48 protein-coding genes, 1 tRNA gene and 5 pseudogenes (1 of these 54 running past the window's edge) are annotated in these 57,671 nt (G+C 40.4%); 30 read left to right on the top strand and 24 right to left on the bottom strand.

Annotated elements, in window-relative coordinates; genetic code table 11:
* Positions 1-1,441, top strand: partial view of a S8 family serine peptidase gene (locus I8748_RS00950; RefSeq protein ID WP_318781174.1) — the 3' portion only. The gene continues 467 nt to the left of window position 1, outside the view; the window shows 1,441 of its 1,908 coding nt (coding positions 468-1,908); its start codon lies off the left edge, out of view; the stop codon is at positions 1,439-1,441.
* Positions 1,442-1,609: 168 nt separating this feature from the next.
* Here I8748_RS00950 and I8748_RS00945 read toward each other — a convergent pair whose 3' ends face one another.
* The 4 genes from I8748_RS00945 to I8748_RS00930 all read right to left on the bottom strand — a co-directional run bounded on the left by I8748_RS00945 (position 1,610) and on the right by I8748_RS00930 (position 5,082).
* Positions 1,610-2,329 carry a DUF642 domain-containing protein gene (locus I8748_RS00945; protein WP_198122924.1) on the bottom strand — a complete coding sequence of 240 codons (720 nt, stop codon included), beginning with the start codon at positions 2,327-2,329 and terminating at the stop codon, positions 1,610-1,612.
* A gap of 136 nt (positions 2,330-2,465) precedes the next feature.
* A complete protein-coding gene (modA, locus tag I8748_RS00940; RefSeq protein ID WP_198122823.1) occupies positions 2,466-3,386 on the bottom strand; it encodes a molybdate ABC transporter substrate-binding protein in 921 nt (306 codons plus the stop codon).
* 295 nt (positions 3,387-3,681) lie between these two features.
* Positions 3,682-4,728, bottom strand: coding sequence for a glycerate kinase (locus I8748_RS00935; RefSeq protein ID WP_198122822.1), 1,047 nt, complete (start codon positions 4,726-4,728; stop codon positions 3,682-3,684).
* Between the two features lie 21 nt (positions 4,729-4,749).
* Positions 4,750-5,082, bottom strand: a complete 333-nt coding sequence (locus I8748_RS00930) for a DUF565 domain-containing protein (protein ID WP_198122821.1) — start codon at positions 5,080-5,082, stop codon at positions 4,750-4,752.
* A 700-nt stretch (positions 5,083-5,782) separates the two neighbouring features.
* Between I8748_RS00930 and I8748_RS00925 the strand changes: the two genes are divergently transcribed.
* Positions 5,783-6,415 carry a hypothetical protein gene (locus I8748_RS00925; protein ID WP_198122820.1) on the top strand — a complete coding sequence of 211 codons (633 nt, stop codon included), beginning with the start codon at positions 5,783-5,785 and terminating at the stop codon, positions 6,413-6,415.
* 180 nt (positions 6,416-6,595) lie between these two features.
* Positions 6,596-8,518 (top strand): ArnT family glycosyltransferase, encoded by a 1,923-nt coding sequence (locus I8748_RS00920; protein ID WP_198122819.1) that lies wholly within the window; start codon positions 6,596-6,598, stop codon positions 8,516-8,518.
* Between the two features lie 140 nt (positions 8,519-8,658).
* On the opposite strand, the gene I8748_RS00915 is transcribed toward I8748_RS00920, so the two are convergent.
* On the bottom strand, positions 8,659-12,057 hold the full coding sequence (locus I8748_RS00915; RefSeq protein ID WP_198122818.1) for an ATP-binding protein: 3,399 nt from the start codon (positions 12,055-12,057) through the stop codon (positions 8,659-8,661).
* Between the two features lie 117 nt (positions 12,058-12,174).
* Positions 12,175-12,339 (bottom strand): hypothetical protein, encoded by a 165-nt coding sequence (locus tag I8748_RS34445; RefSeq protein ID WP_214662361.1) that lies wholly within the window; start codon positions 12,337-12,339, stop codon positions 12,175-12,177.
* Between the two features lie 378 nt (positions 12,340-12,717).
* Here I8748_RS34445 and I8748_RS00910 point away from each other — a divergent pair, with 378 nt between their 5' ends.
* The 7 genes from I8748_RS00910 to I8748_RS00880 all read left to right on the top strand — a co-directional run bounded on the left by I8748_RS00910 (position 12,718) and on the right by I8748_RS00880 (position 20,549).
* Positions 12,718-13,299, top strand: coding sequence for a KaiA family protein (locus I8748_RS00910; protein ID WP_198122817.1), 582 nt, complete (start codon positions 12,718-12,720; stop codon positions 13,297-13,299).
* A 106-nt stretch (positions 13,300-13,405) separates the two neighbouring features.
* Positions 13,406-13,720 carry a circadian clock protein KaiB gene (kaiB, locus tag I8748_RS00905; RefSeq protein WP_096558641.1) on the top strand — a complete coding sequence of 105 codons (315 nt, stop codon included), beginning with the start codon at positions 13,406-13,408 and terminating at the stop codon, positions 13,718-13,720.
* Positions 13,721-13,968: 248 nt separating this feature from the next.
* Positions 13,969-15,528, top strand: a complete 1,560-nt coding sequence (kaiC, locus tag I8748_RS00900) for a circadian clock protein KaiC (protein WP_198122816.1) — start codon at positions 13,969-13,971, stop codon at positions 15,526-15,528.
* Positions 15,529-15,634: 106 nt separating this feature from the next.
* Positions 15,635-18,061 carry a TolC family protein gene (locus tag I8748_RS00895; RefSeq protein WP_318781173.1) on the top strand — a complete coding sequence of 809 codons (2,427 nt, stop codon included), beginning with the start codon at positions 15,635-15,637 and terminating at the stop codon, positions 18,059-18,061.
* Between the two features lie 540 nt (positions 18,062-18,601).
* The gene (locus I8748_RS00890) at positions 18,602-18,979 is read left to right on the top strand and encodes a hypothetical protein (protein WP_096558638.1); all 378 of its coding nucleotides are present in this window, start codon (positions 18,602-18,604) and stop codon (positions 18,977-18,979) included.
* Between the two features lie 164 nt (positions 18,980-19,143).
* Positions 19,144-19,641: a hypothetical protein gene (locus I8748_RS00885; protein WP_198122815.1), complete on the top strand. Its 498-nt coding sequence runs from the start codon at positions 19,144-19,146 to the stop codon at positions 19,639-19,641.
* Between the two features lie 128 nt (positions 19,642-19,769).
* A complete protein-coding gene (locus tag I8748_RS00880; RefSeq protein ID WP_198122814.1) occupies positions 19,770-20,549 on the top strand; it encodes a photosystem II S4 domain protein in 780 nt (259 codons plus the stop codon).
* Positions 20,550-20,688: 139 nt separating this feature from the next.
* On the opposite strand, the gene I8748_RS00875 is transcribed toward I8748_RS00880, so the two are convergent.
* Positions 20,689-21,465, bottom strand: a complete 777-nt coding sequence (locus tag I8748_RS00875; protein ID WP_198122813.1) for an SDR family NAD(P)-dependent oxidoreductase — start codon at positions 21,463-21,465, stop codon at positions 20,689-20,691.
* Between the two features lie 165 nt (positions 21,466-21,630).
* Between I8748_RS00875 and I8748_RS00870 the strand changes: the two genes are divergently transcribed.
* A complete protein-coding gene (locus I8748_RS00870) occupies positions 21,631-21,852 on the top strand; it encodes a hypothetical protein (protein ID WP_225896271.1) in 222 nt (73 codons plus the stop codon).
* 197 nt (positions 21,853-22,049) lie between these two features.
* A tRNA-Val gene (locus tag I8748_RS00865) sits at positions 22,050-22,123 on the top strand.
* A 763-nt stretch (positions 22,124-22,886) separates the two neighbouring features.
* On the opposite strand, the gene cas12k is transcribed toward I8748_RS00865, so the two are convergent.
* On the bottom strand, positions 22,887-24,800 hold the full coding sequence (cas12k, locus tag I8748_RS00860) for a type V CRISPR-associated protein Cas12k (protein WP_198122812.1): 1,914 nt from the start codon (positions 24,798-24,800) through the stop codon (positions 22,887-22,889).
* Positions 24,801-24,881: 81 nt separating this feature from the next.
* On the opposite strand from cas12k, the gene I8748_RS00855 reads away from it, so the two are divergent.
* Entirely contained in the window at positions 24,882-25,334 is a 453-nt protein-coding gene (locus I8748_RS00855; protein WP_198122811.1) for a MerR family transcriptional regulator, read from the top strand.
* A 120-nt stretch (positions 25,335-25,454) separates the two neighbouring features.
* On the opposite strand, the gene I8748_RS00850 is transcribed toward I8748_RS00855, so the two are convergent.
* A complete protein-coding gene (locus I8748_RS00850) occupies positions 25,455-25,850 on the bottom strand; it encodes a hypothetical protein (RefSeq protein WP_198122810.1) in 396 nt (131 codons plus the stop codon).
* A 114-nt stretch (positions 25,851-25,964) separates the two neighbouring features.
* Between I8748_RS00850 and I8748_RS00845 the strand changes: the two genes are divergently transcribed.
* Positions 25,965-26,333 (top strand): hypothetical protein, encoded by a 369-nt coding sequence (locus I8748_RS00845; RefSeq protein WP_198122809.1) that lies wholly within the window; start codon positions 25,965-25,967, stop codon positions 26,331-26,333.
* A gap of 44 nt (positions 26,334-26,377) precedes the next feature.
* Entirely contained in the window at positions 26,378-30,100 is a 3,723-nt protein-coding gene (locus I8748_RS00840; RefSeq protein WP_225896270.1) for a CHAT domain-containing protein, read from the top strand.
* On the opposite strand, the gene I8748_RS00835 is transcribed toward I8748_RS00840, so the two are convergent.
* The 5 genes and pseudogenes from I8748_RS00835 to I8748_RS00820 form a co-directional block, all read right to left on the bottom strand.
* Positions 30,097-30,471 (bottom strand): hypothetical protein, encoded by a 375-nt coding sequence (locus tag I8748_RS00835; protein ID WP_198122808.1) that lies wholly within the window; start codon positions 30,469-30,471, stop codon positions 30,097-30,099. The two genes, I8748_RS00840 and I8748_RS00835, sit on opposite strands and share 4 nt — an antisense overlap.
* Positions 30,472-30,663: 192 nt before the next feature.
* Positions 30,664-31,164 (bottom strand): annotated as a pseudogene (locus I8748_RS36190) (TniQ family protein).
* Positions 31,164-31,565: a TniB family NTP-binding protein gene (locus tag I8748_RS35575; RefSeq protein ID WP_263975710.1), complete on the bottom strand. Its 402-nt coding sequence runs from the start codon at positions 31,563-31,565 to the stop codon at positions 31,164-31,166. The pseudogene I8748_RS36190 and the gene I8748_RS35575 overlap by 1 nt, the downstream one beginning before the upstream one ends.
* Positions 31,510-32,016, bottom strand: coding sequence for a TniB family NTP-binding protein (locus I8748_RS35570; RefSeq protein WP_263975709.1), 507 nt, complete (start codon positions 32,014-32,016; stop codon positions 31,510-31,512). The genes I8748_RS35575 and I8748_RS35570 overlap by 56 nt, the downstream gene beginning before the upstream one ends.
* Positions 32,017-32,019: 3 nt before the next feature.
* Entirely contained in the window at positions 32,020-33,774 is a 1,755-nt protein-coding gene (locus tag I8748_RS00820) for a Mu transposase C-terminal domain-containing protein (protein WP_198122807.1), read from the bottom strand.
* Positions 33,775-34,552: 778 nt separating this feature from the next.
* Here I8748_RS00820 and I8748_RS00815 point away from each other — a divergent pair.
* From I8748_RS00815 to I8748_RS34860, 4 genes are all read left to right on the top strand, one after another.
* Positions 34,553-35,449 (top strand): DUF4007 family protein, encoded by an 897-nt coding sequence (locus tag I8748_RS00815; protein ID WP_318781171.1) that lies wholly within the window; start codon positions 34,553-34,555, stop codon positions 35,447-35,449.
* A 17-nt stretch (positions 35,450-35,466) separates the two neighbouring features.
* On the top strand, positions 35,467-36,108 hold the full coding sequence (locus I8748_RS34870) for a hypothetical protein (protein ID WP_225896269.1): 642 nt from the start codon (positions 35,467-35,469) through the stop codon (positions 36,106-36,108).
* A 363-nt stretch (positions 36,109-36,471) separates the two neighbouring features.
* Positions 36,472-38,325: a hypothetical protein gene (locus tag I8748_RS34865; protein ID WP_225896268.1), complete on the top strand. Its 1,854-nt coding sequence runs from the start codon at positions 36,472-36,474 to the stop codon at positions 38,323-38,325.
* Positions 38,322-38,981: a hypothetical protein gene (locus I8748_RS34860; protein WP_225896267.1), complete on the top strand. Its 660-nt coding sequence runs from the start codon at positions 38,322-38,324 to the stop codon at positions 38,979-38,981. Before I8748_RS34865 ends, I8748_RS34860 begins: the two co-directional genes overlap by 4 nt.
* Before the next feature lie 93 nt (positions 38,982-39,074).
* On the opposite strand, the pseudogene I8748_RS00805 reads toward I8748_RS34860, so the two are convergent.
* The 4 genes and pseudogenes from I8748_RS00805 to I8748_RS00790 all read right to left on the bottom strand — a co-directional run.
* A pseudogene (locus tag I8748_RS00805) lies at positions 39,075-39,590 on the bottom strand (DUF4351 domain-containing protein); the annotation flags it as partial.
* Positions 39,591-39,639: 49 nt separating this feature from the next.
* Positions 39,640-40,969: pseudogene (locus tag I8748_RS00800) on the bottom strand (IS701 family transposase).
* Between the two features lie 72 nt (positions 40,970-41,041).
* Positions 41,042-41,431, bottom strand: a pseudogene (locus I8748_RS00795) (DUF4351 domain-containing protein); the annotation flags it as partial.
* A gap of 111 nt (positions 41,432-41,542) precedes the next feature.
* Positions 41,543-41,764, bottom strand: coding sequence for a hypothetical protein (locus tag I8748_RS00790; protein ID WP_198122806.1), 222 nt, complete (start codon positions 41,762-41,764; stop codon positions 41,543-41,545).
* Positions 41,765-41,881: 117 nt separating this feature from the next.
* Between I8748_RS00790 and I8748_RS00785 the strand changes: the two genes are divergently transcribed.
* The 6 genes from I8748_RS00785 to I8748_RS34845 all read left to right on the top strand — a co-directional run bounded on the left by I8748_RS00785 (position 41,882) and on the right by I8748_RS34845 (position 47,002).
* Positions 41,882-43,255, top strand: coding sequence for an HNH endonuclease domain-containing protein (locus I8748_RS00785; protein ID WP_198122805.1), 1,374 nt, complete (start codon positions 41,882-41,884; stop codon positions 43,253-43,255).
* The gene (locus I8748_RS34855) at positions 43,240-43,656 is read left to right on the top strand and encodes a DEAD/DEAH box helicase family protein (RefSeq protein WP_225896266.1); all 417 of its coding nucleotides are present in this window, start codon (positions 43,240-43,242) and stop codon (positions 43,654-43,656) included. Before I8748_RS00785 ends, I8748_RS34855 begins: the two co-directional genes overlap by 16 nt.
* A gap of 124 nt (positions 43,657-43,780) precedes the next feature.
* Entirely contained in the window at positions 43,781-43,927 is a 147-nt protein-coding gene (locus tag I8748_RS34850; RefSeq protein WP_225896265.1) for a hypothetical protein, read from the top strand.
* Complete coding sequence (locus tag I8748_RS00775; RefSeq protein WP_198122804.1) at positions 43,924-45,750, top strand: ATP-binding protein; 1,827 nt, start codon at positions 43,924-43,926, stop codon at positions 45,748-45,750. The genes I8748_RS34850 and I8748_RS00775 overlap by 4 nt, the downstream gene beginning before the upstream one ends.
* A 95-nt stretch (positions 45,751-45,845) precedes the next feature.
* Positions 45,846-46,616 carry a cysteine desulfurase family protein gene (locus tag I8748_RS00770; protein ID WP_225896264.1) on the top strand — a complete coding sequence of 257 codons (771 nt, stop codon included), beginning with the start codon at positions 45,846-45,848 and terminating at the stop codon, positions 46,614-46,616.
* Between the two features lie 11 nt (positions 46,617-46,627).
* The gene (locus I8748_RS34845) at positions 46,628-47,002 is read left to right on the top strand and encodes a hypothetical protein (protein ID WP_225896263.1); all 375 of its coding nucleotides are present in this window, start codon (positions 46,628-46,630) and stop codon (positions 47,000-47,002) included.
* A 220-nt stretch (positions 47,003-47,222) separates the two neighbouring features.
* Here I8748_RS34845 and I8748_RS00765 read toward each other — a convergent pair whose 3' ends face one another.
* The gene (locus I8748_RS00765; RefSeq protein ID WP_198122803.1) at positions 47,223-47,909 is read right to left on the bottom strand and encodes a PHP domain-containing protein; all 687 of its coding nucleotides are present in this window, start codon (positions 47,907-47,909) and stop codon (positions 47,223-47,225) included.
* A gap of 916 nt (positions 47,910-48,825) precedes the next feature.
* Between I8748_RS00765 and lepB the strand changes: the two genes are divergently transcribed.
* Positions 48,826-49,398: a signal peptidase I gene (lepB, locus tag I8748_RS00760; protein ID WP_198122802.1), complete on the top strand. Its 573-nt coding sequence runs from the start codon at positions 48,826-48,828 to the stop codon at positions 49,396-49,398.
* Between the two features lie 89 nt (positions 49,399-49,487).
* Here the strand turns inward: lepB and I8748_RS00755 are convergent, their stop codons facing one another.
* Complete coding sequence (locus tag I8748_RS00755; protein ID WP_198122920.1) at positions 49,488-50,021, bottom strand: helix-hairpin-helix domain-containing protein; 534 nt, start codon at positions 50,019-50,021, stop codon at positions 49,488-49,490.
* A 14-nt stretch (positions 50,022-50,035) separates the two neighbouring features.
* On the bottom strand, positions 50,036-50,410 hold the full coding sequence (locus I8748_RS00750) for an NINE protein (RefSeq protein WP_198122801.1): 375 nt from the start codon (positions 50,408-50,410) through the stop codon (positions 50,036-50,038).
* A 439-nt stretch (positions 50,411-50,849) separates the two neighbouring features.
* Here I8748_RS00750 and I8748_RS00745 point away from each other — a divergent pair, with 439 nt between their 5' ends.
* Entirely contained in the window at positions 50,850-51,173 is a 324-nt protein-coding gene (locus I8748_RS00745) for a DUF1825 family protein (RefSeq protein ID WP_096558619.1), read from the top strand.
* Positions 51,174-51,241: 68 nt separating this feature from the next.
* Here I8748_RS00745 and I8748_RS00740 read toward each other — a convergent pair whose 3' ends face one another.
* Positions 51,242-53,170: a transglycosylase domain-containing protein gene (locus I8748_RS00740; RefSeq protein WP_198122800.1), complete on the bottom strand. Its 1,929-nt coding sequence runs from the start codon at positions 53,168-53,170 to the stop codon at positions 51,242-51,244.
* A 173-nt stretch (positions 53,171-53,343) separates the two neighbouring features.
* Between I8748_RS00740 and tyrS the strand changes: the two genes are divergently transcribed.
* The 3 genes from tyrS (at position 53,344) to I8748_RS00725 (ending at position 56,026) form a co-directional block, all read left to right on the top strand.
* On the top strand, positions 53,344-54,540 hold the full coding sequence (tyrS, locus tag I8748_RS00735) for a tyrosine--tRNA ligase (protein WP_198122799.1): 1,197 nt from the start codon (positions 53,344-53,346) through the stop codon (positions 54,538-54,540).
* 34 nt (positions 54,541-54,574) lie between these two features.
* A complete protein-coding gene (gene pyrF / locus I8748_RS00730) occupies positions 54,575-55,294 on the top strand; it encodes an orotidine-5'-phosphate decarboxylase (protein WP_198122798.1) in 720 nt (239 codons plus the stop codon).
* A gap of 81 nt (positions 55,295-55,375) precedes the next feature.
* Positions 55,376-56,026 (top strand): hypothetical protein, encoded by a 651-nt coding sequence (locus tag I8748_RS00725; protein WP_198122797.1) that lies wholly within the window; start codon positions 55,376-55,378, stop codon positions 56,024-56,026.
* A gap of 148 nt (positions 56,027-56,174) precedes the next feature.
* On the opposite strand, the gene I8748_RS00720 is transcribed toward I8748_RS00725, so the two are convergent.
* Complete coding sequence (locus I8748_RS00720) at positions 56,175-57,167, bottom strand: DUF2278 family protein (RefSeq protein WP_198122796.1); 993 nt, start codon at positions 57,165-57,167, stop codon at positions 56,175-56,177.
* A gap of 289 nt (positions 57,168-57,456) precedes the next feature.
* Positions 57,457-57,671: pseudogene (locus I8748_RS00715) on the bottom strand (hypothetical protein); the annotation flags it as partial.

Raw genomic sequence — 57,671 nt, 5'->3', positions numbered from 1 at the left:
ATCAACGACGCTCAACATTAACAATGGGATTGCCGCAGGTAGTTATTATTTGTTATGTCAAGCTGATGGCAATGGCGATTTGATTGAAAGTAATGAAAACAATAACGTCTTTGCCCAATCCATCAATATCAATCTGATTAAGACAGACTTGATAGTTCAAAATGCTTCGGCTCCTAGTTCAGTATCTGTTGGAGAAAGCTTTAAAATCAGTTATCAAATTAAAAACCAAGGTGTTGGAAATGCTTTTCCTAGCTCTACCATGTTTTATTTGTCCAAAGATAAAACTGTGAGCAATGATGATCTTTATTTAGGCTCAAACGAGGTTGAAAGTATTGCAGCAGGTGCTTACAGTTCACAAACATCGTCACTCAGCATTGTTAAGAATGTCACCGCAGGTAGCTATTATCTGTTGTACAAAGCTGATGGCTACAACAATGTCATTGAAACCAATGAAAGCAATAACGTCTTTGCTAAAGCTATCAGTGTCAAGAATAGTTTTAGTTCTAATAATGGCTACGGCTTGATTAATGCAGCAGCAGCAGTGGCGAAAGCTTTAGGTCAGGCTACTTTTGCTGATGTTTCTAACTTGGGGGGTAACAATTGGGGCGCAGACCTCATCAAAGCGCCAGAAGTCTGGGCAAAAGGATATACAGGTCAAGGAATTACTGTAGCTGTTGTGGATAGTGGAGTTGACCGCAACCATCAGGATTTAAGCGCTAATATCTGGAAAAATACCAAAGAAATTGCAGGCAACGGTAAAGATGATGATGGCAACGGTTATGTTGATGATGTTTACGGCTGGAACTTTGTTGGCAACAACAACAACACTTTAGACAAAAATGGTCATGGCACTCATGTTGCTGGCACTATTGCAGGGATGAAGAATAATTTTGGTGTGACAGGCATTGCTTATAATGCCAAGATTATGCCAGTTAAGGTTTTAGGTGATGATGGTTCAGGCTCTGATAGTGCGATCGCTAAAGGCATTCGTTATGCTGCGGATAATGGCGCGAATGTAATTAACCTGAGCTTAGGAAAAGAACAGCCTAATAATGATATTCAATCAGCTGTTCAATATGCTAGCAGCAAGGGTGCGATCGTTGTCATGGCAGCAGGAAATGCAAGTAGCTCAAAACCCTACTATCCTGCGATCTATGCCAAATACTGGGGGCTGGCTGTGGGAGCAGTTGATAAGTATGGAAATATGGCTGACTTCTCTAACTTAGCTGGCTCTGACCTACTTAGCTACGTTACAGCCCCAGGTGTTAATATTTATTCGACACTTCCTGGTAATAAGTATGGTTTTTCGACCGGAACATCGATGGCAACTCCTCATGTTGCTGGGGTAGTAGCCTTGATGCTGAGTGCTAAGAAAGGTCTAACAGAAGCCGAAGTGCGAAAGATTGTCACAGCAACCGCAGCAAACAATTTCACAGCCTAGTAGTTCACCACGCAAATTTTGGCAGGCTACTAGTGGTCTGGCAAGTCATCTTTGCATCTAGTTAGCAGATGGGTACAGAGGAAAGGACTTGTATAAGCCTCTCCTCTGCTCCCCTACTCCCCTGCTTCTCTGCCAGCCTCCACGCGGCAATTTTGGGTTGCTGGGCTACTAGCCATTAGCTAATTTCTTACGCTTCAGCCGACTGCCTAGTATGCCGGCAACTGCAATTCCACCGATAGTCGTTGGTTCAGGTACAGCCGTGCTACCTAAACTCTGTGAATTGTCATTTTCTACTTTGTAGACACTGACATCATCTAAGTTTAACCAGTCATGTCCAACTTGAGTTGCAAACTTTAAATCTGTAGCCGTGGATGTGGCTACAAAATTAACGCTGTATTCTTTGTAAGGTTGTGCGGGATCTAAGGTCAGGTCTGTTAGCTCAAAAATCTTGGTTCCACCTGCATATACTTGAAATAAGTTATCAAGACGAGGTGGTTCTTCGGCAGAGGCTAAAGAAAAAGTTAGTTTGTATTCATTGTTGTTTTGCGTAGCCAGAGTCTGTGTCAGATAAGCAAAACTACCGGGGGGAGTGTAGCCCAAATGTACACTCAATAAACCATTAGTCGCAGGGTTGGGATAATTTTCTAGACGATCGGTATAGCCACCATCAAACTGACTATCATTATTCCATCCAGTAATAAAAGGATTAGGTAGGGTGGGATCGTAATTAGGATTTACAAGTGGGTCTGCCTCGAAGTCTCCATTCTGCACAAGATTTATTTGTACTGCTTGAGCTTTGGAAATGCCAGTACCAGCAATCACAGCAGTACTAACAAGAGTACTGGTTATACCAAAAACAACGAATCCTAATTTTTTTGCTACTTTCATGAGATTTAACTCCAAATAGTTCCAAGTTGATGAGAATTTTTAACCTCAGTTAAAAAACAAGCGATCGCACATACCTTGAAATCAAAGCTACTAATTACAACTGACAATTGTTTTCATCGCCAGTGAGTAGCTGACATTAAGGCACACCAAATCCACGATTAGTAAACTTACTTCTAGCAGTGGAACTTGATAAGTAGTTTGCAAAACTATTTGCTGCTGTTAAATTGGTGGTTCGGCTGAGTACAGCTGCTGGATAGACAATGGCGTTATGACAACTTTGCGCGGCAAGTGCTGTTTGGGTTGTACCACTGGAAATTGCCTGATCGGTGATGTAAACTATGCCTGCATCAATGGTGTTACCGCTCAGGGTTTTATTTTGCACTGCTGTCAAGACGTTACGGACATTGCTAGCAAATACTAATTTGTTGGCAGTTGTGCTATTGAGAAGTGTATTGTAACTACCTGCACCGCAACCACTCAGGGTACTTTGCAGAACTTGTTGACCATAAGCTCCTGCGGGGACGGTTGCAGGATCACCTATAGCAATACCTCTAATGCCTGTTCTTGCAGGACTACAAGTGCTACAGTTTGTCAGTGTGTCAAAAGTAGAAATAGTGGGGCTTGGAGCTGGAGAAGTAGGCGTACTCGGTCTGATCAAGACTAGACGATTTGTGGCGATGGTAACTGGCCAACCTGAAGCTAATTTTCCTGCACTCTGCAAGCTATTCATTTGGGTTGTAGCCGCAGAAATAAAAATGTCTGGTATCCCGGCTGACTCGTTTGATGACAGATTTATTTGGTTGAGTAAGGCACCAGAAGAATCAAAAGTATTGATAAAGTTAATCGCTGAGCCAGGGTTAGCTGTATTGTATGCACTTTCAATCTCTGGCAGCACTTCTGTTAAGCTAACAGCCGCATACACTCGTAGCGTAGTTGTAGCCTGTGCTGTTTGGGTGGTCGGGTTGGTTAACAGTGGCAAGCCGATTACTAGAGCTAAGCTAGCAACTGCCGCAGCGATCCAACTGAGGAATCGTCTTCTTTGGGCTAGAAAAAACATACTGAATATGCTTGTTGCGTAAAGTGAATGTCAGGCACTATTACCAACCCTGATAATTTATACCTATATAGTTGGTAATACAGGTAAGCATACCAAAGTCAGGGTTTTTTACCAACATATTTGGTAATAAAAAGCTGACAAATCAAAAATAGTTGGTACTAAGCATATTACCAATCTTGTCAGAATATTTACCAATATTATTGGTAAATGAGCAAATTATAACTTACGTATAAATCTTTGTATTTTATATTACTGAGGCTTTATTTATTACTAGTGTAATTATTAAGGAAAATAATTACATGAAATGACTATAGACTGCACCAAAAGTATGATCGGGATGGATTTCAATCACTAAATCAACTGTCTCAGCAGATTGAACCAATGGCTTGATGAATAATTCCGGGTGAAGCGATCGCCAAAAGTAATTGACAAATTCCTTAATCTGTTGTTCAGTCATCCCTGATTTACCAGCAGCAATCATCTGTTGTTCTGCTTGTTTGCGCCATTCCAAAGAACAACGGTAATCAGTAGGATATAGCACCATTAAGCTGTCTAATCGTTCCCACAGCGGCAAATAATCGTGTAGCTGACGATTCATATCACGGGCAAATGCTTTATCTCCATCTGTGAGAATTGGTGGCGGTGGACTATTAAATGCATCTGAATCAATTGGTCGCACGCCCACAAACCAACCTTCAAACAGTACAATATCCACATTTGCCACAATTTCTGGGGTGGTGCGATCGCCATCCCCGCTGTATGCAGATTTATCAAACCGAGGAACTATAACAGGACTCTTGCATTGACGAATCTGATCCAGTAAATTTAAACCTAAGTCTATATCGTGGGTTCCTGGTGGCCCGCGCCAAATTAAGCGCGGATCTCGTTGTTTTAAAGCCAGGCGATCGCTATAAGTTTTATACAAGTCATCTAAAGATAAGCTTAAGGTGCGGTATCCCAACTGTTGAAGTATCAAGCTGAGAACTTGGCACATTGTAGTTTTACCTGTTCCTTGCCCTCCCAAAATACCTTGAATCAGGGGACGCCCTAATTTTTGGCGCTGCGATGCTAGTCTCATAGCTAGAGGTAGCCACAAATCCCACAACACCTCTAGCCTTTCTTCGGGTGGCACATGCAGACTAGTTTGGCAGAATTGGCTAAAAGCTGGCATCACAGATTTGAGTAAATGCGATCGCATCTGTATGACTTCATCTACGTTTGTGGGTGTTATGCCGAAAGCTTTCGCCCTGAAAGTATCTGCTAGCATTGCTATTCGTGCTTGCTGTTGCCAAGTTGCTTGTGCAGTATTTGCGCTCAAAATTTCAGCTAGCCACGAATTCATTTTTTACCTCTGGGGCAGAAATCACGAACCTAGTTTAAAGGCTTCCACAAACATGCTGTAGGTTAAACCTACTTTCAGAATATTTAGTGATTGTAAAATGAGCGATCGCTTAGTAACGAAGCTCCGACTATAAAATATCCTACTAGTAACCTCCGTAAACAGCACTAAAATTGCAGCTGCCCAAAGGTCTAATTCCGCCCTTTGTCCTGCTGAAGTCGAAATAGCTGATCCCAGAAAAAAGCCGAACAAAAAACTAATTATTAGTAGCGATAGCCGTCGCCAAGGATTTAAAAACCATTGCCCTAAGCTTCTAGCAATGGCATCGAACAAGTTATTAAGACGAGTGTTTTGCATCAATAGAAGGATGAAGGATCAAGGTTGTAGGCACTAAGCTGTTTGCTGTTTGCCATCAGGCGTTTCCGTACCTCTACGGGGTAGCAAGCTGGCAAGAGTGTCTCATTCAGGAGAAAGGTAGGCTTTCTTAGGTATCAAATTAATCAAAATGTAAAAATTTTAAGTATTAGTATTTAGAATTTGCTTTTTCACCCCACTTGCTCTTGAGGCATGTATCGATAAGTTCTTGCTTTATTCCTTATACTTTAGACTTTTTAGTCAAGATTTCATAAAATATTTTTATATTAAAATATGGCACTTTGAAAGAAAATTGTGAAGAAATATGAACAATACTCAGCAGAGAGATCTGGAACTTTGGTAAAAGATACCTTGTTGTTCATAATACTTTGCTCACAACAGTTTCTTTTTGTATTTCCACGAATCAATTTGCTATTTTTGTATCAGATTTTTCTGGTTTTTTCATCAAAAACAGCAAAATGCAACGAAGAATCAGCAATTTACACCACTTTTTAGTCAATAAGCAAAGTAACTATTCGTGCTACTGGTTTATGCTAAAAATGATATTTATGATACATTGCTTTCCATAATTCCACGAGATTCTGGAGTAGGCGAGTAAGTAACTTTGATGATTGCCACTTCTGAAGAATAGGCTACTATTTGGTCAAGCCTAGACAAATACTTATTTCTTATAACTATCAATATGAAATCTTCAGTGTATCGCAATGCTGCTATTACAGCTTGTTCGCTAGGGCTGCTTGGGTTACTAGCTGGATGCTTAGGGCTGAGTGTGTCTTTTGATCCCACAGATTCAGCTACAGATTCCTCAGTATCTAATGGCACACCTCAGTTGTTGAGTAATCCGGTAGCATCCATTTCAGATAAAACAGGCAATTCAACTAATATCTCTAATTCAGCAACTACTCTTACCAACAAAGTAGAACCTAGCAATAGCAAGACTACGCCCATTTTGGCATATCGTCAAGGATCAGCAGGCAATGGTAAGGAGCTAGGGACTTTACGAATGAGCAATCAAACAAATCAACCTGTACGGTTGGCTTTACTGGCACGGCAATCAACGGCCAAAGGCTCTGGTGCTGGAAAAACTAACTATGATGTACCAGCTCATTGGGATTTTGATCCCCAAGAAGGTAGTGACAAGGGATTGATTCTGTCTTTACCAAATGGAAACCTAAAGCTCGAAAAGGGAGACATTTTAGTTGCATTCGCCCAAGACGGCAGTCGTCGCTATTGGGGGCCATATGTTGTCGGGGAAACTCCCTTACCTAGTTGGAACTCTCAAAAGCGAGAATGGTTATTGGTACTTCGTCAATAGTTAATGGTCATTTGTCATTAGTCATTTGTCAGATGGGTATTGGAGAAAAATTTTTCCCAGTACCCAATCCCCAGTACCCAATCCCCAATACTCAGCAATGACAAAGAACAAAACATAGTTAGTCAACGACTATTGACTAGTGACGTTTAACTGTTGACTATTGACTATTGACTGATAACAATGAGAACGAAATTGAGTGTTCCTCGCACTGTTGGCCAGTGGTTCAACAATATAATTAGGCGTCCGGCCCTCGCTGTGACTGCATCAATTCTGTGGTTAATTTTGATTGGTTGGCTAGCTTTTGGGTGGAATTTGGGTAACATTGGCTTGATTGATGAAACTGAGCCACTGTTTGCCGAAGCTTCCCGTCAAATGTTGGTGACAGGTGACTGGATCACTCCTTTTTTCAATGGCGAAACTCGTTTTGATAAACCTGTTTTAATTTATTGGTGTCAAGCGATCGCCTATGCAATTATTGGGGTGAATGAGTGGGCCGTACGTCTGCCAAGTGCGATCGCTGCGATCGGAGTCATTGGTTTAGTCTTTTACACTTTACACTGGCATCTGGCAAAGTCAGACGAATTAGAGCGAGTTTCACGCCCTAAACGCCGTTATTTAACTCCTGCTCTAGCAGCCGCTTTGATAGCATTTAATCCTGAAGTGATTGTTTGGGGAAGAACCGGTGTTTCAGACATGCTGCTAACTGGGTGCATGGCATCAGCCTTGTTATGCTTTTTTTTGGGATACGCAGGGAAAGGAGAGCAGGGGAAGCAGGGGGAGAGGGAAATAACCAATTCCCAATTCCCAATTCCCAATTCCCAATTCCCTAATAAATGGTATTTAGCTTTTTATGTACTGATTGCTGGGGCGATTTTAACTAAAGGGCCTGTAGGAATTGTTTTGCCTGGGCTAATTGTTCTTGCCTTTGTGCTGTATGTAGGGAAGTTGCGCGAAGTATTGCAAGAAATGCGCTTTCTGTTGGGGCTAGTGATTATTTTGGGTTTATCAGTCCCCTGGTATTTCCTTGTAATTTGGCGCAATGGTTGGAATTATATTAACTCCTTTTTTGGTTATCACAACCTAGAACGCTTTACAGAGGTAGTTAATGGTCACTCTGCTCCCTGGTATTTTTACTTTATTGTAGTGCTACTGGGTTTTGCACCGTACTCAGTATATTTACCTGCGGCATTGGTGAGGCTGAAGTTATGGCAGCGATTGCAATGGCGCAATCAAGAACGCTCTCAGCAATTGGGCTTATTTGCCAGTATTTGGTTTTTAGGAGTCTTTAGCTTTTTTACTGTGGCTGTTACCAAACTCCCCAGCTATGTTCTACCTTTAATGCCAGCAGCAGCTATCTTGGTAGCGTTGCTGTGGAGTGACTTCTTCCAAGACACAAATGAAGTAACAAAAATAACAAAAGAAAAACTAATCACCTCATCCCCCTCATCCCCCTCATCCCCCTCATCTTCCTCACTCCTCTGGAGTGGTTGGCTAAATGTCGTGTTTTTAACAGCACTGGCAGTAGGAATGTTCCACCTATCCCAGTTATTAGGTAGCGATCAAGCCGCACCCGACTTCCGCTTACTCATTCAAAAATCGGGTTTACCAACACTAGGAGGTTGGATTTTGCTCACTAGTGCTGTGGGCATCGCATTTTTAATCATTATTCGCCGATGGTCTTTGATTATTGGCGTGAACTTGTTGGTGTTCGTGGCATTTTTAAGCTTTATCTTGATGCCCACTGCATTTTTGATGGATCACGAACGTCAGCTACCTTTGAGAGAATTGTCTGTGGTTGCAGGGCAAGTACAACAGCCAAAAGAAGAATTTATCATGGTTGGCTTCAAAAAACCAAGTGTAGTTTTTTACTCCCACAAACATGTAAATTTTATCAAATTTACCAGAGACGCTGTAGCTCTAATTGATCAACAGGCTGCTCAACCAGTCCAACCTACCTCATTACTGATTTTGGCTGAGCAGAAAAACATTGTCAAAATGGATTTGCAGCCAGATTACTACGAGAATTTAGCGGCTAAAGGTGCTTATCAATTGATTAGAGTTTCTTTTAAGAAAATGAAAAGTCAAAAATTAAACATATCATAAATTGGGAATTGGGAATTGGGAATTGGGAATTGGGAATTGGATTCTACTATTAGTCATCACATTTCACCCACTACCCATCAGCCATTAGCCATCAGCCATTACCTATTACCTATTACCCATTACCCATTACCCATTACCCATTATGATTTTTCAGATCTACATTTGACAGCTAAAGCTTGATTGATATGACTTAATAAGTCTTCCATTGATATTGAACGAGGCAATATTTGGGTGGCGATCGCGCTTAAAACATTTTCTATTGACTCTAATCCAGTTTTTTTCTTTTCTGGCTGTAAAGTACCACAGGGGGAATTTATTTGTATAGAATTTAATCTTTGGTCTAACACCACAATTGGTGGCAAATTAAAAGGTAAATCTTCTAATGCCTTTAGTGCTTTGATCACTTCTTTATGAATGGATGATTCTCCTAAGCAAATCAGCAGTAAGTCTACGCTTTGGTGGCGAATTTGTTGTAGCACTTCTGCCCAAACATTTCCCATAGCTGCTTTTAAGCCAGCTGTTTGTAGATACTGAATTAAAGCTTGGAACCACTCAGAACCGCGTTCGGCAGTCTCACTACTGAGTGAAGGGTTTTTTGCTGTGCGATAACCCTTGGCTTGTTTATGCTTGGTCTGTGGTAAATCGTGCAGCATTGTCAAATCCACTACTAAAATACTAGGTGGATAGCAGATTCCTGATGCAATTTGCAGTACAGACAATAGAGGATCTGGTTTACCAGGCTGAATGCTGTGATCTGTAGCCAAAGGTGTTAAACAAGGAAATACAGACAAACCAGGGATTTGGGAAGCTGTCAGGGTAGTTGCCACATCACAAGTTACCAGCGGTAAAGCGGCTAATCGAGGATGCTGAGTAAACTGTTGCAGGTAAGTTTGTGCTAGAGAATTTTCTACATCCAGCAAAATTACATCAAACTGCCAAACACGAGCCAATAGTTCTGCCTGATCTAGGTCATCGACTTCTATGACCCGATGTTCCCGCAATGAAGGATGGGGATTGATTGACTCCAATACCGGATTGACTAATCTCAGAATTCGCAATGGATTTTTAGTGGAGATGATGTCACTGCTGTCTACCCCTGGTTGCGGAATTGCTGGTGTAGCACATAACTTTTCTAGTAGTGGTGCTAAAGACTGAAGCTCCACTGGTAAGCTCAGAAAACCATCGGCTTGCTTAGCAAATGTCTGCTCTTTTTCAGCTGCGGTTGCTGTCACAATCACGGAAATATGTCGAGTTGCAGCATCCGATTTTAGCAGGGTTAACACGTCCCAACCAGACAACAGAGGTAACAAGGGATTCAAGAATATAGCTTTTGGTTGTAAGCGACGAGCTTTTTCTACTGCTTCTGTTCCAGAACGAGCAATTACTACCCGATAACCTAAACCTTTGAGTTGGTCAGTCAAATCTTCTATATATCTAGCTACAGCTTCGACCACCAGTACTAAGCGTTGGGAACAAGTGGGGTGGTGCTGGGTATTAGCATTTACACGTTGGTGTGCTGAAGTTGTAACTCTTTGGATGTTAACATTTTGCGAATCTCCCTCTGTTCTACTTGCCATTTCTGACTCAGTGAATCCTGTTGTTGGGGGACTAGGCGGTAAAAGCAGTGTAAACTGGCTACCTTTACCTTCACGAGACAGAAAGCTGACATCACCTCCGTGCAGGCGGGCTAAGGCCCTGGTTAAAACTAGTCCCAGACCGGTGCCTTCAAATTGACGGGTGAGGGGATTTTCCAACTGCTGGAATTTTTGGAAGATTAAGTGTTGCTGGTGTTCAGGAATACCAATACCTGTGTCCCAAACTGTAAAGGCAACCCACCCTTCCCAACGACTTACCCGCAAACCAATTTCGCCAGATGTTTCGGTGAATTTAAAGGCGTTGGAAAGCAGATGTATAAGCATTTGCCGCAAGCGTAACTCGTCTGCGACAATTTGGTCTAAACCTGGTTCTATGGAAAGAGTGAATTCGGGAGATGATGAACGTCCTGCTTCAGCTTCGTTGGTGGATGTAGTTTTACTAGATTGAGTGTGGACAGTTTTTGCTTCCAAGAGGGCGCGATCGCACACTGCACGAATTTTCACTGGTACTAGGGTCAGTTCCATCTGTCCTGTTTCCATGCGGGTCAAATCCAAAATGTCATTGACCACACTCATGAGATGGCGTCCGCTTTGGTGAATCAGTCCGGCATAACGAGCTTGACGTTCGTTGAGTTTTCCTAGCTGCTGATCCACAAGTAAGCGCGATAATCCCAAAACTGCTGTCAGGGGAGTTTTGAGTTCATGACTGATACAAGCTAAAAATTCATCTTTTAAGCGATTGAGTTGAATCAGATCAGCATTCTTGGCTGCTAATTCTTTACAAAGCTGTTGTTGCTCGGTAACATCAGTGGCTAACACTAACCATAGGTCATCACTGCCCAGTGATAAGTGCCCAGGATTCAGGCGTGTAGGGGGGTCTGGTGATTTTACTTTTAATTCAGGACTATCTAAAGGAATTTTGACAAATTGCCAGACTCGCTCCTGACCGTTTTGGACTTCAACTATGCAGGTACAAGTACCCATTTGGCTATCTAAAAAGCAACGACTGGATGTAGTTTCCGCAGTTGCTGGCTGTTCTGGTAGGGAAGCTTCATTTTTGGGAAAGAAGTGATATTCATCAGGATGAAGTTTCATTGGCATGGATTGTGCTTCTTTGCCATGCTCATATTCCCTATGACATACAGTAGTATGATTGTATTGAACTACTTTTTGACTGGCGTATTCTGGTTGTTTGGCACGCACTGGAGCTAGAATCGCTTCTACCTGTCGCCGGACTCCTTCTGGATCTTTTAATGCGCCCAATTGCTGCCACCAAGCTGGGTTTTGCGTCACTACTTCACCAGTACCCGTTTGTAACATTAAAGGCCAAGGCAAGCGTTCTAACAGTTGTACCAGTGGTTTGTGTGGTGATGGCTCTTGGATCTTTCCTTTGTGCGATCGCCAGTGAGTTTTCACACCAGCATGACCTTTGTTGCCAGTGTCTACAGATTCTGGGCTAAAATTATGAGATGTTTTCTGAGCTGATGAATATAAGCTTTCTACTGCTTCAATTGCTGCTTTTTCCTTAACCAACAATCCTAACAGCCGTTGACTATCTACTAGCCCCAAAAATTTACCATCTATATCAATCAGCGCCCAATCTAAGTTTTTGTTCGTATGGCTTTGTTGGTGACGTAAGAACAGGCTAAATTGCTCTACACGATCAGCTGCGAATAATGTTTGTATTGGATCAATCAGGTTTTGCCCCCAACTTGACAGTGGCTGTTGTAAGGTTAAAGACTCACTGCTGGCGGCTGTCAATAATTTTTGGGTTAACCGAGCAGAATACAGCAAACCCACAGGGCATTGTTGCTGGTTTACTACTACTAAGCGATCGCACTGCTCTTTTTCAAAAATCTCCAACACCACTGTCAGAGTACTTGTTTCTACGCAGCTTGGTACGGTTGCCAGAAAGTCATAAAGCGGGTACTGTAGCATTGACATAAGGCTTTGGGGGTCATTCTTCCTTTGGAAGCCTCCGGCTTCACCATCAGTATTTAGCTAGATAGTTTTTACACCTGAAGCAATATCTTTTCAGAAGACTCATATCAGCAATTCAAGTTATAGCTTCAACACCATCGAAACAATTGACTTGGTTTTCAAAGGACACTGCTTGTTGAATCCACTATTTGTCAAAGATGCGGCTGTGACTTCTGCCACTTTGACTTTGGGGAAACATCGTTTCAAGTGTCCTACTGGTGTTGAAACTCTGAGATCGATAGTCACGGCTAAAACAATTATGGCTCCAAAAATCCGCTTTAGAACCTTGAGGAATTATAATGATTTAGAATGCGACAATACTTTAAATTCGTTTAAGTATCTTATCAAGGAGTGAAATACAAGATCTGTATTGAGATAGATATGCATATGCGAATCACAAATTCAGTAACGTATCCTCTACAAAAAACATCTCACAATGAGCTACTAAATCTTACTGCTCATTTGCTTTCCCAAGTTGTTGAGTGACCAGCCAGGTTGCCGTACTGGCACAAATCATTTTCCTGAAGGAGAGCCAAAAGTCGATTGCACACCAACTACTGCCCACAACTATAAAAAATTTATGAGTATTGGTCAGGGTGATTAACGAGATATCTAAATATATAGATGTTACTACCCGTCTTAATTTTCTTACCAGATGTTAAAAAAAATTTAGATAATCCAGATAGGCCAGCTATCAAACTAGGATTAAGGGAGCAGATGTATGGCTGTTACCAGTCTGTCATTGCCAAATTGTACCTTTCTCCTCTAGTTTCTGGCATCATTAGCAAAATTTCCTATTTACTGAGGTGTTTGAGCCTAAACTTTAGTGACAATTTCACTTTCCAATATTTTTATGTGTTTGCTTGCCAAGAGCAGATACCAGAACTTTTTTTTCAGCAGATGACTCAAGTTGATCGGCAGGTTTTATTGCAGCAACTGAAATCAGATTATCGTCAGATTCTTATAGATTACTTTACTACAGACAAAACACTGAAAGAAAAAATTGATAAATTTATAAATGCACTATTTTATGCTAATATTCCTGTGCCCCAAATCATAGAGATCCATATGGAACTAATTGAAGAATTTTCTAAACAGCTAAAATTAGAAGGAAGGAGTGATGAGGCATTACTAGATTACCGATTGACACTAATAGATATCCTAGCTCACCTGTGTGAAGTCTATAGATGTTCGATTTCTAAATAGATGGAATTTATCAAAGTTAAGATGGTCAAAAGCAATGACCCTGTATTTCTCCAACTTCACCCAATCATAATGTATTTTCACTTTTGTGCTTAAGCCTGTACCTTCTATGAATAAAGCAAGAAAGACTTATGTTCTCAAGCTTTATGTAGCGGGGAACACGCCAAACTCTGTACGGGCATTAAAAATACTTAAAAACATATTAGAACAGGAGTTGCAAGGTGTTTATGCTTTAAAAGTAATCGATGTACTGAAAAACCCACAACTAGCTGAAGAAGATAAAATATTAGCTACACCAACATTATCTAAAATTTTGCCCCCGCCCGTTCGCAAAATTATTGGTGACCTTTCAGACAGAGAAAGAGTGTTGATTGGTTTAGACTTGCTGTATGAAGAACTGAGTGAAGAAGATTGGGAAGAGTAAGACCTGACTTTTCACGAAAAGCTCTCAAACCACGAAATAGTGTGACTTTTTCCACAGATGAATTCTCAAAAACTCTGAACTAATGAAAATGCATCACAAAAATCAGAGTTTGGGAAACTTCAAAATGAGCTTTTCTACATGTGATGGAAAGTCAGGATTAAGACAAACTATAATCATCAAAACATTGATAATAAGTACCAAATTTAGTCATAGAAAACCTTGGTTGAACACCAGTTAATTATCAAGCAATGAATGACAACGATCAACAAAAGAAAAACAACACACCAAGTGAGGGTGTAGAAAAAATTCGTACTCTAATAGAGGGCTTTGACGATATTAGTCATGGTGGCTTACCTGTTAGTAGAACTACACTAGTAAGCGGCACTTCTGGTACAGGAAAAACTTTATTATCTCTTCAGTTTCTCTATAACGGTATTACCTACTTTGATGAGGCAGGAGTATTTGTTACTTTTGAAGAATCGCCCAGTGACATTATTAAAAATGCTCATATTTTTGGCTGGAATTTGCAACGTTTAATTAATGAAGGTAAATTGTTTATTCTGGATGCGTCTCCCGATCCAGAAGGTCAAGATATAGTCGGAAATTTTGACCTTTCCGCACTGATAGAACGCTTGCAATATGCCATTCGTAAATATAAAGCTAAACGAGTCTCAATAGACTCGATCACAGCAGTATTTCAACAGTATGAAGCCATCGGAGTAGTGCGGCGGGAGATTTTCCGCTTGGTTGCACGTCTCAAACAACTGAATGTCACCACTATAATTACGACTGAACGTAACGAAGAATATGGGCCTGTTGCTGCTTTCGGTGTAGAAGAATTTGTTTCCGATAATGTGGTAATTGTGCGTAACGTTTTAGAAGGAGAGCGTCGCCGCCGTACAATTGAAATTCTCAAGTTACGCGGTACAACTCATATGAAAGGAGAGTATCCTTTCACAATTACCAATGAAGGAGTCAATATTTTCCCATTGGGAGCAATGCGCTTAACTCAACGGTCTTCTAATGTACGGGTATCTTCTGGAGTCAAAACCATAGATGAAATGTGCGGTGGTGGTTTCTTTAAAGATTCTATTATTTTGGCAACAGGAGCCACAGGTACTGGTAAAACATTATTGGTGAGTAAATTTTTGCAAGATGGCTGCGTCAACGGTGAACGGGTGATGTTATTTGCTTATGAAGAATCACGCGCCCAACTGTCTCGCAATGCACATTCTTGGGGAATTGATTTTGAGGAATTAGAACGTCAAGGTTTACTCAAAATAATTTGTACCTATCCTGAGTCTACTGGTTTAGAGGATCACTTGCAAATTATTAAATCAGAAATTGCACACTTTAAGCCAGCTCGCATTGCCATTGATTCTCTCTCAGCACTGGCCAGGGGAGTAAGCAATAATGCATTCCGTCAGTTTGTTATCGGTGTTACTGGTTATGCCAAGCAAGAAGAAATAACTGGTTTTTTTACCAACACAACTGAGCAATTTATGGGGTCGCATTCTATTACAGACTCTCATATTTCCACCATTACAGACACAATTTTGATGTTACAGTACGTAGAAATTCGTGGAGAAATGTCACGAGCAATTAACGTATTTAAAATGCGGGGATCGTGGCATGACAAAGGTATCCGTGAGTACAATATTACTGCTGATGGGCCTGAAATTAAAGATTCTTTCCGGAACTACGAACGAATTGTCAGTGGTGCTCCTAACCGCGTTAGCATCGACGAAAAAGCAGAACTTTCTCGTATTGTTAAAAGGTTTGAAGGCAAACAGAGTTCTGATTCTTAAAATTTGGTATCGTGCTATATTCCCTCCTAATTTTAGGTTCGTGCTATATTCTGTGGGGAAGAAGGGTTTTCTGCCGCTAGATTGATTTCTTGTGTGAGGGGATGCGGTGAAAAGACAGCAATTATTTTATAGTTTCTTGCCTGGTGTAACAGCAGCAGTATTAACAACCCAGCCTGCTTGGGCTGGGTCAATGAAGGTAAGTGGCATACAACTGGCGTCTTCTCTTAGTGTTTTGACTTCTACTGATAGTCGAACTCTAGTTGCGGACAATATTCATACACAACAGCCTCAGACTGCAACCAAAACTTTTCCGACCACAGTACCTGTCACTGGGTTTAAAAAGCTCAATTTCAAGTCTTTAAGTAGTAAAAGTAACCCAGTTATTTCGACTGTAAATCCTGGTGTATCCATAGCACAAATACCTAATAAAGATGAAAATAGATTTGTCAGTTTGATATCTGCCTTAAAATCTTCCCAGCAGCCAAAGCAAAATAATTCTACAAGTGATAAACAACAGAGAACCTTAGCTAATTCTGGGCAGCAATCTGAGAAAAGAGTTGTTTCTCCTTCTGCTGAAAAAAACGCTTCTGTGCCAAAAGGAACTTTTTCACTGTCTTCCTTACGGCAACCTATAACGCCAGTAAAAAAGCCTGAAACACAATTACCGACTGTTTTACAAACTGCGCTTAGGGATGTAGGGTCTGCAAAGCTGTTAGAAGTAGAAAGTTGTTCCCAGGAAAAAGGGGAATTAGCTTCTTTGCTGTTGACCTCAAAAGCCTGTCAGCAGCACAATTTCGCTCAGAAATTGGTAGCTCAGAACAATAACATTACTCCTGACACGGCCTCACCCCCTGAAACTGCTGGTTCGGAAGTTAATCCGATTCAACCAGCAACAGCCACTCCTGCTGGTTCGGAAGCGAATCCGATTCAACCAGCAACAGTCACTCCTGAGACTAGTAATTCTGTACCAACTCAAACTCAGCCAGCAACACTCACTCCTGCTGGTTCGGAAGCGAATCCGATTCAACCAGCAACAGTCACTCCTGCTGGTTCGGAAACGAATCCGATTCAGCCAGCAACAGTCACTCCTGAGACTGGTAATTCTGTACCAACTCAAACTCAACCAGCAACAGTCACTCCTGAGACTGGTAATTCTGTACCAACTCAAACTCAACCAGCAACAGTCACTCCTGCACCAGGTCATGGTGTGGAAATTCCTAATAACCTCAATTCCAATCCAAATCCGTTGCAGTTTCCTACCAAACCGGAGGAAGTGACATTTCAGGGAAATCAGCCGATTACCTTGGCACAGGCTTTGGAACTGGCACGGCGCAACAATCGGGATTTACAAGTTTCATTGTTGGAGCTACAACGCGCTCAAGCGGCTTTACGCGAAGCGCAAGCTGCTTTGCTTCCTAATGTTGGTGTGACTGCTGAGCTGACTCGTAGCCAGGCAGCTTCGACTCAACTTCAGGTGGAACAAGGAGTTGCACCACCGACATCGGATGATCCCACTACCTCTTTTAATGGACAAGCACAACTGACGTATAACATTTATACCTCTGGGAATCGGCGAGCTAGCATCAGACAGGCTGAAGAACAAGTGCGTTTCAATGAATTGGCTGTAGAGAGTCAGTCTGAGCAAATCCGCTTGAATGTCACCACTGATTACTACAATTTGCAGCAAAGAGATGAAGAGGTACGTATTGCCCAGTCAGCCGTAGAGAATTCTCAAGCTAGTTTGCGTGATGCCCAAGCTTTAGAAACCGCTGGGGTTGGTACTCGGTTCGATGTACTGCGATCGCAAGTTAATTTAGCAAATGCCCAACAAGACTTGACTAATGCTTTTGCACAGCAGCAAATTGCCCGACGTCAGTTAGCAACTCGCATCAGTTTGCCCCAGTCGATAAATATCAGTGCAGCAGACCCTGTGCAATTAGCAGGTATTTGGAACCAAACCTTAGAACAAAGTATTGTTCTAGCTTTTCAAAACCGTGCGGAACTGCAACAACAATTGGCACAACGCAATATTTATGAGCAGCAACGGCGACAGGCGCTTTCATCTCTGGGGCCTCAAGTGAGCTTGGTTGCCAGCTACCAATTGTTAGATCAATTTAATGATAATACCAGTGCTACCGATGGTTACTCCCTGGGAGTTCGGGCAACCCTGAATTTGTACGATGGAGGAGCAGCAAAAGCAAGGGCCGCTCAAGCCAAAGCTAATATTGCGATTGCAGAAACTCAATTTGCTGAGCAGCGTAACCAAATCCGCTTTCAGGTAGAACAAGCTTTTTCTACCCAGCAAGCTAGATTGGAGAATGTTCAAACCGCCAATACTGCTTTAGAACAAGCTAGGGAAGCTCTACGTCTGGCGCGTTTACGATTCCAAGCTGGTGTAGGTACTCAAACTGATGTAATTAACTCTGAAAACGACCTGACAACAGCTGAAGGTAATCGTGTCAGAGCCATTTTAGATTACAACCGCGCTTTAGCTGACTTACAAAGAGCTATTTCCTCCAGGGCAACACCTTAGTTAGTCATTAGTCATTAGTCATTAGTCATTAGTCATTACAACCCAAGGCATTGCTTTGTTGACCAAATTTGTAAACACCCTTTGATAGGCTTAAGAAAGAGTAGCAAGTGGCGTTTATTAGTTCTCGTGCAAAATAAAAATGACTATAGATTAAAGACTTTTGACTATTTTCTGATCCAGAATAGCCTCCATATTCATAGCTCAAGTATTGTCTATTAAGTAATTTTCGATAGACTACGTAATAATTAATACTATCTTTGAGGGCTATTGCAAATTATGAAAGCTAGTATTTATTTGATATTCCTAGAATAATGTTGAACTAGAGACTTTTATTCCAAAATTTAAAATCAGAAATTGGTATAATTGGATATTGTAAAAATAAATGCATTAAAATCTCATTGCTCTACAAAACACTTATGCTTAATTAAAAATGACTGGGAGCAAGGTTACACTCCAAGTTGCAAAATTAACACACCAAAATAAGCAGTTACAATTGGACTAACATAGCTGAGTGGCAAATTGCTCGGCTGATAAAAATTTATGACTAAAGTTACATCAAAAGAAATTGCACTGTTTCGCTCCCAATTGGCAGATGATTTAGGAGCAATGGAAGCACTCGACTTGATTGAGGACTGTGAAGGAGATTTAGAAGATGCAGCGATGACACTAGCTATTAAGGCAGGTCAACAACCAGAAAGAGCAAATTCCGAATGGCTAGATGCTTTGGCTAGAAAATGGCGTGCAGTCATTTGTGAACAAGAATATCGAGAAGACTTACTCAATAGCTCGCTGATTGGGATGATGGAACACCTCAAAACAATGCCCACATTTCCTAAGATTTTAGCAACCCCGGTTTTGATATATGTCCTCAAGCAAGGCGTAAACAATTTTTGTGAGCCATTAGACTCACTCAAGTGATATCTTCACCTGGGGATGTGGGAGGATAGGAAAATGAGGGATCAAAATCTAAAATTTTAAATTTTAAATTGATTTACCCTTGTGTCCTGTCTGTGGCTGATAATCTGAAACTAGGCACAACATTAGATTCAATCAGCACGGATACGCTGTTAAGAAACGTGAACATGAATTACCTTGTTGCCGTATTACAAGACCGCATCCAAGCCGAAGCTGCTTACTTAGCCTTAGAAAAAGAAGGCATACAAAGTACTATCTTAGGCAAGGGGTATAAAAGTGCTGACGAGTTTGGCTTGATTGACCCCAGAGAGCAAGCCAAAAAGCAAGCGCGGCTTATGGCATTCTGGTTGATACCATTTGGCTTTTTCGCAGGTTTTACCTTCAGCGTCATCACTGGTTTAGATACCTTTGCCTGGGCTGGTGAAATTGGTAATCATATTATTGGGGGATTGCTGGGCGCTGTTAGTGGCGGGATGGGAAGTGTTTTTGTTGGTGGTGGGGTTGGTCTAGTTGTAGGCAGTGGTGATGCTTTACCCTACCGCAACCGCTTAGAAGTGGGTAAATACATAGTTGTAGTTCAGGGTTCTGAAACCCTAACTAGGCAAGCAACCAGGATTTTACGCCAGTTTGAGCCGGAGAATATTCAGGGTTATGCTGAGCAATAATTAGTACTTGATGCAGGGGTGCAGGGGTGCAGGGGTGCAGGGGAGATGGGGGGATGAGGGAGAACAATAACTCCTAACTCCTAACTCCTAACTTTTAACTTTTAGCTTCTAACTCCTAATTTTTTACGATGTTACCAAGAGAAGAACTTTTAAAGGGTGTAGAAAACCGAGAAACTGTAGCTCGTGTCATTGATCAGGCAGAGCAAGCTATCAAAACTTGGGAAGTAGTTTTGACAGATTTTCTGTCTCCTCCAGAATTGGCAGAAATACAACGGGTTTTCAATCGGTTAACAGAAGTGCAATTGGTGGCGTGGGGTGGATATCCGCAAGCAGAACGGCAAAGAATTGCGATCGCTCGTGCGGAAATGCCTCTAGATGAATCTCAAGTTTCCCTTGTGGCGCTAGAAATCGCTGGTAATTTCCTGTTTGACACCGCTACTCACCGCGACTTTTTAGGCGCAATGTTGGGAACGGGAATTGTCCGCGAAAAGACAGGAGACATTATTGTACTGGGAGAGAGAGGAGCGCAGGCAATTGTAGCACCAGAGTTGGCAGAATTTCTCGAAATGAATCTTAAACAGGTGCGATCGGTGCCAGTGAAAACTCAGCCGATTGATATCAACGAGTTAAAGGTTCGGGAACCGAAGAAAAAAGAATTAACAACTGTGGAAGCTTCTTTGCGATTAGACGCGATCGCATCTGCTGGTTTTGGCATGTCCCGTAGCAAAATGGTTGATTTAATCGATAGCGGTGATGTCCGTGTCAACTGGAAAGAAGTCACTCAAGCTAGTTCTCAAGTGAAATCAGGGGACTTAATCGCCATTCGCAGTAAAGGACGTTTAGAAGTTGGCGAAATTGCAGTTACTAAAAAAGACCGTTATCGAGTTCAATTAACAAGGTATATGTAACAAGTGAAAAATTAGGAGTTTTGAAGGCTGTAAATAATTTGAATCAAAATAACTACAAACCCTGATTATCAAAATCAGGGTCTTGAATAGCTATAGCAATCGCAATTTTTAATTTGACACTACTCCTTACTTGCCTCACTTAGACTTTAAACTTTCTCACTAACATTTCCAGTAAAATTTTTCGTGGTACTATGCGGGCTAATACAGTCCTGATTTGAGTAGTAAAATCACCAATAATGACATTTGGTTGCCAATTTTCCAAAGCTTTTAGGGATTCCCGTGCGACTTCTTCACTAGTAGACATTTGATTGGTGCTGCCTGCCAAAGCAGGAGGAAAATTGGCTTCAGCAAAAAAGTTAGTTTCTATTGGCCCAGGACAAGCAACGAGAACGCGGACACCATAGGAGCGATTTTCAGCCCACAGTGCCTGACTAAAACTGACAATAAAAGCTTTGCTGGCTGCATACACAGAAAGGTATGGCATTGGTTGAAATGCGGTAATTGAGGATAAGTTAATAATGCTGCCAGAACGGCGTTGTCGCATTAAAGGCAGAAAATGATGGGTTAAATCTACCAATGCCAAAATGTTTAATTGTATAATCTTAGTTTGCCGTTCTCTGTCGCTTTCGGCAAAATCTCCATAGTCGCCAAAACCAGCATTATTGATTAATAAATCAATTGTTAATCCCTTGACTTTAGTGGCATCAAATACAGCAGCAGGTGCATTAGGTTCTGTGAGGTCTTTAACTATAACATCTACTTGAATTTTATATTTTTCTTGTAGTTGTTTTGCTAATTGATTAAGTTTTTCTTCAGAACGAGAAACTAGAACAAGATTTGTCTGACGTGCAGCTAGTTCTTGGGCAAAGGCTTTACCGATACCACTAGAAGCACCAGTAATAAGAGCAGTTGGCATTCTATTTATATAAAGTCTTTCTTATTTCCTTATAAATAGTAACTATAATTTGCTGGGTTTTTGAACTAACCGGAGTCATATATCAACAGGGATAAAATTACTACACATAATTTTATGGTGCTGAATAGCAATGTTTATCAATGATTGGTCAGAATACAAATATTGGTGGTATATAGACGCTTCAGCGTCTACAGTATCAATGCATCTCGTAGCAAAGTTGGACAACTACAAGCTAAGGTATTTCAAGAAAAGAATGCTCAGATGTTGCTTACTGACAACACACAGGTGCTATTGAAAGCCAAACAAGAATATCAACAGGCTTCAACAATAACAGATAAACGTAGTGCGATCGCAGCCTGGCGTTCAGCACTCAATCAGTTAGAGTAGATTTCCAAAACCTTAGGAGGAAAAACCGCAGCTGATCTCAAAGCCCAAGAGCTACTGCGATCGGCAAATAATAAACTACAGCAGCTACAGGTAAAATAAACGTTCAGTTGCGTCAGTCCATGAAGTTTACCTGATTTTCGCGTTTGGTCTTGCCTTGTAAATAAATGATATGCTATTATTATAAATCGTGTAGTTAAGGACGTATAGCTCAGTTGGTTAGAGCGCTACGTTGACATCGTAGAGGTCACTGGTTCGAATCCAGTTACGTCCATTTTTGTACAGTGACTAATTATTTGTCATTGGTGACAGATTAATGTCGTCACAGACAAATTGTTGTCATCAAGCGAATTAAGTGGCTCTAAAGTACCGATGACAAATTATTGTCATTATCCTGAAAGTTCCGCAATAAACCATTAATATTTTAACTGCTTTAGTCTGATTAAACAGTTTTAACAAACGCGCAACTCAACAAAATGTCAACGTAGCGCTCTCTTTCAACCCTCCCAATTCAGAAGATACTAGTCTTTTGTGACACTCTGTACCTAAAAATGCGTAGGTGAAGCCCGTCGTAGACATCGCTCACTGATAAATAAGTTTTTCAATTTTCCTATTAAGAGGAAAGAAGTTGTAAATATGTAGCTAAAGATGCCAAATTCTTAGAGGACTTTCAACCCTTTCATTGTTAGGAAGACAGTTACAGAGCAACTATTTCAAACTCATGTATACAAACGTGATACAAATAGTCAGCAATTTTGGACTTGCTTTAGTTTAGCTAAATAAAAAATTAGGGAGGGTTCCCCCTTGGTCGGGGGTGATTCAGTAGCCACTACAGCAGTACATCTGCACCCTTATTGCTGGGAGCGCACCTAATTCCTGTCTTGCGACAGCAGCATCAGGGTGAGCAGCTACTAGGGTCAGAAAGCAAGACTGTCTTGCAACAGTCAAACTAACCCACATTTTTCACAATTCAGCGGCTCTTGAGAACATGAACTGCGGCGCTGTTAAATATGCGATTGTCAAGGTTCAGAGATTTGTCAAACTTGGGTTAGACGATCGCGGTATGTTGAAATCGCCAATACATAAGCTTTCTCCTGTGGGCTACCTCGAACTGGTTGCTGTCCTTCTTCAACAACAATTCCAGCTTTTTTAGCCTGACTTTTAATGTTCTCAATTAATCTGCCGTAACTCCAGTGATGCACGTTAATGCGGTACTGTTTGGCATATCTTTGCTGAGCTTCTAGATAACCAGGGCATTTTTGTTCGGCTCTAGCTTGAATTTCACTTTGGACAATTTCTCGCATATCTCCCAGTTTGGGCAAGACTATACTGCTGGCTTTATGGGTTTTAGCGATCGCCACGATCGCAAACGCTAACAATCGGTCTACATATTGCCCTAACTCAGATTCTCCTAATTGGCTGTTGGCTTCACGTTTCTGTGCTTTATGGCGTTGGTGAGCTAAAAATTGTTTTTGTCGGCGCTGGCGGTTCAGGAGATTGTAATTTTTACCCAGCAATTGATGGATACTTTGGTAAACCAGAACTTTGTCTGCAAGGGCATCCACTACAGCAACGGTGGCGGGTTTTTCTAATCCCAGGCTTACTCCCACCAAAATATGAGATTGACCTTGATAAATGGGTTTGCTGGGACGTTCAAAGGAATTGTCAATTCTAGCCAGTGTAGATTGTTTGCGCTTGATAAAAGCTTGTTGTGTTTCGCTGAGGTCATTCTTTTCTTTCATCCGAGTGATGACTTTACCAATCTCAGCAGCTTTTTCTTGCCTGACTTGTTCTGTTCCTTGGGAAGTCCACAAGCGAGTGTCAATAGTACAGTAGAGAATTAAGTGGTTCACATTCCAAGGTTCGCCTTTTTCTTCGCCTTGTTGCCAAGCTAGACGACCATTTCTGAGGGTGAACAAGCTACTGGAATGTTGATTTTTGCCGTTGCGTTTAGTCTGTTGGTCTTTTAAAAAGCGTTGAAACCAATGAAGTTGGCGAGTGTCGCAGTAAACCTCGAAGGTAAGATCGCTCAAGCCGTTAAATTGAACGCACAACCGTCCTTTTTGGTTCTTTGACCAAACCATGTATTCGTTGGTTTCAAAGACCAGAGGAAAGGGGAGAGAACTGGGTTGGCTTAACAGAATATTCTGCCAGTGCTTGGCTTGAGCCTCGTCTTGAGGGGCTGTGGTAGTAGCAACCAAGAGCGTCTCTAACCATTTTGCATTGAGCAAGTCTCGACCTTTAGGTATGCGGCTAGTAAGTTGTTCAGAGAGCCTTTCAATCTGAATTTCGACTTTGCGCCGACGTTGCACAAATTTCTCTAAATCTTCCTCTTTTTCACTGACTTTACAGCCATTCTTGAGCAAGTAACTAATGACGCAGCGTGTTATTATGTCGTCTGTTTCGCGGTAAGCCTGAAAAAGGGTATTTTTTAAGTTGGAGCTACTGTTTGATGAAGATAATTTTTGAGACTTTTTGCTCTTTGTCCTTTGAGGTGTACTATCAAAGCCAGATACTGTAATGCAATCAGTCAGCATTTCGGCTGCTTTAGTACGAATCACCTGTAAGGTTTGTCCACTGATTTCTACTAATTCCGCATCACTTTTGAGCATTGCTAGCCAGCGCATTTGACCCTCTAGCGATGCTCGTAAAAGTTTCTGTACGGCTAGCCAAGATTTGTAGATGTAGTCTACAACATGAATTGCTGACATATAGAAACTAGCAGGCTGACCGACAAAGCGAGGATCTGTTTTCAATGGTTGACATAATTGAAGAATAGCAGTGGCAGGAAGTTTGCCTTTTTGTCGCCACTTCTCGAAGTCGGGGTGCTGAGGAACCTGTTGCAGCAATTCGTTAATTAGGGGCGTATTTGCCTGTGCCATCAACTTCCAGAGTTGTTGGCGCACTGATTCACTGGCGGTAAGGCGACTTTGAATAGTAATCATACTCATGAAACTAGACTATCACAAAAACACATTATGTGTTTATGAAAAATTGTGTGTTTGAAGAACAGCTTATGTACGATAAATTATATGGATGAAAAGTTCTATACAAGTACAGAAGCCGCTGAAATTACCAACTGCACTCGCAGGCAGTTGCAGTATTGGCGTGAAAAGGGAGTTGTAGTGCCAACAGTTAACATTACTGGCAAAGGTCGTAATGTTTACTACTCCAAAAGCGATCTGTTGGTGTTGACAGTGATGGAATATCTGCTATCAATAGGTTTAAACTTTGAAGTTTGCCATGCAGCATTAGAAGCATTACGCGAAAGGGAAGCATGGTTATTCGATGAGTTTGTTCCTCAAGAAAAAATGAAGCAGCTAATGTTCTTACCTACTCGCTCCCAAGAGCAGCCTTTGAAATTAGCAGAGTTTGACAAGCAAGTGGCAGTGGATGCCCTTTGTCAAGGACAAACTGTGATACCTTTTTGGAGCGATCGCATTCACGAAGTCTTACAGCAAAACCTCAAACGCTTTAGCGAGTAATATCAAGATACCAAAGTCTTCAGCGTTGTTCTTCTTTAAGATCGCATCTTCCTGTTATCTAAAATTCTCACGTAGACGGAAACTGGCTTCGCTACATCCTTAATCGCCGAAATCACAAAATCAATAAATGCGTAGGCGTAGCCAGCACTTCGAGTGAGCTTCAGTGACCACCACAGCCATTGCCAAAATATCATTTGCGATCGCTTTGTTACAGTTGCGATTTTTAATTGCAATAGCTACACCTAAAATGTAATTCACTACATTAATAATGTATCGTTTTACATTCGCAATGTATCGCCGTGCATTAATGATGTATTGCCTTGCATTCACAATGTATTGTCTTACATTAATGATGTATCGTCTTACAGAAAAATTGTTTTTTAAACATCCTTTTATATTCTCTGGAAAACTTGCGATCGCGTCGCGTTGCGAAGAATAATTGCGTGAGGGGGTTTCTCTCGTTGCGGCTTCCCGCAGGGTATGGCGAACCTGTACTGAGCAGTTCGACAGGCTCACTGTAAAACCTGTCAAAGTATTGCGAATTGATTTAATTACGTGTATTTGCCCAAGCAATTTTAAGTTTAAATTGACACACTAGATATATAGTCCACTACGGATATATTAACAGCCATGCAAAACACAAACCGCCGTCTCACGCCTCCTATCATCGATCAAGATATTAATTCATTCCACGGTTTGCAAACCGTCACTAATTATCAAACCAGCCGAGATGATGCTTCCACGAGCAAATTAGAGGCATCTTATGAAGCAATGTTAAATGCTCAAAAAGCCGAAGTTGAGAAACTAACTTTATACCGTGCTGCGTCTGATGCAGCGCGATTAGCGGAGTGGGAATTTCACAATGCGGTGTTAGCGATGAAAGAAGTTGTCCGGGGACAGTATGGCTCAGATAGCGATCAGGCGCAAGCTGTAGGATTAAAGAAAAAATCAGAGCGTAAGCGCCCTAGCCGCAAAAAGTTAGTTGAGGCGATGAGTTAAGTAATCTTTTCTGGAATTGAGGGCGTTGGCGTTGAATCATTCTCATGAATATATTGCGTTTCACGCCCTTACCTATGAACGAACAGCGTCAGCAAACCTATCTCAACCTCATTCGCAGTTTGTTAGATGCTCCCAGTGGTAAAGAACCAGAGATTTTAGCAGCACACCAAGATTTACTTGATGCTGGCTTGGTGCAGAAGGTAGAAGAAGTAGCACAAATGTATTCCCAACACGGTGATGAAAAGACAACAAATAAGTTGCAAAATTTGGCAATGCAACTACGGGAAGCGTTAAATCTAGAGACTCAAGTAGATTTGCAATCTCTGAGTGAGGAGAAGACAGAAGCATATTTTCAATTCTTGATGCAGGTACTACAAGCAATCGCAGGCAACGAAGGTAATCCCCAGATAGTTTACCCTTTGTTGGCAAAGAATACAGACAAACTTGATGGAGTATTTGCAGAAATACTACGTCGTTGGGCAACAAATACACTTAAGGAAGCGAAAGCAGATGAGGCGAAATATTTAGCAGCAGTTATTGGTTTTAGCAATCTAATTCAGCAATTCCCCTTGGGTGACAAAGCCAGCAATATAGAAATTTCTATCACTGGCTACGAAGTCGCGTTAACTGTCAGAACCAGGGAAGCTTTGCCTATTGATTGGGCAGCAACGCAAAATAATCTCGCTGTTGCCTACAGCAATAGAATCAAAGGCGACAGAGCAGAGAACATCGAAAATGCGATCGCTGCATATACTGCGGCTTTAACTGTCTACACCAGGGAAGCTTTGCCTGTTGAATGGGCAGCAACGCAAAATAATCTCGCCAATGCCTACAGGGATAGAATCAAAGGCGACAAAGCAGAGAACATCGAAAATGCGATCGCTGCATATACTGCGGCTTTAACTGTCAGAACCAGAGAAGCTTTGCCTGTTGATTGGGCAATGACGCAAAATAATCTCGCTCTTGCCTACAGCGACAGAATCAAAGGCGACAGAGCAGAGAACATCGAAAATGCGATCGCGGCTTCTACTGCGGCTTTAACTGTCAGAACCAGAGAAGCTTTGCCTGTTGAATGGGCAATGACGCAAAATAATCTCGCTCTTGCCTACAGTAATAGAATCAAAGGCGACAGAGCAGAGAACATCGAAAATGCGATCGCTGCATATACTGCTGCTTCAACTGTCTACACCAGGGAAGCTTTGCCTATTGATTGGGCAAGAACGCAAAATAATCTCGCTGTTGCCTACAGCAATAGAATCAAAGGCGACAGAGCAGAGAACATCGAAAATGCGATTGCGGCTTCTACTGCGGCTTTAACTGTCTACACCAGGGAAGCTTTGCCTGTTGATTGGGCAATGACGCAACTTAATCTCGCTCTTGCCTACAGTAATAGAATCAAAGGCGACAGAGCAGAGAACATCGAAAATGCGATCGCTGCATATACTGACGCTTTAACTGTCTACACCAGGGAAGCTTTGCCTATTTATTGGGCAACAACGCAAAATAATCTCGCTGCTGCCTACAGCGACAGAATCAAAGGCGACAGAGCAGAAAACATCAAAAATGCCATCGCTGCATATACTGACGCTTTAACTGTCAGAACCAGGGAAGCTTTGCCTATTGATTGGGCAGCAACGCAAAATAATCTCGCTGTTGCCTACAGCGATAGAATCAAAGGCGACAGAGCAGAAAACATCGAAAATGCCATCGTTGCTTATACTGCTGCTTCAACTGTCTACACCAGGGAAGCTTTGCCTATTGATTGGGCAAGAACGCAAAATAATCTTGCTCTTGCCTACAGCGATAGAATCAAAGGCGACAGAGCAGAAAACATCGAAAATGCCATCGTTGCTTATACTGCTGCTTTAACTGTCTACACCAGGGAAGCTTTGCCTGTTGATTGGGCAATGACGCAACTTAATCTCGCCAATGCCTACAGTAATAGAATCAAAGGCGACAGAGCAGAGAACATCGAAAATGCGATCGCTGCATATACTGACGCTTTAACTGTCTACACCAGGGAAGCTTTGCCTCAAGACTATGTAGAAACTTTGTGGGGACTGGGAACTGCTTACCAAAATGCAAACAAATTTGATTCAGCATACAATGCTTTTGAGTCTGCCATTGACACAGTAGAATCTTTACGGGAAGAAATAGTATCTGGTGAAGAAAGCAAACGCAAACAAGCGGAACACTTTAACAATATTTATAGCCGTATGGTAGAAGTTTGCTTGCAGTTAAATAAGATTACCGAAGCAATAGAATATGCTGAATGCAGTAAAACTCGCAGTTTAGTTGAGCAAATCCTCGAACGCGACACTAAAACCATCTTCCCTCCAGAAGTATTCACTCAACTAGAAAAATACAGGGATGACATAGCCGTAGGACAATATCAAATCCAAAATGGTAAAGCGGAAAATCCCCAGGAATTAGCACAACATCTCCAAGAATTGCGACAGCAGCGTAACGAATTGCAAAACCGCTATTTACCCGTTGGTTATGGTTTTGATTTTAATTTATTTCAAGCTACGTTGCATGAGAATACAGTCATCATTGAGTGGTATATTCTGAATGATAAAATCCTGGCGTTTATTGTCACCAAAACAGGAGAAGTAACAGTTTGGCAATCCCAGGCAGAAGATTTCAAAGCTTTAGAAAATTGGATAAATCAATATTTACAAAATTACTATAATCAAAATGACCAATGGCTGAATAGCTTAGAGTCAGCACTTCAACAATTAGCGACAATTCTACACATTGATGAAATAATTGCCATCATCAATCAGCGATCAAAGCATTGTAATCAACTCATTTTAATTCCTCATAGGTTCTTGCATCTATTCCCCCTTCATGCCCTACCAATCAATCAAAATGCTGCAAGTTATTCTAGTCTTCTAGATTTATTTACTGGTGGTGTGAGTTATGCACCCAGTTGTCAATTACTGCAACAAGTACAGCAACGCCAACGCCGTGATTTTCAATCCCTCTTTGCAGTTCAAAACCCCACAGGCGATTTAAACTATACCGATTTAGAAGTACAAGTTATTCAAAGTTATTTTAATGCTACCAATGTCTTGAACACAGACGCAGCGACACTCGCAGCAATTAATCAATTTAATCAATCTGAGTTAAATACTTACAACTGCGCTCACTTTAGTTGTCACGGTTATTTTAACTTGAAAAAAGCTAGTCAATCTGGTTTAATTCTAGCCAATACAGCAGTCGCAGACACCGCAACAAAATCTAACCCTGAACGTTATCTAAATGTACGCGCTGGAGAAACTCACGATTTAGAAAAATGTCTGACGTTAGATAAAATATTTGCTTTGCAATTAGAAAACTGTCGCCTCGTCACCCTTTCTGCTTGCGAAACTGGATTGATTGATTTTGACAATTCCAGTGATGAATATATTGGTTTACCTAGCGGTTTTTTGTTAGCAGGTAGTCCCAGTGTTGTTAGTTCTCTCTGGACAGTAGATGACCTTTCCACTAGCTTTTTAATGATGAAATTCTATGAGAATTTATTTAAACTTGATAATCTAGAAGCTGGAGATGTTGCCGTAGCTCTAAAGGAAGCTCAAACATGGCTACGAAATCTAACGGTTGAGGAAGTAGTCAAGTTTTGGGAAGAGAAAAAGATACTTGCTCAATTGAGAAAAGGACAAGTATTAATATATGAGGAATCTTTGAAAATAATTAAGCAACGTCAACCCTTACCTTTTGCAAATCCTTACTACTGGGCTGGATTTATCGCTTCTGGACGTTAAGCACCAGATTCAGGGACTTTACAAAAATTTTTCGCACCCAATTTAAACACCAATATACTAAGTCCAGTAGCAGTACCCAAAGGAATACCTGTACTAACAGCCAATGGTTCTATAACAGGAGCAATTAATCCTGATTCTAAAAACTCTCTGACTTCCTCTTGACAAACAAATTGGCGAATTTTTTCTAACCAATCATTCAATCCTAATCCTCTATCTGCTTGCTGTGCAGTTTCCCGCATAACCAGCAGTGGAACAGCATCATCTAAATAACCTTCACACTCTTCTATAGCATCCAAAGCCGCTAAAGCCTCTGGACTATCCGCCAATTGGCTGCGAAACTGACTAATTTCTTCTGGTGTAACGGTAAGCATTTTATAGGTTTAAGCAGTAAATACACGAATAACTAGATAATTATACATTTCATGCCCGATCTAGAAATATGCAAATTTTGATCGCACAACATCAACAATAGAAACAATGTTGCAGGCGATCGCACAAATTTTTTTGACAACCAGATCAATTTAGAGGCTTGGTTAATTTCACACGTTTTTCTGGTCTTAGCATTAACCCTTCTGTAGCTTTGCCATTTCCGCAAACGGCATTCTGCATCTATGACAACACCCATCCTCCCACAGCGCAGGCATTTTGAAACGAGCTTCACAGTTTCGACACTTCGCTAAAAGCTTGATTTGATGACGATCGCACCCTCCTGTTTCTTTAAACTGCCACTCAATCCGGTGACAAGGTGTTTCTGCATAACAAGCCCCACATAACCGAATGGTTTGATGCTACATCCCCACTCCAGCAGGCGGCAGCATTTCACCTAACCTTTGGGCATTTACTTCTACTACAGATGCGATCGCCTCCAACTCTTTTTGGCTAGGGCGAGGATTAAAATAAAATCGCTCCCACCTTGCTACCACTGCACCAATCCCTGCCAAACTACCCAACGCACTGGCAGATAAATGGTTAGCACGTCTGAACCTACCAAGAAAATGGCTTAAGCTCTCTCCTTCATAGGGTTCAATCAAGAATAGCCAAGGTTCAACATCTGGTGCTGGCATTATTTGTACTCTGCTGCTACTTCCTGTAAAACAGCCTTGTCAATCTTCTTCAATCCCCTTGATAAAGAACGAATTGCAGCTTCCCTAAGAATTTCATCAAGGCGACCAATGTAGCCTTCAGTTGCTGATGTGAGAATCCTTAGCATCTCCTTGCTCGTTAGATTGGAAGATACTGGCAGTTTCAAAACCATTTGTTCCCACGTTTCTACAGTCTTCTTGAAATCCTCTCCCGACAATTTACCAAAGCGCAGATGCGCCCGAAAGCGTTCTAGAACCTGTTCATCCCGCTTGATTACCGCATCCAAACGGTCTGTTCCTACCAGTACTACAGCAATTCCTAAATCTTCAGCAATATCTTGCACAGAGCGCAAAAGTTTCAGGTTTAAGACGGTCAGCTTCATCAATAATTAGCATCTCTACACCGCAACCCTTGAGTATCTCTATAGCCCGATCTCGGAAATCAGATACTGTTCCTTTTGTTACCCGATATTTGAGGTACTCAGTAATCTTTTTAAACAAATCCTTGGGGCCACATTTTTGGTGAGGTCGAATATAAACTACAGGCACAATCGGAGGTCGTCCAGGTGACTGCTGAGGTTTGTGTCTGTATCTGTAGGCATCACAAGCAACTGTCTTACCAGTTCTCGATTCCCCAACTACCCGACAACATTTTCTTGCCTTGCGCTTGCCATCTAACCAATCATGGAGAGTTTTTACCTGCTGTAATGGAACAATACTCTTACCCTTAAGACGGGCAATTTCAACTTGTAACCAATCTTCATCCGGTTTTACCCCACCCAACTGCTGGGCGATACCTTCGGCACACTTCGTGAACGCACTCGCATCTGTCATTGTTTACAACCCATATTCTTCACGAAGTTGTTCATAGTCCCACACCTCAATTTCTTCGTATTGAGATTGATCTGTTTGTGTAGATTCCACTTCATCGGGTTCAACTACTTGGGATGGCAAGGACTCAGTTTTACCTTCATCAACCGCAGCAGATCGCAAAATAGCCTGTTCCAATTTTTGACGCTCTTTACGGCTTTTCTTGGTAGTTACAAGAGCATCACGATCTATAACTTCTTGCAATAAAGATTGGTTACTGATAGTTTTGCCTACGGTGCGGAGTCTGCGACTTGCTGCAAGAGCTTCATCTAATGAGAGTTGCTCCGTCTCCAAACCTTGAGCATGAGCGCGAGTCAGAAATACTTCCTGATTTTTTTCCTGGCGATAAACCAAAATTGTTGTAATGTCTCTGGGGTCAAATCTTAAGTTCACAGTTTCTCCGGCGTAACCTGCTAAATACTCCCCCCGATACATTAAATTTTGAAACTGCAAGTATCCTCCTCTTTGCACTGTGCGCCGTGACTGCTTCATCAGGCAGATATCTAAATCTCTTTCTGGGATTGGTACAGGCACTGTAGGCAACCCTGCTTCCCAACGGTCAAAGCGAGTTTGATCGCCCATTCGCGCATCAATACTTTGGTTGTAGCGGTCAACGATGTAGCGAACAAGTAACTGTTCTAGTTCTCGCAAAGTAAGTTTTGCATCCTTGTGTGCATCTTCTGGGCGTTCCTGAACATTAGATCCGGTGTACCCAGGAAGCGTTGAAAATAGTTGCTCATTCAATGTCTTGAAGGGACGTTCAACTACTCCACCTTCAGAAGGGCGATCGCGTAAATGACAGACAAATCCTAGTTGCGCCCCAATCTGACTCAAGTGGTTAGAGCGAAAGTCTTTACCACCATCAGTATAAAAGTGTTCTGGCTTACCGTAGGTTCCCCATTCGCAGTGCAGTTTGTACTCTAAACCGTATCGCTTCGGCAAAATCGCATGACGTAATGCTAACGCTACTACTTGAGAACTTGGTGCATCAAATCCCAAGTTTATACCCATAATGCAACGAGAGTAGGTGTCAATGACTGTTGTTAGCCAAGGACGACTTAGAATATCACCATGTTGATCTACCAGCAACACATCTACACGGGTATGGTCACATTGCCAAACATGGTTACTGTAATCTACAGATAAATCTTTCCCTTCACGGGTTTTAACCGAAAGCGTAGTTCCTCTCCAACCTGGGCTACGGATACTTTTAGCTTTTTCTTGCTTTTCCAATAAAGGTGCTAATACCCGTAACACGGTTCTGTAATTAGGCGGCTTAGAGTCCTCTAATTCACGGGCTTTAGCCTGAACTCTAAGGGCAACTTGTTTAGGGGTCATGCGTTTACTACCCTTATTGCCCTCCCTATAAGTCTTGAGAATAAAGTTTTCCCAAAACTCACCAATTCGATGCTTTCCTTTATCACCCCTGCCAGTTTGAGTGAGTCCGACTACGCCATCTTGCTCCCACTTTTTGACCAGCCGCTGCACAGTTCGCACCGATACACCTAGATTTTCCGCAGCTTCTTTCAACTTCTGCCCATAGGTAGTGCGATCGCATGGTTCCAGCAAACTTTGGATTACCTCTAGCTTGAGTTGGGCTGACTCTGAAAGTTCTATGACAATCACATTACTCTCAAGAGGTCGATCGCTTTCTCCTTGTAATCCTTCTGTAGGAATTGCCGAGGTATGAACAGCTAAATCAGGATTTTGCTGACTGTTCATAATACATAAGTTTTTTATGAATACATATTGTTATTCTAAGTCTACAGAAAACGACAGTCAATTTGTCATTATGAAAATATACAAAAGCTTTTTTCTCGCCAATAAAGCGACACCTAATTTGTCACAATTACGGATGATGACATTTATTTTGTCACTACAAAGAGGTTATGCTAAAACTCCGAAAGCGCTATAGTCTATACTCTACAAGGATTTTAACGATGACAATAATTTGTCACGACGACAGATAATTAGTCACTGTACAATTTTCAAGGTTCGGCATTTTATCAATCAGGTTTTTTAGTAAAAATTTTAGGCTGTGATATTTACGGCAACTTTGTTGAGGTAACGCTAATCTTTCGCTTTCTCTTCTCGGCTACCTGGAATTAGCTGTTTTGCCTGTTGTATGACAATTTCGATTTTAGCTGCTTGTTTTTGAAAGATAGAAATCAATCTACTATAGTGGTGAAGTTTGTTTAACTCAACAAAAAAGGTATTATTGAGTATGATTTCTTCATTATGGCTAATCTGCCTTTAAGCTAATTACTAATAAACTTGTGGGTTCCTTTCAATTAAATACTATTAAAGCAGTAATCAAAAAAACAAATTCAAAGGTATATTTGTATTTTGATTCACAAAAATTTAGTTTATAGTTTTTGCTTAAATATCTGGAATACCAACTTGTTCATCAAAAACAAATATAAATATTTTTATTGAAATTAATTAATTTTTGTATATTTTGAGTCATAATAACGAAAATAGTTATTATATCTATCCTATCGTGATCCAAAAACAAATTGAAAATCCAGTCAATCCAGTATTTGCCAACCATGAAACTTTTCATCCTCGTTTTGGGTGGTTGAAAAAAGGATTTGATGCAGCCAATAAAAATCCAGGAATTTTCTTACAGGATGATGCACCTGTACATTTGGGTGTTGGTAAAAATATGGTACGTGCTATTCGTTATTGGTGTAGTGCTTTCAAAATTATTGATAAGAATAATTACCCGACAACATTTGGAGAAAAACTTTTAGGTAACAATGGATGGGACTCTTATTTAGAAGATCCGGCATCATTATGGTTATTACATTGGAATCTGTTAAAACCTACTTGTGAAGCTGCTGCTTGGTATTATATTTTTAATATATTTAGGGATTTAGAGTTTACAAAAGAAGATATTTTAACAGGATTGAAGGATTATATCAGGAATTTCAACAAAAATATTGCGGAATCTTCTTTTGTTAAAGATGTAAATTGTATTTTACGAATGTATGCTACACAGGATTTGATTCGAGACAATACCCCAATCGAAGATTCTATTGATTGTCCTTTTAACGAACTGGGTTTAATACGTCATTTTGGAAAAAATTATCAGTTTAAAATTGGTGCAAAAGCAAATTTACCCGTACAAGTTATAGTAGCTACTTGTTTAAAATATGCTAGCTGGGTAAGTCAGGGAAGAGAGACAATCAATATCCCTAGTCTACTTTATGATGAGGGTAGTCCAGGGATGGTGTTTAAGTTGACAGAAAATACTTTATGTGAGGCTATTGAGACAGTAGCTAAAGAATTTGATGCGATAATTCTTTCTGATACTGCCGGCTTAATTCAGTTATCTTTTACTGATGAACCAAAGATTTTAGCTGAAAAAATTTTAGAGCAATATTATCATTCTTGATAAAAATTAGTAAAAACATGACTAATAAAAAGCTATCCCATTATTTCAATCTTCAGCGTCGCTATTCTCGTTCAATCAATTTAGAAAGAGATTTAGATAGTGTAGAAGCATTAGAGGGTTATGTTCTGACTAAAAGAGCAATTGATTCTCTCAAACGCATTGTAAATAGTTTTAATTCTGATGTAGGAAATAGAGCTTGGACTTTAACGAGTGTCTATGGTACTGGCAAATCTGCTTTTGCTCATTATTTAATTTCACTATGTGCTAATCCTCAAAATAAAATGCACGTTAAAGCTTTAGCAATAGCTGAAGATAAATTAGGTAAAGATAATGATATCTATCAATTAATACAAGAAAAAATTAATCCAGTAGGATTAATTAGGGCTGTAGCTACGGGACAAAGAGAACCGATTAGTCATACCATTATCAGGGCTTTGTTAACAGGTGTTGAAAGTTTTTGGACTGCTAGCCAAAGGAACAAAATTAATGTTGTTCGTCAGTTGGTAGATTTAGGAGCAGAAATTAATGGTGGAGGTAAAGTTGATAGTAAAGAAATTCCTAATTTGGTGTTAGAACTAGCCAAGGAATCTCAAACTGGAATTTTTATTATTATTGATGAACTGGGTAAGAATTTAGAGTATGCTGCTCATGTTCAATGAGATGAAGATTTATATCTTTTACAACAATTAGCTGAATTACCAAAAGATAGTAAAACTCCTATTTATATTTTAGGTATTTTACATCAAGCTTTTGCAGAATATAGTCAAAGATTAGCAACGGTTCAACGAAATGAATGGGCAAAGATTCAGGGGCGGTTTGAGGATATTGCTTTTACTGAATCATCTGGACAAATGATGAGTTTAATTGGTCAAGCAATTGACTCTTCAGCAGCAGACCCAATAATTTGTGCAATTCGCAATTATTCTGAGGAATGATTTCAACATTTAGAATCAACAATTGTAGATGAAGAAGTAACTGATGAAGTTATCAAAGCAGTTTATCCTCTACATCCTTTATCTGCTTTGGCATTACCAACACTGTGTCAGCGTTATGCACAAAATGACCGTTCTTTATTCACATTTTTAACTAGTAGGGAACCTTTATCATTTCGTAATTTTCTAGAAGAAGTAACAGTTAAAGATGATTATTTGCCAAATCTGAAATTAGATCGAGTTTATGACTATTTTATTGAAGCCGCAGGAATGGGTTTAGCTTCCAGACCTAATTTGCAAAGATGGGTAGAAGTTCAAGATTTAATTAGTGATGCTACTAACCGTTTAGAAGAAGATAGTCTGAGGGTACTAAAAAGTATTGGGATTTTGAACTTGATTACAGTTACAGGTTCCATGAGGGCGACTCGAAGTTTAGTATCATTAGCAATGTGCGATCGCCCTTCTCAAACCCAGATTAATTATTGGCAACAAATTATTGATCAACTACTAAAACAGAACCTAATTACTCATCGTCGTCAATTGGATGAATTACGGATTTGGCAAGGTTCTGATTTTCATGTTGATAGTGAGTTAAATAATTACATAGAACAAGAGCGATCGCCTATAGTTAAACTATTATCTGTCTATCGTCCTCTCAAACCTCTAGTAGCACAACGTCACAGTTATCAAACGGGCACTTTACGTTATTTTGAACGCCATTATTTAGATAATTCCCAAGATTTGCATCAATTACATTGTAGTAGTGTAGATGCAGATGGTTTTGTGGGGTATTGGCTAGATGAAGAAATTCCTAATTCTGTTCCTTCCACAACTACTGATGGTAAACCATTGGTAATTTTGAGTGCAGCTAACTTAGATATTTTGCGAATTCGTACCTTAGAATTTGTAGCTTTAAGTAATATCAAAAGAACGGCTAAAGAGTTGCAAACTGACGGTGTAGCGAGAAAAGAGGTAAATTATCGCGCTAAAGAAGCTGAAGGATTTTTAGATGAGACTCTGAATCAATCCTTCAGTATAGGGGTAAATCAGCAATGTTGGATACAAGGACAAGTCGAAAGAATCAACAACATTACTGACTTTAATAGTAAGCTTTCTGATATTTGCGATCGCGTCTATCATCGCAGTGCAATTTTGTGGAATGAATTAATTAACCGTCGAGATTTAACCTCTCAAGGGGTGAAAGCCAGACGAGAATTAATTCAGGCTATGTTGGAACATCAAAATGAAGAGAAGTTAGGCTTAGAAGGTTATGGGGCTGAAGTGAGTATGTATTATTCTCTGTTAGAACAAACAGGGATTCATCGTCAGGAAGATGATTATTGGGATTTTTACCCACCATTGGAAGATTCGGGTTTAAATTCGCTGTGGGAAGCGGTTGAGGATTTTTGTTTAGCAGCAACAGAAAAAAGCCAAAGTTTTGATCTACTTTATCAATGTTTAGCAGCACCTCCCTACGGTGTGAAACAAGGTGCAATTCCTGTTATTTTAGCAGCGGTACTTTTATATCACGCTGATGATTTGGGACTTTATCAGGACGGGACATTTATTCCAGTATTAGGAACAGAACATTTTGAATTATTAGTCAAATATCCTGAACGGTTTGCTGTTAAGTATTTTGCAGTAGTTGGGTTAAGGGCGGAAGTTTTTAAAGAATTAGAAGCTATTTTACGCAATCCCCAGTTAAAAAAATTGAGTAAAGTGCGTAATGCAACTTTGTTAACAGTGGTTACTCCTCTTTATCAATTTGTCAAAAAACTGCCTAAATATACTCAACAAACTCGACGGCTTACAGATGAACCTAGAGCAATTTTAAAGGCATTACAAACTACTGTTGAACCTGATGAATTATTATTTAAAGCTTTACCAATAGCTTGTAATCTACCTCCCATTGGCACCGCACCGAAGCCGGAGATGATGGGGTGACAGCGAAAAATTTACGCACTAAGTTAGTTCATGCCCTCAGAGAGATTCATACGGCTTACGATCATTTATTGAGTGATTGTCAAAAACTGATTTATGAAGGCTTTGGTGTCAGAAGTCAGGAAACAAAACTCAGGGAAGATTTGCGGGTAAGGGCGAATTATTTAGCGGAAAAATGTATTGAACCCTTACTAAAACGCTTTATTCGTGCAGCATCGGATGAAACTAAGAGTGATTCTCAGTGGTTGGAAGCTTTGGTGATGATTGTAGCGGATAAACCTGCTGAGTCGTGGACAGATGAAGATGCGATCGCTTTTGAAATGAAGTTAGCGGATTTGGTGCGACGATTTAAGAATCTGGAAGCTTTGCAAAAGGAAGTCGCCGCCAAAGGCAAAGGTTTTGAAGTCCGACGAATTACCATAACTCGTCCCGATGGTAATGATCTCAATCGAATGGTATGGGTAGATCATGGCAGAGAATTGCAAGTTGAGGAGATAGTTGACAAAATTCTGGATCAATTACCTGATGATCAGCAGTTACGACAAGCGATTTTAGCAAAGTTGAGTGAACGGATTTTAATTTCTGATTTGCTAGATGCAGTTACTAAAATTGAAGAGAAGCGAGTTGATGAAAATATCAAAGGTAAAAGCTTCGGATAAAAGAGGAATTTTTTAAATTCAAATTTTGTTTAAAAAAGTCGGAGAAACTATCCCCGACTAAGTTATCAAAAATCTACTAGTGATGATTTATCCTTATTGTTGGTTCAACCAAGTTTCTAAATCAGCCACAGTAGAAAAGTCTAGTAATGCTTCTCCTAGATTTTCTAATTTTTCAATGGATAATCCTTTGATTCGCTCGATTAATGATTCATTAATTTCCCCAATACGGCGATTGAGTAAGCGTATAACTAAACCTTGTTCTCCCTCTTGTCTTCCCTCTTGTCTTCCCTCTTGTTTAGCTTGTTCTCTATCTCTTTGATAAAGTGGTTCTAGTCGCATAATTAACTCCCGATCATCTGCTTCTAATTCTTGGTTTACTCTCAAATTTTCGCGCAAGTTGTAAACTAATTTTAGTGTTGCTTCCAGGTATGGATGATTTAATGGTAACGCTTGCAACTCGATAATCGCTTGTGACTGAACGTTTCCTCTACCTAAAAGCCTTAACCATAATGTTTCTGGTGTTTGCGGTAGTTGATGTATTGCTACAATTGCTGTCCTCAAGGCTTCTGGTAGAAAATGTACTCCTGAGAACCAATCTTCTTTTTGTATATCCCTCTTCTGTCACTCTCCGAAATAAGCAAGTAGTAAAGAAGCTAAATCATCCAGAAGAATAACAGGGTTTAAATTGATTCATGGCGGCAATTAAATGATTGAATCCTAGTAACAAATCTGAATTAGGGAAAATACTTAACCAGGGATAAATCAACCAAAATAGTAAAAGTGGTTGGATAATAAGACGCAGATTATTTAAAGTATTCTTCCATCCAGATTCATGATTCCATTGTGGATGATTAGAAAAATCAACATCATTACTTTCTTGTGGTTCAGTCTCTAGTTGATGAGATTGATTCAAGCCTAAGAAGACTGGAGAATTTAAACTAATCATCGTATAAACACTAAAAATAATCTCCCACCATCTCTCAATATGTTGGAAATTAGTGAAACGGTAATCTGTCCACCCCAATTCCTGTTTACAAGTAGCGAAAACCATATTCTACCCAGGTTCTTAATCCATATAAGTCGCCTAAAATCTTCTTCAAATTCCCTTGAAGATTCGTCATCACGAAGCAGGTAGAATTTTCTGGTAAGGTTTCTGGGTCAGTAGTTATTTCCCAGTAAGTTATGGCTCTTTTTTTACCATAAATTATTTCTCGGATATATCTAGTCTGTGATTTTTGATTGCTAAAGGTTCTAGAGAATTTACACCACTTATTTGCCCTAACACTTTGACCTGAAGGCAACCAGACTCCATGATTACTTCTAATCGATACCACATAACCTAAGTTATATTCTGCTAATTTTCTAATAAATTGGCTACTTTCACCATATAAACTATCAGCTAATACTAATTCAATATTGAAGCCTGATTCCATTAACTCTGTAATTATCTCTGATGCTAACTCTATTTTAGTTTTATACTTATCTGACTCCTTTAGTGTTCCTTTTGGTTTAAATACTTTGAAGATTAATGGAAAAGTTATGTTAGCGTAAACTCCATAGGCGTTAACTGAAACTATTCCATTATCTACTTTCCCTATGCTTCCTAAATATTGTCTAGATACATAATCCGTCTTTTTACCTTTTTTTCTATCTCCGGTTTCATCTATTACTACTGTCATCGTCTGACCATTTAGTGCTTGCTTGAGTTTATTTAATCTTCGTTGTTTTAATTCATCTACTGACCAATCTGAATTTGCTAAAAAATGATGTAATGACTGGGCTGAGTTTATGCTCACTACCTTTGCTATCTCTGGTAACGATTTTCGTTTTATAGTTGATATTATCCCCATGTGTAAATATTTGAAGCACTCATAATTTCTTACTTCCTTAAACAGGTCTTTATACTCTGCACAATATTCATCTATGATGGCAACTGTTGGGTGAGCATCTCTTGCTAAATGTTTGAGGATTTGTAACTCTACATCCATTGTCCCACTTACCTTTCAGGGTTTTCTTTTTTTATTCTTTTATTCAGAATACCCGGAAAGTGACAGAAGAGGGATAGTTCCAAAGCTAGACAATCTAGTTTCAGATACGGTAGGTGTAATAACCCACAATTGGGGAATTTCTGAGTCTTGAAGTTTGGTTTTATTAGCTTTTGCTTCTCGTCTTAAGAAAGCCTTTACTTCTAATAATTTTAGAATACAGTCGCATATTTCATCGGTAGAAGCTGGATTGCGGAAGGGTTCTATAATTGCAGGATTTTCAGCAAATCTTCCTAGCAAACCCAGTATTTGTAAATTAGAGTTTTGCTGTTTAAAAGGAGTAAATAAAACATCTATTTCTTTAACCTCTCCTGATACTTTTTCTGATGCTTTGACTTCTCCGTAATCTTTTAGCAATTCTTCTAAATAATCTTTAGCGAATTTATCATGTATGAAGCGCGTCATTCAATTAGGTTTCCTCTAATTATTTAAATCATAAAGAACTGGCGCGATCGCCTATGGTGGCCACTCCTGCGCGATCGTACCAACTTCCTACACCTTTTATTCCTAGATTTGCTATCTAATTAATACAGTCACTATATCGCCTAATTCACCTAAACTACCTGCAATTACAGGTTTAGACCAAGAACCTACCTCTGCATAACCTACAGTATGCAACAGATGAATAGTCCTCTTCACTACATTAGGACTACCGACTAATATGTGTTTAATTTTTTCTCTATTTACTTGGAATTGATTGCTGTTGTCATCTTCTGGTGTCACAAATTCTTCTGCCATAATTCACCTGTTTAATTTTTCTAGTGCCTTTGTTATCACATGTGATAACAAAAATTAAATATTAGTTATCATGAAAATTAACAAAATTTTGCTTCCTGTCCTGTAATAATGGAGATTATGGGAAAAGCAGGACAAGCACTAAAACAGGTTTTAGAGTCTTACAACATCAGCCAAAGCCAACTGGCGACAGGTTTAGGAGTTGAGCGTCCGATTGTCTTCCGTTGGTATCACGAAAAAATCGATCCTACAGCTGAAAGTGTTGCAGAAATCGTTAAGGTATTAAATAAGATTAATAAATCAGCTGCAAATGATTTCATTCAAGCATATCTAGGAAAGTTGACATTATTTAAAAATCAACTTATCAATCAAGACTTGCCCCTATCAGGCCAAGTTAATGTTACAGTTTTAGCACAAATTTTTAAAGATACAACTAATTCTTATAAATATCTCTATTTTTTATCATTATTAGATATTCTCAAAAGAAGAAAATTCGATACCCTATCACCTATTAGCTTTCGAGAGATTATTGTTGAAATGTTGGCTAATGCTTGGTATCCTCACAAATATTTTAAACTATCTTTTGGGACACAAGACCAAATTGCTAATAAATTAGATACTCTTGAGCTAGAAATTACAGAACCGATTTTAAAGTTTAGAGACACAGATAAAAAGCTTTTACGAAATACTATTAACAATCAAAATATTGAGGATACTATTAACTCTATTAATCGCTATGTTTCTTATCGTTTAATTCGTCCTTTTTTTACACAAGAAACTAGAGGATTAAAAGATTATGATGTTAATCCAACTATAATTAATTTAGCGAATAATCAATTTAATAGTAAAAAGCCTTTATACTGTTTTAATGCTGAAGACCAGAAAAATTGCAACGCTATTATTTTACATCCAGATTGGATTCAGTATTTAGAGCAACATTACACAATAGTTCGGGGCTGGGCATATTGGGAATGGTTAAATTATATGCAAGAAAGAAACCCTAGTACTCCCAATGTAGTGAATAAATTATTTATGCCACAAGGAAGAGATTCCTTAGTTCATCAAACTCAATATTGGAAAACTATTTTACAATATCAAGATATTGAATGTATTTATTCTAAAATTAAATTGGATAAAGATGAGATTTCATTAGATCATTATCTGCCTTGGTCATTTGTTGCTCATGATCAATTATGGAATTTGATTCCAACTACAACATCTGTTAATTCTTCTAAGTCTAATAATTTACCATCAGAAAAATATCTTCAAAACTTTATAAGATTACAACATTTGGGCTTAACCATTTATAAGCAAAACGTTACTCAAAAAAAGTGGTTTAATGATATTGAATCCTTTGTAGCAGATTTGAAAGTTAATCAAGCAGAGGATTTGTTAAACTTAGAAATTCTTTTTAATGCTTATGAGAAAACTATCCAACCTTTAATTTGTTTAGCAACTATGCAAGGTTTTAGTCCTAATTGGATTTATGCCTGAGAAATAATGAACCCACTCTAGTAATCTGGTTAGCATATAGTGAAGAACTTTGCGAACAAGCGGTTACAGAATTTGAGAAAGCTTGGGACTGTTTAGGTGATCGCCCCACCACCACTTACCGCTTCTGGGGCAACCATGAGTTAGACTTAGCACAAGCCCAAGACGGCTTAGTAGTAGCAGGATTAGCCAAAGTCTATCACGCCGCTAAAAAGAGTATTCGCTTTATTAATCAACTCGGTGTGCGTTGTTCATTGGTAATTATCGATGAAGCCCATCAAGCAGTTGCCGAAACCTATAAACTTGTCTTAGATTCCCTCGTCGTCCCCTACGAAAAAACCGCCTTATTAGGTTTAACCGCCACACCCGGACGGACTTGGGCTGATATTAACACCGAGTTATAAAGACGAACAGCAGCAAACCAAGATTTTATGTAACTACGGCGTTTTAACCACTGGCTTCGACGCACCCAAAACCAGCGCCGCCGTTATCGCCCGTCCCACCAAATCCCTTGTTCTCTACAGCCAAATGGTAGGACGCGCCATTCGCGGACTCAAAGCTGGGGGTAATGCTACCGCCGAAATTGTCACGGTTGTAGATAGCCAACTCCCTGGTTTTAATTCAGTTGCATCAGCTTTTCACAATTGGGAAGACGTTTGGAGGAAAAACCCATGAATAACGCCCATGATATCGTGCCGACTCACCTCGCAGTCCAAGCTATGCGCGATAACGGTTATAAAAACGCTGCTTATGCGATCGCAGAATTAATGGATAATGCCATTCAAGCCGATGCATCCCAAGTAGAGTTACTGTGTGGTGAACGTAAGCAACAAGTAGAGGGAAGAAGGCGATCGCGTATTGAACAAATAGCAGTGTTAGATAATGGTTGTGGGATGGACGCTAAAGTTTTACGTCTCGCCCTGCAATTTGACAATGGTACATATTTAGACGAAGATAAACATACCGGAATCGGACGTTTTGGTATGGGTTTACCTTCGTCCTCTATTTCTCAATGTCAACGGGTAGATGTGTGGTCATGGCAAAATGGCATAGAAAATACACTGCATAGTTACCTGGATTTAGATGAAATCAAAAATCGGCGGATGACCGAAGTCCCAGAACCTACTGCTAAACCGATTCCGATGATTTGGACAAAAATCGGTCAAAAATTTGGTGACAATGGCACATTAGTAGTCTGGTCAAAAATCGACCGTTGTATATGGCGAACCGGAAAAGCAATTATTGATAATTCTGAATTTGTGATTGGCAGAATGTATCGCAAATTTATCAATAGCCGTCAAGTCAAAATCCGCATGGTGGCATTTGATTTAGATGCTTTATATGACCTGATTGTAGAAAAATACGCTCTTCCTAATGACCCAGGTTATCTAATGGAAAAAACCTCATGTCCTGCACCATTTGATAATCAGGCAATGTTTCGTCCGTGGGAAGGTGATACATCTTACGAAGTACCTTTTAGAATTAATTTTAAAGATAAAGAACATGATGTAAAAGTGCGTTTCTCCTACGCAAAAGAAGATGCCCGCCAAGCCGAACCAGGAAAAAATCCTGGTGATTTACTTCATGGCAAACACGCTGCTAAAAATGTTGGCGTTTCTGTAGTTCGTGCTGGTAGAGAATTAGATATAGATACAGGAATAGTGATTGCTTATGATTCAAGGGAAAGATGGTGGGGAATAGAAGTAGAATTTCCGCCCTCTCTTGATGATATTTTTGGAGTTACCAATAATAAACAATCGGCTCGTAACTTTGCTGAACTTCTGCAATTTGATATTGAATCTTTATTAGATAATGGAAAAACTGTTACTCAACTTAAAGAAGAACTTCAAGAAGACGAAGACCCAAAAAATTCTCTTTTAGATATAGCCTACAAAATCAAGACTCAATTAAGCGTTATCCGTGGTTTACTCAAAGCACAAACAAAAGGTACTCGTAGCACCACTGAAAAACGCCATGATCCTTATAAACCTGAAAAAGTAGCAACTACAGTTACTCAAGAACGTAAATCACAGGGTTATAAAGGTAAAAGTGATGCAGATGAGCAATTACCAAAAGCAGAACGAAAACAGGTTATTAAAGAAACTTTAAAGGAGGAAGGGGTTACGGAAACTCAAGCCGAATTATTAGCAGCTACTACAGTAGATGATGGCTTAAAATATACTTTTGTTGAAGCTCCTCTTGATACTCCTGCTTTCTTCTCAGTTAAACCCAGAGGAGGAGCAATAATAGTTACATTAAATACTAATCATCCTGCTTATCAAAACTTAGTAGAAATTTTAGAGGAAGATGTAGATAAAGCCGATATAGATACTTTACGTTCTCGGTTAGTTAACTCTTTAGATGGGTTAAAGTTGCTATTAATGGCATGGGCAAGATATGAGGATGAACAACCAGATGGTCAACGTAAAGTTAATGCTCAAGATACTCGCATTGATTGGGGAAGAGTTGCCAGAAGATTTTTAGAAAATGAGTTATGATGAAAGCTCACGCAGAGGCGCAGAGGCGCAGAGAGTTGTTATCATAATTCTCTGCGTTCCTTTGCGTTTACTTAGCGTTCCTCTGCGTTAAAAAAATGACTAACATAATCTACCTCGATTACCATTCAACTACTCCCGTAGACTCTAGAGTAGCTGAAAAAGTCATGCACTATATGATTACTACTTTTGGTAATGCTAATAGTGTAGATCATGGTTATGGTGATCAAGCAGTACAAGCAGTTAAACAAGCTCGTCTACAAATAGCTGAATTAATCAATGCTTCTCCCAAGGAAATTATCTTTACCTCTGGTGCAACAGAAAGCATTAACTTAGCAATTCAAGGACATATTAATCAACAAAATACTCCCGCGAAAATAATTGTTTCGCCAGTGGAACACAAAGCAGTTATAGATACTTGTAAAGCATTAGCTAAAAAAGGACTAGCGGAAATTGTTTGGTTAAAAGTCAATCAACAAGCTCAAATTGATTTAGAACATCTGGAAAAGGTATGCTCTTTTGGTGCTTCCTTACTCTGTGTGATGGCTGCAAATAATGAAGTAGGGACAATTTACCCAATCCAAAAAATTGGAGCGATCGCATCCTTCTACAATATCCCTTTTTTATGCGATGCTTCCCAAGCAGTTGGTAAAATTCCCCTCAACTTTCAAGATTGGGGTATTACCTATCTGGCTATTTCTGGACACAAACTTTATGCACCTCAAGGAGTAGGTGCATTAGTAGTCAGAAAAGGTTATCATCTTCAACCACTGATTTACGGTGGCGGACATCAACAGGGACTCAGATCAGGTACGCTCAATGTACCCGGAATTGTTGGCTTGGGGGAAGCTTGTCAATTGATCAATTGAGACAAGTGGAAATGTCCGCAGATGAAACTGCGATCGCAATTTTACGAGATCAGGTGCAAAACCTACTCAAAGCTGCAATTCCTGATTTAATGGTGAATGGCGACTTAAATAACCGTTTATCAGGGAACTTACATATTTCTATCCCTAATATTCCCAACACTGCCATCATTGCTAGAGTTCGTCATCAGTTAGAAATTTCTACGGGTGCAGCTTGTTCATCAGGTGTTGTCACACCATCACACGTTTTACAAGCTATGAATCTTTCGGAAAATCTGATTGAGGGAGCGTTAAGAATTGGTATTGGTAAATTCACAACCAAAGCAGAAGTTGCAAAGGCATCCTCTGTGATAATCACCGCAGTAAATCAAATTTACCAACTTCTCTAACAAATATACAAAAAACTAATTAAGTAGCTCAATCTAAAATAGTCAGACTTTCACAATCTCAAAATATATAGATAGCCGTAGTCACATAGGTTAGGATAATGTTCATTGCTCAATGCCAATAAACAACTGGCTTCCTACTCAGAACTCAGCACTCAGCACTTTGCTATAAGAAACCCCCTGGCTGTTAAACCAGGAGTTTTAAGCAAACTTAATTGCACAATTACAACCGTTGTAGCAAGTTTAATCCGTGGGTATCAGTACCACAGGTATTTAAAAGACTATACTCACTAGCCAACTGTTGCACTTGTTCTGATTCTCTAGCACTTGGCCGCCACGGTGACGGATTATTATAAGCATAGAAAGTTTCAACGCCATCAATTCCGCTTTCAGCCGCAGCCGGAATTAAATCAAAATGCGATCGCCGATAACGAGCTGGGTGAGCAAGCACTGCTAATCCCCCAGCATCATGAATAGCTGCAATCACATTGATTGCTTCATATCCTTTGCCTGTAATCGGCCTTTTTTGCAGATAAGGTTTAATACTAGGGTGTTCTAGCTCGAATGCGTAAGCTAAAATGTGAACTTCATTATCCAAAAGATTAGCATTAATTTCTGCACCACTCCATAGGTGTGGAATCCTGCTCTCAGGATTGTTCCACTGCCAATCCTCTAACCACACACGTGCTGCTTGATATCCATCAATACAGTGATGATCGGTAATAGCTAAACCTTTCAGACCGATCGCGATCGCCTGTTCCATCAATACAGATGGTTGCAACCTTCCATCTGAGTGGACAGTATGCATATGAAAATTAAATAATGTGGGACAACTATGTGCGTCAATCCTCTGGAATACTTGCTTTAGCAGTTCTGTGGAAGCAGATGTTTGAGTCAAATTTACAACCATAACCCCCTCTGATAAACATAAGTAATTCTTTACACGCCAACACACCACACCTATAGACAGAAAATTACCAGCACTTCAATTGTGTTGGATGTTATATCTGAAGCTAGAAAAGCAAATTTTTTCAATATGTTAAGACTACCTTAGCAAATCTCAATGATTACGGTCATGAGTATTTTGGATTGCTTTGATAAACGCAACTAAAAAATGTTTAAAAATTAGGTTTAAATGTTGACAAACAGTTATTTTTATGTTTCCAATCCAACTTCTGTCTAGAATATGTGTAAAAAATAAGGAACTTATAAGCAGCTTGCAGTTTTGCCAATGCACATTCTGTTCTTTGATTAACTGCGTGAGCTATATAAATATTTAGTCTATGTATTTAGGTAATTTTTACAGCATACATTGACTGGTAAAACCAAGAATTACTAGGCTTCAGTTACGGGTGGCTCAAATCAATGCTTAGCAATTGTATAAATATTAACTTTTTTTATTCCTCTTATAATTTTTTCTAAATCAGTAGTCAATACTGATTAATTGTTTAAATTTTACCAAAATGCACTCTGTACTCAGCTATTTTTCAATCAGTCAAAAAAGCAACTAGCTACATTATTGTAACATTCGGCAACTAGCTTTTTCAGGAGTAAAGCTGGTAATGTACTAAAACCTTGCCTTATAATTGCAAGAATTAGGATTAGAATTCTTAATTATTTATCTAGTAACCCTAATCCTTAGCTTGTGTTTTTTCACAAAGGTCATAGTTAATTGCCAGTACTTTTGCTTAACGATGGTAGATGCAATAACCCTAGTATTCAAGCTTGTATGGGTCACTCTAAAACCCAGCTTGTTTACAAGTATACCTTTAGCGTCAAAATAATCAAGGTATTTGTTCAATTTTTTAAACTGGCTGAAAACTTCTATGACTCCTCAGGAAAGTGATGTGAAACAAGCTTCTGCGTCATCAAAAGTATGGCGTAGTTGGCAGGAAAATGTCATTCTGATTGCGATCGCCTTATGTTTGGCGCTATTTATTCGGACTTTTATTGCCGAACCCCGCTATATACCTTCAGATTCAATGGTACCGACATTACATACAGGCGATCGCTTAGTGGTAGAAAAAATTTCTTACCGTTTTCACCCTCCCATAACTGGAGATATTATCGTTTTTCAGCCTCCCGCAGAACTGCAACGTCGGGGATATCCCAAAGACCAAGCCTTTATCAAGCGGGTGATTGGTGTCCCTGGAGAGATAATTAGTGGTGCTAACGGCAAAGTTTACCTCAACGGTCAACCTTTGCAAGAAAATTACATTGCTGAACCAGCTAATCAGCCGTTTCCACCAGTGCAAGTCCCAGAAGACAACTTTTTTGTCATGGGCGATAACCGTAACGATAGTAACGACTCTCGCTACTGGGGCTTTTTACCTAGACAAAATATCATTGGTCGGGCAGCATTCCGCTTTTGGCCTCTCGACCGCATTGGGTTTATTTAATTAGTTAGTGGTCAGTGGTCAGTGGTCAGTAGTTAAGGACGAACAATTAACAACTGACAACTAACAACTGACAACTGACAACTAACAACTTAAAAGCGTAAGTAATACATCAACTGAGCGATCGCATCACCAGATAATTCTAACCTTCGCTGGAAATCCACAAGGTTACGATAAGGCCCTGCCGATAATCGATTTTCCACCACTGCTTGCGCCAGAGGCAAATCTATAAAGGGAATTTTTGCTAACTGCTCAACTGTTGCTGTGTTTGGGTTAATTAATTGCGTAGGTTTATCTAAAGATTCGTGATCGTAATAACTAAAAATTAGCAAGGGATTTAATGGTTCGAGTCGCTGTACAGGCATACTCAAAGCCGCAGCGATATCTTCAATGCAGTAAAATTTCACACCTGAACGTGAAAGCTCCACAAGCGATCGCGCTTGGTGAATCGACAAACCAGGTAGACGTAACCAATCGTCCACAGTCGCTTGATTAGCATCAATACGAACACCTAATTTGGCAGCTATCTGAATTTCTTCCCCAGACTGTAATCGATAGTAAGGGTCATTGAGGAGCTTGGCACGGAGTTTTTGCAACTTGAGATTTAAAGGTAGCCAGTTGTTCATCATTTTTGCTTGCATTAAGAAATTTGGTCGAGCAACTGGCGGCGCTTTTGCTCAAATTCGTACTCAGAAATTAGTCCATCCTGACGCAGAGCATCTAACTCACGTAAAGCATCAGCGATCGCTCCTACTTGATTGCTAGCCTGCTGTGAAATCTTAACAGCTGACTTACCCAGATTAAAATTGCGATCAAAAGCTTCTTCATCCTGGGCTAAATACCACACTCCCTCAATAGCACTAGCCACTTTCGGGATGGGTGTCCAAGAAAGCAAAACATACAACACACCCCAAAGCGGCTGTCCCAAATAAAATTTATGTAAACCTGAAATTGTTAGCGTGCCAGAAAAAGCTAAAATAGCGGCAACGCTTCGGCTTTTGCGCTTGGTCAACATATTCTCAATTCATCCACGACTACCACAGTTCCTAGAATAAGATAGCCATACTAGCAACTTATCTTGATCAATTCAGCATTGTAGAAATCCTGCTTGCAAGCAATACATAAATCCATTTTATTAATTTAGGTCTAACCTATCAGCCACTAAAAGGTAGACAGGGGATGAGGGAGATGAGGGAGATGAGGGGGATGAGGGGGATGGAGAGATGGGGGAGAATGACAACTGACAACTAACAACTAACAACTGACAAAATTCCCCATTCCCCATTCCCCATTCCCCATTCCCTACCCAAAGGGTTTGGTCAAGTGTTGAAATTTCGGTAAAAAACCGTACTCAAACCGAAGCTTGTTTTTGAGACGAGTTCCCTAAACTAGAATAAAAATAGAGACAAAAATATAAACTCCTGAGTGTTGTTACTCAGTTAAATAAAAATAACATGGGATTCTTTGACTCTGACATAGTTCAGCAAGAAGCAAAGCAGCTGTTTGAAGATTATCAAGCATTAATCAAGCTTGGTAACAGCTACGGCAAATTTGACCGCGAGGGCAAAAAGCTGTTTATTGAACAGATGGAAGCCATGATGGATCGCTATCGCATCTTTATGAAGCGCTTCGAGCTATCAGAAGATTTTATGGCCCAAATGACTATGGAACAGCTAAAAACTCAACTAGGTCAATTTGGTGTGACTCCCCAACAGATGTTTGAACAAATGCATTTCACCCTCCAAAGGATGAAAACCGAGTTAGAAAAGCAGCCCTAAGAAAAGTTAGGAGTTGGGAGTTAGGAGTTATCAGTAAACTCATAACTCATCACTCATCACTCCTAATTTTAGTTAGATTTGGGGCGAGTAAACTGAGAAGGTGACTTGAATTTTTCCACAGGTACACCTTTGAGAGCCTTTTGCATAAAATCACGCCAGATGGGAGCCACCATCACTCCACCGGTGGCCCCATGAGCTAATTGTTTGTTGTCGTCCCTGCCGACCCAGACAGCAGTTGTTAATTGCGGCACAGTACCTACAAACCAAATATCTTTTTCTGATGAGGTTGTACCAGTTTTACCTGCAACTGGGCGATCGTCAAGAGCAGCATTTTTACCAGTACCGCTATTTACCACTGTTTGCATCACATCAAGAATTGCTGCCGATGCCCACTGATCGAGAACTAACTGCGGTTTAGGAGTATTGTCTAACAAAACGTTGCCACTACTATCGGTGATACGGGCAATGACCGTAGGTGGCGACTGCCAACCATAATTGGCAAATGTAGAATAGGCACTAGCCATTTCTAATGGTGTAACACCGATCGCACCCAGAGGTAGAGAACTCACAGGTTCCATCGGACTCGTAATTCCCAAGGTACGGCAAGTTTCTATGACTCTATTCATCCCCACAGCTTTACCAACCTTGATTACCGGGATGTTGCGTGATTGGGCTATGGCAGTACGAATAGGCATTGGCCCACTAAAGCCACCATCATAGTTTCTGGGGTAGTACCAACCGTTACCATCTCGATAGCTGACTGGGGCATCTACTATTATTGAATCTGGAGTAAATTTACCACTAGCAAAGCCAGTGTAGTAGACAAATGGTTTAAAAGAAGAGCCAGGTTGGCGTTGCGCTTGGGTTGCACGGTTAAATTCGCTGGTTTTGGGGTCTACACCACCTACTAATGCTTTGACAAAATGTGTGCGCGGATCAATTGCCACCAAGGCAATTTGATTTTTGGATAATCCTTCACTGAGTAATGTGTTGTGCCACTTGATAACAGTTTCTTCAGCCATTTTTTGGAAATCGGCATCAACTGTAGTTTGCACCCGCATTCCGCCTTTAAGAAGAGTGTCGCGCCCAAACTTTCTAGCTAACTCCTGCGCTACGGTATTAGTTACATAGGGTAGGGCACTACCTTGAAAAGACCTGATTCTACCAAGTTTAATTTCTTGCTTGAGAGCATCATCATACTCTTGCTGGGTAATCCAGTTCAATTCCAGCATTCGCCCTAGCACTTCCTTTTGTTTCTGTTTTGCCAGCTTCATACTGACAAAGGGGCTGAATTCTTCTGGTGCTTGAATCAAACCCGCCATCATTGCTGATTCAGCTATGGTTAAATTTTCCGCTGACTTGTCAAAGTAACTCCGTGCTGCTGTCTGTACACCATAGTTGTTATGACCCCAATAAACTTGATTGAGGTACATTTCCAAAATTTGGTCTTTGCTAAGAATTTGCTCTAACCTAATCGCCAGTACCGCCTCAGCTAGTTTGCGGGTGAAGGCACGTTTTTGAGACAAAAATAAGTTTTTCACCAACTGCATGGTGATGGTAGAACCGCCTTCTCGCACTCCACCTGCTACCCAGTTGACTACCACAGCACGTCCGACGCCCGTGGGGTTGATACCGTGGTGATCATAGAAATGACTATCTTCACTGGCTAATACAGCCCGTTTCAGATTTGGAGAAATTCTATCTAGGGGTACGACTTCCCGGTTAGCTTCTCCGTGGACACTGGTTAACAGTTTGCCCTTAATGTCATAGATGTAAGTCGTTTCTGACGGGAAAAAGTTACGTAGCTGTCTGACATCTGGCAAATTACGGAAACTAATGGCTAAGCCAACTAGCCCTCCAGCTACAATGGAGCTTGTCAACATCGTGATTGATAACAGAGTACCGCCAGTGATTTGACCTACTCCTTTTAAGAACTCAAAACCCGATGAAGTACGGCGTTGTGGTTGCTTATTTTCAAAAGTCCTAGAAGACGACACGGCGATTTCACTTCCTCACTTGTAGATATAACTGTAATTCATGGAATGAAGCAAGGCGGTTAATTTTTTGCAATTATATTAATTTGGCAGATGAAACAACGGACAAGTTGCCAGTGAGTATAACCAACCTAACTTCTCAAGTAAAAAACGTAGTTAATAGCGAATCTCCTAGTATGACGCAAAATTTTTCTTGGCTGCATCGTGGGACAGTGGAAATTTTCCCACAACCAACTGATGCTGACAGTGAAAGTGAAAGTTTAGAGAAACGCTTGGTAACTACTAACCGACCTTTAAGAGTCAAATATGGAATCGACCCTACGGGTGCTGATATTCATCTTGGTCATAGCATACCAATGCGTAAACTGCGAGCGTTTCAAGATGCAGGTCATACAGCAGTGCTAATTATTGGTGATTTTACGGCTCGCATCGGCGATCCCACAGGAAAATCTGAGGTACGTCGCCAACTGACAGAAGCAGAAGTAGCGCAAAATGCCCAGAGTTACCTTGACCAAGTGCGCCCTATCTTGGATTTTGACACACCAGGAAGGTTAGAGGTGCGTTATAACTCTGAATGGCTTTCCCAGCTTGATTTAGGGAAAATTGTGGAGTTACTGTCTACCATGACCGTGGGGCAGATGCTAGCCAAAGAGGGATTTGCGGAACGTTATAAAAAGGAGAGTCCAATTTTTATTCATGAATTCCTGTATCCATTAATGCAAGGCTATGATTCTGTTGCCATTGAAGCAGATGTGGAATTAGGGGGAACCGACCAGAAGTTTAACATCGCTGTCGGACGAGATTTGCAACGGCATTTTGGACAAAAACCGCAATTTGGTTTACTGCTACCGATTTTAATCGGTACTGATGGGGTACAAAAAATGTCGAAGTCGCTAGGTAATTATGTGGCTTTGTCAGAACACCCTGCACAAAAATATCAGAAACTACAAGGAGTGCCAGATAATCAACTGGAACAGTATTTTGAACTGTTGACAGATTTACCTTTAGACAAACTACCGGAAAATCCCCGCGATCGCCAGACACTTTTAGCATGGGAAATCGTCAGGCAGTATCATGGCGAACAAGCAGCTAATGAAGCCAAGGAAGCAGCGAAAACAGGCGGGAAAGAAGGTGCAGTTCCAGAATTTTCTTTAACTGCGGTGGCGCAGTTTCCTGCTAAGTTAGCTTATATCCTCGGTGTCAGCGGCTTGTGTAAAAGTACCGGAGAAGGCAAGCGGAAAATTCAAGAGGGTGGAGTGCGGCTAGATGGCGATCGCATCACCGATGCCGATCTTGTTTTCCAGCAACCCAGTGATTTACACGGTAAAGTTTTACAAGTCGGTAAAAATAAGTTTGTCAGGCTTGTACCTTAATTGGGAATTGGGAATTGGGAATGGGGAATTGGCGATGAATGTAGAAGAACGAATTATTGTGGCTTTGGATGTGCCGGATGTGGAAAGTGCGATCGCCCTTGTGGATCAGCTGCCGCAAGTGGGTTTTTGGAAAGTCGGTTTAGAATTGTTTACTAGTTCCGGGTCGAAAATCCTGGAAATACTCAAGTCTCGGCAAAAGCGTATTTTCCTAGATTTAAAGTTTCACGATATCCCCAATACTGTTGCCGGTGCTTGTCGGGCTGCGGCTAGGTATGGGGTTGATTTGCTGACAATTCATGCTACTGGTGGCAGAGATGCCCTAAAAGCTGCAACTGAGGCGGTGCAGGTAGGGGCGGCACAAACTGGTGTAGAACCACCTAAATTAATTGCCGTTACTCTGCTGACAAGTATTTCTGCTAGACAGTTGGCTTTTGATTTGAAAATTCCCCTAGAATTGCCAGAATACATCCTAGAAATGGCATTAATGGCTCAAGAAACGGGGTTAGATGGAGTTGTATGTTCACCACTAGAAGTGGCACAATTACGCCAAACTTGTAGAGATGATTTTCTCCTAGTTTGTCCTGGTGTACGTCCAACTTGGGCTAACATGGCAGATCAAAAGCGATCGCTTACCCCAGCACAAGCTATTCAAGCCGGTGCCAATTACTTGGTAATTGGGCGTCCCATCACAGCAGCGGCTGAACCTGAGTTAGCTTGGAAGAGAATTTCTGAGGAATTAACCACCGTGGCATGAAAAAGGTTTCTTACCCCACTCTCTACTCCTCAGTAACTTTTTGCAGCTATTCATTCACGGGAAAAACCCACTAACCTTGCCATGAAAAAGGTTTCTTCCCCGACTCCCTTTTTCCAACTAGGAGTCAGAAAGAAAAGTTATAGATTGTCGCTTGTAGCTTGCAGCTGCTTGTTTCTCATAGCAAGTCTTAATCACTCAGCATTCTCGCAGAACCTCACCTCCTCTTCGCCTACGGAAAAAGGAGGTATTAGTAGCGGGGTGAGGTCTTCTTGTTCTGAGCAAAGTTTAGAAATATTAACTACTAAACTATTGCGCGATTTACCTGGATATGCTAACCGTGCTACTCAACGTGCCCGCCGTCGCAGCAGAAGCAGCGAAGCTTACGGTTATATGCTAGTGGCAGGAAGACCTGAGTTTCAGCCTCTGCCTCTAAATTTCGGCGAAAATAACACAAATGGACAAAAAAGTGATGCAACAGGAGTTGAGCAAGTTTTTTTTACTACCTTGCAACGGCAGTACATCAATCAAAAAGTCGTAGAATTACAAGAATTTCATTGGCTATTTTTGACGAAAACTAAAAATGGTTGGCGTCTGGTGATGATGTTTACTCAAACAGGTTCATATCCAGCGCAACAACTACAATCACCTCCACGGGATAGCACTGATGGCACTATTGCCCAAGGAGTTAAAGCCTGGTTACGGGATTGCCAGGCAGGAAGCGTGCGACAGTGAGACTTATACAATTAAAGTTATTCAATTAACTATATTCAAACGGCTAGTCCTATCTGCCTTGAAAAAACTTTGTGGCTTTGTGTCTTTGTGGTTCAAATTTTTTTACCACAAAAGACACGAAGACACGAAGAAAAAAAAACTATTAAAATCAGAACACTATTGTCCAACCTTGTTTTTGGGCATCTTTTTTAGTGTAGGAAACACCGTCAATTTTGATTCCTTTGTCATCTAAAAGGGTAATGATACCACCATTATTGTCTAATTGGATGCCGTCTTTAGCTAAAGGCACTTTCACAACTTCACCTGCATTGATAATGCCACTGAGGCGTTGCTTGCGCTTGGTTCGATCTGCAAGTGCCCAACCATTTAAGTCTACTTTTTCCGCTGAGGTATTGATTAAACTGACTGTCTCTTTGCCTACATCGTCTCCCAGCGGATTCACCAAAGCAGCTACAATACGAATTGCCGCAGTTGTCGGTGGAATTACCACATCGATTCTGTTGCCGGTGGTGTCGTCGGTGTGGAAAGACTGGGACTGGAAGGCTAAGAAGATACCTACCCACTGATTCCGGGTTGGATAATGAATCAGCAGTCCGCCATCTTGCCAAACACCGTTATCTTTTTGAAATTGAGCCGCATTACCCTGATTCATGTGAATATCATGAATACCATTACCAGGAAGAAAACCAAAATACTTGTCCTTCACATCTGTTTCTGGCCCCCACCTTTCGCCAAAGGGGTAAAGGACTGCATCTGGTGATGCGATCGCCCGTGCAATGTATAGTTCTAGTAATTCGTTGAGGTCGTTATCTGGCCCTGGCACATTGTATGGTAACGGTTTCATCTGACTCGTATCGAAAAAATTCCCCCGAATGTAATCTAAAGCCATTCCTCCAGGTTTCTTTACCAACTCATGGAACCCAGCATCTAATTCTTGTAGTTCCTTTGTAATAGGATGAGAAAAATTTTCGTCTACAAAGTACAGTAATTCTGAAGGACTTTCCTTTGATTTGACGTTGATAGCAATGCGATACTGTTGTTTTTCGTCAGTCACAAGCACTTGGTAATGAGGATTAGAACCTTCTCCAAGTTTGCGATTTATAGCCCGACTTTTCAGAACACCGTAATTTTTTAAAGCCATCTATTTCTCCTTAATTTCTCCTTAATTTAAAGGTGTAAAAGCAGAAGGAAGAGGAAGCATAGGGAGCAGAGGAGCAGAGGAGTAAAGGGAATAACAACTGACAACTGACCACTAACCACTGACCACTGACAACTGACCACTAACTTTTAAACTCTGTTATTTACAGTGGATACCCCGAATTATTTAGCATACTTTTTAACTATAAAAGCAATATATTAATAACATACTGCTTCAGTATTATTAGCTATGACAGTACCCTATAGGGTGATTTTTACTTGTGTGTAACCAGTTACCGACAGACAAGTGCTAGCCAATGGGGGTAACCGTAGGAATTCTGTGCTTGTAATTTTGACCCGCGATATGTGTTGAATACCCGACTGGCTGTTTCCTGAAGATTGTCCATCAAATGAGCATCTTCACCAAAGGCTTCAAAGGCAAGACTCCACCAAGGATGATCTTGAATTAGCAGATGAGTAATTTCCACATGGCAACCATTTTCTATAT

Source organism: Amazonocrinis nigriterrae CENA67, from assembly GCF_016056305.1.
In the GTDB taxonomy this organism is placed as follows: Bacteria; Cyanobacteriota; Cyanobacteriia; order Cyanobacteriales; family Nostocaceae; genus Amazonocrinis; species Amazonocrinis nigriterrae.
This window is presented reverse-complemented; position numbering and strand designations above follow the sequence as displayed.

Coding starts and splice junctions, on each gene's coding strand:
- I8748_RS00945 (WP_198122924.1), bottom strand. CDS start 2,329: ATGAAAGTAGCAAAAAAATTAGGATTCGTTGTTTTTGGTATAACCAGT.
- modA (WP_198122823.1), bottom strand. CDS start 3,386: ATGTTTTTTCTAGCCCAAAGAAGACGATTCCTCAGTTGGATCGCTGCG.
- I8748_RS00935 (WP_198122822.1), bottom strand. CDS start 4,728: ATGAATTCGTGGCTAGCTGAAATTTTGAGCGCAAATACTGCACAAGCA.
- I8748_RS00930 (WP_198122821.1), bottom strand. CDS start 5,082: ATGCAAAACACTCGTCTTAATAACTTGTTCGATGCCATTGCTAGAAGC.
- I8748_RS00925 (WP_198122820.1), top strand. CDS start 5,783: ATGAAATCTTCAGTGTATCGCAATGCTGCTATTACAGCTTGTTCGCTA.
- I8748_RS00920 (WP_198122819.1), top strand. CDS start 6,596: ATGAGAACGAAATTGAGTGTTCCTCGCACTGTTGGCCAGTGGTTCAAC.
- I8748_RS00915 (WP_198122818.1), bottom strand. CDS start 12,057: ATGTCAATGCTACAGTACCCGCTTTATGACTTTCTGGCAACCGTACCA.
- I8748_RS00910 (WP_198122817.1), top strand. CDS start 12,718: ATGTTACTACCCGTCTTAATTTTCTTACCAGATGTTAAAAAAAATTTA.
- kaiB (WP_096558641.1), top strand. CDS start 13,406: ATGAATAAAGCAAGAAAGACTTATGTTCTCAAGCTTTATGTAGCGGGG.
- kaiC (WP_198122816.1), top strand. CDS start 13,969: ATGAATGACAACGATCAACAAAAGAAAAACAACACACCAAGTGAGGGT.
- I8748_RS00890 (WP_096558638.1), top strand. CDS start 18,602: ATGACTAAAGTTACATCAAAAGAAATTGCACTGTTTCGCTCCCAATTG.
- I8748_RS00885 (WP_198122815.1), top strand. CDS start 19,144: ATGAATTACCTTGTTGCCGTATTACAAGACCGCATCCAAGCCGAAGCT.
- I8748_RS00880 (WP_198122814.1), top strand. CDS start 19,770: ATGTTACCAAGAGAAGAACTTTTAAAGGGTGTAGAAAACCGAGAAACT.
- I8748_RS00875 (WP_198122813.1), bottom strand. CDS start 21,465: ATGCCAACTGCTCTTATTACTGGTGCTTCTAGTGGTATCGGTAAAGCC.
- cas12k (WP_198122812.1), bottom strand. CDS start 24,800: ATGAGTATGATTACTATTCAAAGTCGCCTTACCGCCAGTGAATCAGTG.
- I8748_RS00855 (WP_198122811.1), top strand. CDS start 24,882: ATGGATGAAAAGTTCTATACAAGTACAGAAGCCGCTGAAATTACCAAC.
- I8748_RS00845 (WP_198122809.1), top strand. CDS start 25,965: ATGCAAAACACAAACCGCCGTCTCACGCCTCCTATCATCGATCAAGAT.
- I8748_RS00840 (WP_225896270.1), top strand. CDS start 26,378: ATGAATATATTGCGTTTCACGCCCTTACCTATGAACGAACAGCGTCAG.
- I8748_RS00835 (WP_198122808.1), bottom strand. CDS start 30,471: ATGCTTACCGTTACACCAGAAGAAATTAGTCAGTTTCGCAGCCAATTG.
- I8748_RS35575 (WP_263975710.1), bottom strand. CDS start 31,565: ATGAAGCTGACCGTCTTAAACCTGAAACTTTTGCGCTCTGTGCAAGAT.
- I8748_RS35570 (WP_263975709.1), bottom strand. CDS start 32,016: ATGACAGATGCGAGTGCGTTCACGAAGTGTGCCGAAGGTATCGCCCAG.
- I8748_RS00820 (WP_198122807.1), bottom strand. CDS start 33,774: ATGAACAGTCAGCAAAATCCTGATTTAGCTGTTCATACCTCGGCAATT.
- I8748_RS34870 (WP_225896269.1), top strand. CDS start 35,467: ATGACTAATAAAAAGCTATCCCATTATTTCAATCTTCAGCGTCGCTAT.
- I8748_RS00790 (WP_198122806.1), bottom strand. CDS start 41,764: ATGGCAGAAGAATTTGTGACACCAGAAGATGACAACAGCAATCAATTC.
- I8748_RS00785 (WP_198122805.1), top strand. CDS start 41,882: ATGGGAAAAGCAGGACAAGCACTAAAACAGGTTTTAGAGTCTTACAAC.
- I8748_RS34850 (WP_225896265.1), top strand. CDS start 43,781: ATGGTAGGACGCGCCATTCGCGGACTCAAAGCTGGGGGTAATGCTACC.
- I8748_RS00775 (WP_198122804.1), top strand. CDS start 43,924: ATGAATAACGCCCATGATATCGTGCCGACTCACCTCGCAGTCCAAGCT.
- I8748_RS00770 (WP_225896264.1), top strand. CDS start 45,846: ATGACTAACATAATCTACCTCGATTACCATTCAACTACTCCCGTAGAC.
- I8748_RS34845 (WP_225896263.1), top strand. CDS start 46,628: ATGTCCGCAGATGAAACTGCGATCGCAATTTTACGAGATCAGGTGCAA.
- I8748_RS00765 (WP_198122803.1), bottom strand. CDS start 47,909: ATGGTTGTAAATTTGACTCAAACATCTGCTTCCACAGAACTGCTAAAG.
- lepB (WP_198122802.1), top strand. CDS start 48,826: ATGACTCCTCAGGAAAGTGATGTGAAACAAGCTTCTGCGTCATCAAAA.
- I8748_RS00755 (WP_198122920.1), bottom strand. CDS start 50,021: ATGAACAACTGGCTACCTTTAAATCTCAAGTTGCAAAAACTCCGTGCC.
- I8748_RS00750 (WP_198122801.1), bottom strand. CDS start 50,410: ATGTTGACCAAGCGCAAAAGCCGAAGCGTTGCCGCTATTTTAGCTTTT.
- I8748_RS00745 (WP_096558619.1), top strand. CDS start 50,850: ATGGGATTCTTTGACTCTGACATAGTTCAGCAAGAAGCAAAGCAGCTG.
- tyrS (WP_198122799.1), top strand. CDS start 53,344: ATGACGCAAAATTTTTCTTGGCTGCATCGTGGGACAGTGGAAATTTTC.
- pyrF (WP_198122798.1), top strand. CDS start 54,575: ATGAATGTAGAAGAACGAATTATTGTGGCTTTGGATGTGCCGGATGTG.
- I8748_RS00725 (WP_198122797.1), top strand. CDS start 55,376: ATGAAAAAGGTTTCTTCCCCGACTCCCTTTTTCCAACTAGGAGTCAGA.
- I8748_RS00720 (WP_198122796.1), bottom strand. CDS start 57,167: ATGGCTTTAAAAAATTACGGTGTTCTGAAAAGTCGGGCTATAAATCGC.